Raw genomic sequence first — 57671 nt, 5'->3', positions numbered from 1 at the left:
GCCTGCTCCAAAGCCAGCCAGAACGTTCACAACAACAACAACATAAAAAATAACAACATACATGTCCATCGAGATATCTTCGCCTACGGTGCATATGCGGGATTGCAAACGCTTCAGACGCTTGCTTGTACAATCTGACATCGCGTACGATTCAAGCCTCTTCGATCCAATTTTGACGAATTTGTTCGACGCCGAGTCTCGTCCGCGAGCCTTATCCTTCTGACGTTTCCGATGACGAGTGGCAAAGCGCGTGCGTCCGCTGCGAGGCGTCCTCGGGCAAAAGTGTCAGATAGGGGGCAGCAAGCGCCACAGGTGTTCAACGGCCTGCGCTATATCGTGAAGACCGGCGCGCGCTGGCGCTGGATGCCGAAAGACTTGCCGCCGTGGGAGATCGTTTATCAACAGGCGCAGCGGTGGTTGCGCGCGGGTTGCTTTGAAGCCCTGGCCGAGGATCGCGCGTTATCCTGCGCCTTGCGGCTGGAACGACCCGCGCGGCCGACCGCCGCCATCATCGACAGTCGAACTCTGCGCTCGACGCCCGAGAGTGGCGCCCGCGGCGCCTACGACGGAGCCAAGTGCAAGAAAGGTTCGAAGCTTCTCGCGCTGCATGTCACGCCCGCCAACACCGACGATCGCGCCGAGATTGGCCGGATCGCCAAGACGCTTCAGGCAGAGACTGGTCAGAGCGTCGAAGTCGCCTTCGTTGACCGGGGCTACATAGGCGACAAGCCTGCAACGGCGGCTGCTGAACACGGCATTGCCCTCGAGGTCACGAAGCTGTCGGAGGCCAAACGAGGCTTCGTGCTGCTCCCAAGGCGGTGGGTCGTCGAACGCTCCTTCACGTGGGCCACACGCTTCCGAAGACTTGTCAAAGACTACGAGCGATGCGCTCAGACTGAAGATGATCGTCGTACGCGCTGTGTAGCACCAAGTGGCACGTATCAATAATGGCGACTTGGATACCAACCTCCGGGCCGCTGAGGGGCATTCGAACTCTATGCTCGCGAGCCATCTTCTTTTCAACGCAGCGGACGCCACGGGAGCTCCTGCAGGGCACGGCGGAACACAAGCTTATTCTCGTCAACAAGGGTATCGACCAGGATGGCGCTGACCTCGCGACGTCGGCAGCCTGCGCGCCGACAGGCCGGAAGGTCTCTTCGCGGGCGCTCCTATGAGGTCAGGATTACCGTCACCGAGCGCTGGACTGACGTATCCGTCCGGGGAAGGCCACACCCTGCCGGTGAGGCGTGGACTATGCGATGCTGCCGTGTAGTGGATTGCCACAAGTAGGGTTTGGATGTCCCGATTACATTGGATCGCGATTCAAGCGGTTGGACGGATAGCAATTATGGCGCGTCCTCGCGCTGACGAGTGGTTGGAGACGGAGGTGAACGAGTGGAAGAACTCCGGCGTCGATGTGGTGGTGAGCCTTCTGGAGCACGAGGAGGTTTCGGAGCTTGGATTGCAGCGTGATGCCGAGCTTTGCCGTTCTAATGGGATCGACTTCATTTCTTTCCCGATTCCAGATCGTGGACTACCAGAATCCCGGCGTGAGGCTTCGCAGATCGCTCACTTGTTGGCCACCGGCTTGCGAGACGGTCGTTCCATCGCGATCCATTGCCGGGCGGGGATTGGCCGGTCTTTGGTATTGCAGCTTGCGCGCTGATCTGTTGCGGAATCGAGGCGGAGGAAGCGCTTGCGCTGATTAGAGCTTCGCGAGGCCTGATCGTGCCGGATACCGACGAGCAGCGCGATCGGGTGGTGGCCTTCGGCAATGCGCAGCGCGGCGAGGTGCCGCCTGGCTGACTGCGTTCACGCCGCGTGAGCGACGTTCTGAGGGCGCCAATTCCAAGGTAGGAGTTCGCGAATGCGCTTTGCGGGGTGGTCCGGCAGGCGGGCGAGCACGTCGGCGAGCCAGGCCTATGGATCGATGCCGTTGAGTTTGGCGGTGGCGATGAGGGTGCAGTCCATCGTGCCAAAGGATCTTGATCAGCTTGCCCGCTTTTGCCACGGAACACGTAGAGATCACCGCCGTGCGGGTCTCGCTTGAAGGCTTCCTGCACCAGCAAGCCCAGCGAGTTCATGCCGCGACGCATATCGGTGTGGCCGGTCGCAATCCACACCCGCACGCCCGACGCAACGGGAATCACCGCAGGCGTCCATCTGCCAGCGCCGCCACGGCGGCCTTCAGCGTCGCCGCGTCGACCGCGCCCGTGATCCGCATCCGAGCCCCGGCAGCAAACTCGATCTCGATCGACCCGCCGCTGCTGGCCGGCGTGGCTGGACAAGGCGTCGGCCCTGATTCCGCGACCACCATCGCCGGTACGAAGCTCGGTTGATCGGCGGCATCCTTCGGCTCCGGCCGAAACGACCGTCGCCACGTAGCAGCAATGAACGCGACACGCCATACCGCCGCGCTGTTGCCGCGACTTGGCCCGGCGTGCCCCACAGCAACACTGAGCCAATTGCAAGAGCAACTGGCTCTTGCTGGCCGGTTGGTGGAAGGAGATGAGGGGACCGCCAAGTGCTTGCAAGCTCTCTCCGCAGCGATCCGTTCCCAAGAAGCGCTCGAGCAACTCCCTTGTCTTCAGGGCGTACACGCCGGGCGAAGAGTTTGAACAGCGTCAAACGGAAGGCGCGCTACTCGAACGGTTTTCGAAATGACCGGCCCCGAAAGCAGGACCGGCGAGCCCGGGTTAGCGACGGCGGCCCGCTAGGGCAAAGAAATGCCCCGCGAATCGCGGGGTAACAAGGAAGCATCCTATTACTCAATATTCTTGAGCAAGCATGAGGGTTAGGACCCGCATGGTCTTTTTCAGCGTCTGCAGGGTCGTCAAGCCGAACTCGCACCGCTTGTCGTAATAGTCTATCTTCCAAAAGAACCTCCGACCGACCAGAACGAAGCTGCCGAAGTCGTGCTCGTCATACGGATCGTTGTTCTCGCTGAATTCAGCGAAGTTCGTCACTTGAATGAGCGCTTCAGCCTTCACGCAGTTCGGCAGTTCATTGACGCCTGATGTGATCATTACCTTGCCGCCGCTAAACGTGCGGCGGAAGGCGTCGTTGAGAAGAGCAATCCTATTCGTCATCGCTCTCCTCCGCGTCTTCGCTTTTGTAGGGCGAGATATGACATGCGCCGCAGTGCGGGCATTCATTGTCGCACTGTGCGGACCACATGTCCGTCCACTCGCGACCGCACTCTGGGCAGTGATAGACGTTTCGGACCTGCATGGCTGATCTCTTAGATGAGACCGGCGAGCACAAGTACCGATACGACGGTGTTGCCACCGCAGGCCTCGCAGAACCCCCGGTCCAGGTCCGGCTCCATGTTTGCCGTGTGATCACCTCCCGTTATACAGAAGGCTGGACATGCCGAGTCCTTAAGGGCGACCACCAACAGATGATCGTCGAGGCTTTGGAAGCCTTCGAGATCGCAGAGCTTCATTAGCTTCACGGCCTTGTACCAAAGGGCAATCGTGGACATGTTCTTCTCCTCACTACCGTCAGCCCGAACCATTCGAGTGCCGGATAGCGAGGCGGAGCTGCGCCGTCCTCAAAACAGCAACAGACCGATCCTCCGTCTCGCTACCGACATCCGAATTGGCGCCGGAAAGAACAATGTCCGAGCGCGATCGTACTTCAGGAGAAAAGCGAGGGTAGACACGGGATTATGCCAGTTTGGCAAATGTCCCTATATCGGCTCAAGCGTCGCGGCGCTGAAAGGTATTGATGGCGTTCCATCGATCATAAGCTTGAGATAGATGCGGTAGTTCGGCAGCCTCAAGAGGTCGATTTCCGAAAACCGGCTCTGGAATTCTCGAACGAGATATGGAGCATCTCCACGCCGACGCGAAATGAGATGATAGAGCCGACGTTGCCGAGAATTGCATGGCGCACCTCAGGGGTAAGCCGGTTTAGATACTGATACGCCACTGTGAAGCCGACACGGTACTTGCGAAGCTCGAAAAACATGTTCGCCAGCGCGACCGTGGTAAACCTCTGAAACTCGTCGACGTAGACGAAGAAGTCCCGACGTTTGTCTTGTGGAGTGTCGGCCCGGCTAAAGGCGGCCAGGCCAATCGTTGTGACGACCAACCCGCCAAGGAGCGACGAGCTATCTTCCCCAACGTGTCCTTTCGCCAGATTGACCAAGAGAATCTTGCCTTCGTCCATGATCTGGCGGAGATGCAAATCTTCTTCGGGTGCCGTTAATATTTCGATTGAGCAGCGGATCAGCCAGAAACGCTTCGACCTTGTTCTGGATCGGCGCGGTGCCGTCAGCGCGATAGCCAAATGAGAATCGCTCAAACTCATTGAGCATAAACGTCCGTACGGTCTCATTCCGGAGGGATTTGGCCGTTCTTTTACGAAACTCGTTGTCAGGGAATAACCCATCCCTCAAGCGCGTTGCAAAGTATCGGTCGTCAGGCAGTGAAAGCCGAAGGCAATCCCGCGCGCTTCGTCAGAGCAGATGTGCGGCCACATCAATCGAACTAAAAAACACACTCTCACGAACAGGACGGGCTAAAGCAGTTGACGGTGCTCAGAGCCTGACTCAAAATTGCATTGCTGTTTTTGATGCGCCTTGTCATGAGCTGGACAGAGGCGAGGAAGAGCCAGGCAGTTGCGCTTTCGATGGTTCGCTCGAAGTCGTTGGCCAATCTGCGGTTGCGGCCGAGCCAGGCGAAGGTTCGTTCGACCACCCAGTGGCGCCGAAGCACCTCGAAGCCCTGTGCGGCATCGGAGCGCTTGATGATCTCGACAGTCCACCGGCCGATCTTTTCCAGCACCGCCTTGAGCTTTTCGCCGGCATAGCCGCCATCGGCGAAGATATGGCGCAGCCAGGGGAAGCGGTAGCGAATGCTGCACAGGACATCTGGCGCGCCGTCGCGATCCTGGACGTCCGCAGCGTGAACGATCGCTCCGACCAGGAGCCCTTGGGTGTCGGTGACGATGTGGCGCTTTCGATCCTTAATCTTCTTTCCCGCGTCGTAGCCGCGAGGGCCGCCACTTTCCGTGGTCTTGACCGATTGGCTGTCGATCACGCCGGCCGTCGGGGAGGCCTCCCGGCCGATCGCCTCGCGCGCCAGCATCAGGAGTGCGTGGTTGATCGATTGCCACAATCCGTTGTCGCGACACGGGTAGAAAGAGTACTGCACCGTGGTCATTGGTGGAAACAGAGTGGGCGGCAGCATGCGCCACGGCAATCCGCCGCGCAGCAGATAGAACACTGCCTCGACGATGTCGCGATAGCTCCATTTCGGGCGCCGCCCGCGTGGCCCGCACGGGAAGCAACCTCTCCAGCACGCCCTATTCCGCATCCGTCAAGTCGCTTGGCAAACGCAGCTCCTCTCGGGCAGACTGTGCCCGGGTGATTTCAGTCCACATTCTCGATCCCTTTGATGCTTCGCAACACCGATGGAATCAGAACTCGCTGATATCACTCAACTTATTTTTCGGTCGGACACTCACAGGTCAAGTGTACAACTTTACGCGGCGTCAGATTCAAGCCGATTCTTTCAAAGTAAATGTTGCGCAGCAGTTACAGCAATTTGCGTTGTCGCTGCTATGACGCGCGCGGCCGGGGGCCACTCAAGGAAATGAAGTTCTAAATGAAACACTTGTTGCTTATGACTACGAGCATCGTAGCACTCACCGCTGCGGCGCCTGCATTCGCCGCGGATCTCGCTGCACAGCCGGTCTACATCAAGGCACCTCCTCACCCGGTTGCCGTCGTGCTCTACGACTGGAGCGGCTTCTATGCTGGCGTCAATGGAGGCTGGGGTTCGAGCCATAACTCCTGGGATTTCGCAGGCACGACTCCTGAGGGCTCTCACGACGCAAGCGGCAGCACGGTAGGCGGGCAGATCGGTTATCGTTGGCAGATCGGCCAGACAGTGCTTGGCATCGAAGGCCAGGGCAACTGGGCCGATTTCAACGGCTCCAATGTCAGCAGTGCTTTTCCAGCCAACAGGAACCAAACAAAGATCGACGCGCTCGGTCTAATCACTGGGCAGATCGGGTATGCGATCAACAACGTGCTACTCTACGCCAAAGGCGGCACCGCTATCGTTAGCAGCAGCTATCAGGTCAGCTCCGTTTCCCCAGGCACGCAGCTTGGGAGCGCGGACACGACGCGTTGGGGCGGTGTCGTTGGTGCCGGATTCGAGGTCAGCCTGACGCCGAACTGGTCAGCTGGGCTCGAGTACGACCATGTGTTTATGCCGGCTAGCGACGTGAACTTCACAGCCGCAGGTGGTGGCACGTTTGGCAACGAACGCATCCGCCAGGATTTCGATCTCGTCACCGCGCGAGTCAATTACAAGTTTGGCTGGCCCGTAGTTCTCAAATAGCGATCTCCTCACCTTGGGACGGCGATCGAGAGCCTCGGCGCTTTAGCCGGGGCTCTTTTGACCTAAGTCAAGACGCAAGGTCCTCTTAGCGCTGGCATTAGGTTGGAAGCCCGAATTTTCGAGGCAGTTCACGCATTCCTCTGGGCTGAAAGCTGTCAGGACTTCACCGTTTGCGACGCAGATTCATAGACGGTTCGTGCGGCAGCTTTGCGGAGCAGGTGCTTGAGCTTGGTGAGAACCTGTTCGATCGGGTTCCGGTCGGGCGAACATTTTGCAAGAAGAGGAGTGGGCACCGATTGAACGGATGAGCTGGCGACCCGCTTTGCTCGTGTGGCTGCCGAGGTTAGCCGAACGCTGACCTCAAACGCGACCGTAAGCTTCTACCCGATGAGAACAATACCGGCGCCGCGGCGCTTCACGAAAGATCTGCTTCGCCGCCAAAGCCGCCTTCCCATTTTGGGACTATGACCGAGCGCGACGGCAATACCGTGACGGGCAAACGCAGCTGCAATTTTGTTCGGCGATGGTTGCCGCATTTGTTGGATGCTTCAGGACCGTTTCACAGTTGATCCGGATTGGTGGCGGCCGAACCTCCGGCGGCCTTCCTGCTTAGCGCAAAGTTTCCTGGTTGTCGCATAGTCTGAGCGATTGGCCCGAGATGGTCCTGCCTGCATTAGAGACTAAGAATTGGATCATCTCGGCAATTTCCTGGGGCGGAATCATCCGCCGCAAAGAGACCAGCCTGTGCCATTGCCGCTCCATCTCGTCATACGGCAAGTTCTCCGCTTCTGCCTTCGCGGCAATGACGCGCCTTACTCGCTCGCCGTCGACGACCCGGGCATGATGGCATTGACGAGCCCGCCACCTGGACTGGCCTCAATCGCCAACGATTTCATCGGTCCGACCAATGCCCACTTCGATGCGGAATAAGGAGTGCGAAGCCGAGTTTGACGAGATAAAGATCACGGATCCGGCACGCTGCTTCCGTATGTAGGGAACAACGACCTTGCAGCCGACGAAATAACACTCAACGGTCGCACGAAAGACATTGCCCCACTCGGAAACAGCCACGTCGTCGATATGCGCTGTTGGGCCTGAAATACCGGCATTATTCACAAGCACGCGAAACGCTCAGTCGCACTTTTGGAAAGTGCGTTTTCATAGTTGCGTTGCCTACATCGACCACCTCACTGTGGATTCCGGGTAACTCCCTGCCGGGGCGCTCGATACCTTCCTCGGAAATATCACAGGTCGCGACTTCGGCCCCAGCAGCAACCAATTGCTGATCACGGCTTGTCCAATACCACTCACTCCTGCCGTAATGATGACGCGCTTCCCTTTAACCGCAGTACGCATGTTTCAGGCCTCTTCGCGAGCCGCCCACTCTTCCACTACGTTGGGCGAATTGTTTAAGAGCGAGCGCCTCCATCTTCAAGTTGCCGAGTTCAAGCCGCCCCGTCACTCTTGACGCGAATCTTGACGCTGGAGTCGACGACTCGCTTGTCGACGCCAGAACCTTCATCGATACTCCTTCGTTGAACTCGCAGGTGGGGGGCGTCCCATGGCAGCGCCGACGCTTCACTGTTGTCTCGACACTTCAGCGGCGCACGTTTGCCTTGAACCGCACATCGCCCATGATGACACCATGCATTGCGCATGGTCTCGCCGCGAAGTCCTGCAGCACGATGAGAATGAAACCGGGAACCTTTTGTCACGCCTTAAGGTTCCACAACATCTTACGGGATTATCTGCGCTAGCATGGAAAGGTACGATCACCGCTCTATCTGGGCTCGGCGATGATTTTGTTGGCTGGTAAAGATACGAGCAGTGGTGATGCCATAGTTTTCGATATCGCTGTCCATCACGCAGACACTCATCATACATCCTAACCAATTCCGCCGAATATCCTCGCGAGCGCGGAATTCTTGCAGGCGTGCCTTCGCAGCTTCTGTTCGACGAGAACGACACGGATATCGCGCCGGCGGTCTGACCTTTGAGCCGGAATCTCGCGCGCAACAAACCGAAGGAGTGAAGCCTCTGCAGCCACTGCGCATCACTGACATCGATCTCGCGTCCGGTGCTTGCATCGCGGCCACGATTAGGTGCCAATCGCGACCCAAGCTGCTCGGCTGGCTGGTTGGGGGACTCCTCCCCCGCAAATCCAGAGCATATGCACATCCATGCTCGCCTCGTCCAGCCAGCATGGTGAATCGGAAACAGTCTGATTCGGAACTCCCAAATTCATTCAACCTAATCCCGCTTTAGATGCTTTTATTTTCTTGAAAAGTGCTGGCCCTGCACGGGGCTCGCTCTTTCACTCTTTACGGCGTCCTGCAGTGGACGCGACACCAGTTAGGCCACCATCGACGTTGCCGACGCATGCTCCGAAAACTCAATAAGGCCGAGACGAATCGCCTTTACAAGACCCTGAGTCCGGTTCGCCGTGCCAAGCTTTCGGATTGCGTTCTTGACATGGAAATTCACCGTATTCTCGCTCACGCTCAGTATCTTCCCAATTTCCCAGGATGATTTGCCCTCCGCCACCCATCGCAAACAATCCTTTTCGCGCTTGGATAGGTCCACTTTTCTCTCGGAGGGACAGTCCGAGGGCTTTGCGATCTCCGCAAATGCAATATGAAAGTGCCAAGCCAGCGTATTGAGACGCCTCACATTCCTTTGAAGATCGGCATCATCAAAAAGGGAGGCGAATGACATCACAGATATTCGCCCTGATGGCCCAAATAGCGGCACGCTGACGCCATTCTTCAGGCCCGCCTCTCGGGCCTCCTGTAGTACACGTCGTTCACATGTCTGCAGCTGGTATACTCTCGCGAGCTCATCCCAGAGGAACGGCGCCGCAAACATCGGCGTCCGCCGGACCACCGGATCGATGGTGTAGTACTTGCGCTCCAAATAGCGCTGGCACCAGTCAGGCGGAGCCTTCATAGCCACTAGAGGCGGCGGGCACCCCGCTAGACGAAGGGGCTCGGCGAAGGTGAGTGCTCCGTAAGCAACCTCAGTGAACCCCTCTTGGCTTGCGCAGCTCACAAGCAGATCAAACAGCGCTTTGAGAGATTGCGTTTGGTTTGCGCACTCGACGAAACTGAAGAGGTTCATATGGCGCCTCACGCGATCGAGCCGGAAAGCTGTTCTGCGCCGTTCGATCGAGCTTGCTTCAGGTTCGCTGCATTCTTGACATGCTCCAGACCACGACGCAGTCGCGTGAATGGGGCGGGAGCTCCGGACCGAAAGGCGCCATTGGTGCAGGTACGACATGCACATAATAGCGATCTGGGTAAAGTCGGAACGCCGGCGGCTATATGGCGGTGTCCATATGGCTTCCGCAGGCGCGCAAATGATGGTGGATCGCGCGAAAAACGACTGCGCCGATATTTCGTGCGAGACTGAGTGCCCCTGTCGGTCTTTCCTCTACGCCATGTAAGCGTCAGCCAGTTGCTTTTCGATCGGGCCAGGGATGGTACCGAGAGCTTCGGATTTGGGCAGGCACCTGAGCCGCAGTACACAGATCGGCTTGACGGCGTCCACACTCGATCGACCGTTAACTCGTGCGTATCATCGCCGGCAGCCCCTGGCTGTTCGGCGGTGAGCCGGCGTCGACGCAGACGCAATCTTTGAAATGCATGGCGGTCGCGGATCCAAGAGACCCGACCTTGTGAAAAGAATCCGGCCCATTTGCTGAGCTTGTTGTGAGAACGCCGATGCTGCCGTCGAATTGGTCGCGCAGGGCCCCCACTCCCATCAGCAGGAGCCGATCGAGCTGGATGATACTGGTCACCAGCCCGGCGCTTGCCGACATCGGCGAGAAGTTGCATGGAGGTTTGGGCAAACTCCGGGCCCGGATTCATGTAGCTGACACTGAGCATCCGCTTCTCCAAGAACTTTGTAAGCAGGGACTTTGCGAGCACCGAAATAGACGCAGCAAGTGTCATACCAACCGCGGCCATCGGGAACTCGGTCGTCAAGACAAGCACGTGAAGAGATTGACGGGTCTTAACCGAACTGACGCACTGCGACATACGTCGGATTTACGACAGCGCTGTTTGCACCAGCCACTACATCGCTCAATGTAGATCAACAAATCTCCTGAGCTTGGGTAGCATACGACCTTCTGCTCGCACAGAACGTTGAACGCGCCGAGCTAGCGGCTGCACGCTCCGCAAGCGACCAAAGCTTTCTACCCATTCGTGCAGGACTACGCATTCAACTCACACCCAGTTCAGGTGTCGCAGCAAAACTGCCCCCGACGAGGACGAGGCCCGAATTCTTTGCCCTGCTATTGTCGAGGTTAACTTCTTTGCCCTCCGATCAACTACCAACGTTAGTAATTGAACGTGATGACGGAGTCGTGCGAGTCATTGCTTAATCAGGTCGCGCCTTAGGTCACTCAGCATGTAACATAGATCTGTTCGCGAAAACGGGTCCGATCGATGCGTGAAATCACTGCCTGCCGATTATAATTCGACCTTGGGTTTGCCCCAACAACGACCTCTCTTTGCTCATGGAAATCCATGATGGGCTTTCGAGAGCAATCGCTCGCGCCCCGTCGTCGCCATACTGGAAACTGACATCGTCAAACACGATCTCTAGGTTGTTGATGTATATGCCGACCTCCCGCAGATACGCGTGGATAACGTAGTAGCTGGTCAGCACGTAGGTGACATCGCCGGGCAAGGGGCGCCTCGCCATCCACAGCCATACCGCGCCGCCGATCACCGATACCGGAAGGCACAACTGAGCGAGAGCTGACATATGGCCGCGCAGTTGTAGCGCAGCCCAGTTCGCCGCAGCCGCATGCGCCAGCGGTCGATGGTGTGGGCGAGTCGAGCATCCTCACGCGCTTCAGCGCCCGAAAGATTTTACCACCGCATTGCAAGTCAGCGCATCGGCCAGCGTGCCGGCGATCTTCGTGTCCCACGCGTTGGAGACGCGTGCGGCAGGCGCGATATAGTGGATCGAAAATGTGATCGTAAGCGCGACATAGATTGACGCACCTCGCGATCACTCCACCTGGCGCAGACCAATGCAGCCCGAGCAGACTCTTGGAACCGACCAGTACCGTCCGCTACGGCAACAGGAACATCAGGATGGTGGCGTTGAGCAAGTCGAGGACCCACATGCCGCGCGTCATCTTCAGCACGTTCGAAACGGCATAAGAGTTGGCGTGCCAGTCGGTTGAGAACCGCTGATGCGCATGCGTGACACATCCGACATAGTCTTGAGCGTAAACGGAACGAATGCTTGCAGACCTGTGAGGCGCAGGATCATGGAAACGAGCCCGAGCGCGACAATGCCGCCGAAGGCAGCCAGCGCCGCATGTCGCGCCGCCTCATTGTAAGGGCTGACGTCAATGCGTTCACAAGATGACCGGAGTAGATCGACATGAACAGGTCGGCCGCCGTTGCGCCGAGGAAGCCCGCCAGCACAAGGGCGGCACGGTAGGGCTGGAGCAGCCAGTGGCGAAAAACGAACGGGAGCACCGCGCGGATTGCGATAGGACGTTTGTCAGGTAGGTCGGTCATACCTCTACCTGGCTACGCTCAGGATGCAAATCGGCTCCATCTGAATTGGACCCCGCATCACAAAGGCGCGATCGAGCACCGCCGTTCGGTCGGCATTCCCTCTTCAAGCGAAGCACTCGACGCGAACAGTCTAAGCCGCTCGGACCTAGCTCTACAGCCTTGCGCCGAAGCCCGGCGATCTCATGCAAGCGGAAACGCCTCACCTTACCTACCATTAGAAGCCTTTCAGAATTCGCTCATTACAGCGTCCTGCTCGAGGACGTCGTCTCCTTCAAAAGATCACAGTCGCGCAAAGCAGGCCTCGACAAGGCATCTGTCCAGTTTGCTTCATGAGATTTCCGCCCGTTGAGCGATCGGCGAGCACAAAGATGGTCGATCATGATGTTCCGGCAAAAGATAATGATCGCAGTTCATGGCTACACGTCGGTAAGACACGTGCCCATCAGCCGCAGCGTGGACGCTCATGCAATGCCAGTGTCAGTCATCCCAATCAATTGCCAAGGCTAGTAGTTGACACGGGCGCAAAGCATAGCCGGAACCTAGGAGCTATCGCTATCCGCGATATGAATGCATTCCATCCAAACAATCGATTTCACCAATTCACGTATTGCGGGTAGAAAGAACGCTGGCCAATGAGCAACCTGGTAGGTTTCCCATCGGCAAAGCTACGTCATCATGAACGCCGCGATCCGGTTGTAGGCACGGTTTTTGCCGACACTGCACCAGCTCTATATTGGCGGCAAGCACGCGCGCAAGCTTGAACGGCGCGAGGATAAGCCTTGCCTTCAAGCAAGACGGACCGATTGCGTTGAGACGTCTCCCGCTTACAACGACCTGCGCCACGGTGAGGTAGCTTGATGTTGGCGCAACCAACGTATGTATTGACCGTCTGTCGACTTACGACCTACAGGCATTGGGCTCGTCCCGAGCATTCTGTGTCCTTGGCGCAGGTGAAGCCGACGTCGATTCAGCTTGAGACGCTCCATGGATTAGATAGGGCGGCGGGCGACGCTATCCTTCTCACACCAGGCTCCTCCATGCTGAGGTACGCGATACCGCAGCGGCAGCCTCGTCGCGGGGGCATTTTTCGAGGATGTTCAAGATGAACATGCAGGACATGACCGCACTCAAAACGGACACGCTGCCTCGACATTTGCGCCGGCTCGAGGCCGAGTCCATCGAAATCATGCGCGAAGTTGTAGCCGAGTTCAAAGCGCCGGTGATGCTCTATTCAATCGGCAAGGATTCCACTGTCATGCTGCACCTTGCGGCGAAGGCATTTTATCCGGCGAAGCTGCCTTTCCCGCTGATGCACATCGACACGACCTGGAAGTTCCGCGAGATGATCACCTTTCGCGACGAGACGGCCAAGCGCATGGGAGCCGATCTGATCGTCCACGTTAACAAAGAAGGTATCGCCCGCGGCATTAATCCCATCGACTCCGGCTCGGCGCTGCACACGCAGGTCATGAAAAGCGACGCTCTCAAGCAGGCGCTCGATCTGTACGGATTTAATGCGGCATTCGGCGGCGCGCGTCGGGACGAAGAGAAAAGCCGCGCCAAGGAGCGCATTTTTTCGTTCCGCTCGGCAGGACATGTCTGGGATCCGCGCAACCAACGGCCCGAATTCTGGAACCTGTTCAACACCCGCATCCGGCAAGGCGAGACCATGAGGGTGTTCGCAATGTCGAATTGGACGGAGTTCGACATCTGGGAATACATCATGTTTGAAAACATCTCCCTTGTTCCTCTCTACTTTGCGAAACGGCGACCTGTGGTGCATCGGAACGGCGCCCTGATCATGATGGACGACGACCGGCTCCCGCTCCGGCCGAACGAGACCCCCGAAATGCGTACGATCCGCTTCCGCACCCTCGGATGCTACCCCCTGAGCGGCGCCATTGAGTCGGAGGCCACCACCATCGAGGACATCGTCGCCGAAATGCGGGTTGCGAGGTTCTCAGAACGCCAAGGGCGTCTAATCGACACCGATGATGCAGCTTCGATGGAGAAAAAGAAGCGGGAAGGATACTTTTGATGGGTATGGAACCCGCGCGATGCCTTGACGATATCGTCAGCAAGGATCAACTGCGATTCATCACCTGTGGCTCGGTCGACGATGGCAAATCGACGCTGATCGGGCGACTCCTGCACGACAGCAAGATGATCTATGAGGATCAGCTGCTGGCGCTCGCGCGCGACAGCGCCAAGCACGGCACGACTGGCGAGGACATCGATTTTGCTTTATTGGTCGATGGTCTTGAGGCGGAACGCGAACAAGGCATTACAATCGACGTCGCCTATCGGTTCTTCACCACGCCGCGTCGATCGTTCATGGTCGCCGACACGCCAGGGCATGAACAGTATACTCGCAATATGGCGACCGGAGCCTCCAACGCCCAGCTCGCCATCATCCTGATCGATGCACGCAAAGGAGTTCTGGAGCAAACCAAGCGCCACTCGTTCATCTGCTCGCTATTGGGGATCGGGCACGTCGTCGTGGCCGTTAACAAAATCGACCTCGTCGACTACCGTAAGGATGTCTTCGACGGCATCGTGCGCGATTATGTCGCCTTCGCTGCGGCGCTCGGCTTCAAGTCAATCGTCCCGTTCCCAATCTCCGCCAGGTACGGCGACAACATCATCTACCTATCCGGCAAGACTGATTGGTACCAAGGCCAATCCCTGCTGGATTACCTCGAGACGATCGACATACAATCCGAAACGACCGACCTACCCTTCCGCTTTCCGGTGCAGTGGGTGAACCGGCCCAATCTGGATTTCCGAGGGTATGCCGGCACGGTTGCCTCAGGAAGCACCGCGGTAGGTGATGAAATCATCGTGGCAACTTCGGGGCGCAGTTCACGCGTGACGCGGATTGTGACTCACGATGGTGATCTTGCGGTTGCCGAAGCGGGCGACGCGGTGACGCTTACGCTCGAAGATGAGATCGATGTTAGCCGCGGCGACGTCTTTGCGAGCCCCACGCAGCGCCCTGAGGTCGCCGACCAGTTTGCCGCTCATCTGATCTGGATGGACGAAGAGCCGATGGTGCCGGGCCGCTCTTATGCGTTTCGGATTGGTACGCAAACGATTGCATCCGGCAGAGTCATCTCCATCAAGTACAAGATTGACGTCAATAAGCATGAGCGTCTCACGGCGACCACATTGGGTCTCAACGAGATCGGCCGCTGTAACGTTGCGACCGTCGTGCCTGCGAGCTTCGATCCCTACCACGTTAACAGGCGCACCGGATCTTTCATTGTGATCGACCGCTATACCAACCGCACCGTTGGCGCGGGAATGATCGATTTTCCGCTCCGGCGGGCAAGCAATACCGTCTGGCAGACACTGTGGATTGGGAAGCAGGAGCGTTCCGCGCTCAAGCAACAGAGGCCGTGCATCATCTGGTTCACTGGGCTTTCCGGCGCCGGCAAGTCTACGATTGCGAATATCGTCGATCGAAAGCTGTACGCGACGTCGCATCACACGACGCTGCTGGACGGCGACAACCTCCGCCACGGCCTCAATTGCGATCTCGGGTTTACTGATGCAGATCGCGTCGAGAACATCCGACGTGCTGGTGAAGTGGCCAAATTGATGCTGGAAAGCGGCCTGATCGTCATCTGCTCGTTCATCTCACCCTACAAAGCCGACCGAGACATGGTGCGCAAGCTCGTGGGCGACCGCGAGTTCGTCGAGGTGTTCGTAGATACACCATTAGATGAATGCGTTCGGCGTGATTCAAAGGGCCTCTATGCCAAGGCAAGATCCGGCAAGATCACGAACTTTACTGGCATCGATGCGCCGTATGAAGCGCCACGTGTGCCGGATATCCACTTGAAAACGCTGGGCAAGCAACCAGGGCAGTTGGCTGAGGCGGTGCTAAACTGCCTGGCGGAGCGAGGGATCATCGCTCGGACATAGTGCCACCGAGGGCTCTGCAACGCGCCGGCGCTGAAGTTTCAGAAACTGGCAGCGCTATCCCCTTCGAGAGGCCGAAACAAAAACCTCCTAGACCACGTGGGTCCAAACAAAAGGAATTTTCTCCTCGAGCTTGTCTCGATAAACTACTTCACCTGCAGCCCCCGACGAGCATGACAATTGCAAGACAATTCCGTTTGGCCGCATGGCTTACATCTATCGACCATGCCTGGGCGAATACATGTTTTGAGCAGCGCGCAACGCCTGCGCGCCCTAGCGATGCCACTTATGATGGGACTTCAGAATATAGGCGCCCTGAAACGCACTATGGCGCCGGGTTGTTGACCGGTAAAGTGATAGCATGACAAGTTCAAGCACGCGGCACGTGATCATCATCGGCGGCGGTGCCAGCGGCGTCTTGCTCACCTATCAATTGCTGCACCGGCCGAAGAGCCATTTGCGCGTCACGCTGATTGAGCAGCGTCCCGATATCGGGCGTGGTATCGCGTATCATACAGGTAACCCCGATCATTTGCTCAACGTACGCGCCTCAAATATGAGCGCGCTGCCTGACCAACCAGACCACTTCTGGCGCTGGCTGAGCGCGCGTGACGCAGGCGCGCCGCTGCGTCCCGATCCATACTGTTTCGTGCCACGACGCATCTATGGCGATTACCTCGCGAGTTTGCTCGAGCAGCAGATATCTGACCCGACAGACGCACGGCGTCTGTCGATCCTGCAAGGTACTTGCGTCGATATCAACGAGGGGCCAGCTTGCGTGTCGGTCAAGCTGGATGATGGCAGATCGCTAGTGGCCGATACAGTCGTTCTCGCAACGGGACATGATACGAGAGCTAACCGCCCGGCTCATGCGAATCCTTGGGCTCCACCGTCGGCCGCTCCCATCGCCCCTAATGCAACCGTACTGATCCTGGGCACGGGGCTCACCATGGTCGACTACGTTCTGTCGTTGTTGCGTGACGGCCATCGCGGACCGATCGTTGCTATGTCACGGCGCGGCCTGCTCGCGAAAGCCCACCGCCACATCGATGCTTTGCGAATTGAGGAGAGGGATGTTCCTTTCGGCGCCAGCATCAGCAACCTGCTACGTTGGCTTCGCGACCGTATAGACCGGAATGCGGCCCAAGGTGGCGACTGGCGCAGTGTCATCGATGGCCTTCGACCCTATACACAGCGGCTGTGGCACGAGCTCCCCCGGGCATCGAAACGCCGCTTTCTCGAGCACGCGCGCGCCTGGTGGGACGTGCATCGGCACCGGATGGCGCCGGAGGGCGAAGCACGCATCAGCCAGGCATTTGACAGAGGGCAGCTTACGCTCATGGCTGCAAAGATGATCAACATCGAGCCCGACAACACCGGAGCCAGAGTCACGTACCGCCGGCGGGGCGACGCCAATCCTCTCGACATACAAGTCGGCGCCGTCGTCGATTGCACCGGCATCGTCAAAGATCCGCGCGCTACGCTCAATCCGGCAGCGCGTAGTTTGTTCGACCGTGGTCTAGCCCGCGTAGACCCGCTCTGCATCGGCATTGAGACCGATCGCAATTGTGCGATCATCAGCCGCGACGGCGCGGCTTCGCGCAGCTTGTTCGCGGTGGGTCCGCTCACGCGCGCGGCCTTTTGGGAGATCATTTCGATACCGGATATTCGCCACCAATGTGCAGCACTCGCGGCCCTCCTGGTCGACACTGCGAGCGATCATCAACCCAAACTGGACACCCAAATTGGACCATGAACGGTCTGACTGCTGACGTCCCCGCTAATCAAGGTGCGGAAGCTTGTCTCCATAGTGCAGCTAGTCAAAACTCGTTCTGCTTAGAATGATAGGCCAAATTGCCTTCTGTTCAGGTCCATGGTGCACTATAGAATCGTGGCTTTCGCCGAGAACACAAGACGCTCAGTGCGTTCCGATCGGATCCTCACTATCAGCACTCCCACGAGGAGGCGCTCGGGTGCGCCGAGAACGATGCCCCGATGAGGGACCCCGCCGCGGTTCTGGATTGCTCATAAACCCTTTGGCCGCTGGGGCAAACCTGGAGCGTGTCACCGGCGCGGTAAGTCGCAAGGTGGACAAACTCAACGCGCAACCTGTGTGCATCACCGAGATGCATGTTGAGAACCTTGCGCTGTATGCGAGACGCGCCCGGGAAGGCGCGATCCAGACGGACTGCGCAATCGTGACCGTGTATTGTGTCACCTCCGGCTAGATGCGTGCTCAGGAGCATACTGGAGCCCCGCCTGGATCGCTCCCGCCGGAAGATCTTCAAAGTGAGGTGGGCGAGGAGTTCGGTCGCGCTTGCCGCGCTCCTGACGGGCACCAATTTCTGTGTCCCGGACGATTGCCGTGTCAATCCGCACGGGAACGAATCCCTACGGGATCAAAAAAGCTCAATGCTCAAACATGATCTCCCGGCACAAGAAGCGCTCGCAGAGCAGGTCAAGATTGCACTACAGTTCTTGATCGCGGTCTATATCGTTTCGCATCGAGCGCGAAAACCGAACCTGCATACCGAGCCAATGCTCCGATGGATGGGCAAGAAAAAGGCCGCTTGAATGACAAGCGGCCCAAGTCTAGGGAGGAAACGCCCAAGGAGGGCAGCGGCAGCGCAAAAGGCTACCGCGCTGCAATAATACACCACCGCACCGCACAAGCAAGTTATTTTTGCCTGTCAGCGCGAGCCCTGCCCTCACCAGCCGCCGCCCTCGCTCTGTGGCAATTCGCTCTTCACTTTTAGGCAGAAACAACTCTCGTGCTTTTGGCCTGAATGGCCAATGCCCAGCCATGGTGAACTAGAAAACGTGAAACCTCTGCGCAAAGCGAAAAAGAGAGTTTCTGCCGGCAACTCCAACGAGCTGCGCTGGATCTGCGTAAAGAGGTGATCAGGCGGCGGGGCGAACTCAATGCGTTTTGTGTTCGATGCCACTGGCGGGGAGAAAGGCGAGCCCTCCGCAATTAGACAACGCCTTTCTCTCAGCTTTGTCTGTTGCAGGTTTTGATCGACATCAAGCATTGGTAGTTCTGCCAACGGGCGCTAGCGGTAGCCAGTGGTCCTGAGTCGCGCCGGCTATGTAAATTCTCCCCTTACAAGAGGCGATCGGTTGGAGATCAGCGCTGTATTTGCAGCTCGCCTACGTCGAACTCAAGTCGTCGAAACTGAACCAATGGCGCAAGATGTCGACCGACTTGCTCGCGATGCAGGAGGTCCACCACCGCGGCACCGTGCGCCTTCAGCGTCGAGGATCGCAAGCAGCGGTTTCGGTGAGCTGACACTCCAAGAGACATTTGGTGGCCCTCATGAGGACATAAGCCTGAGTACATGTCTGACGAACCTGCCCGAGATGCGCCTATCAGCGGCGGTGCCCTAGGCGCGTCCAGATTCTAGCGCTCTGCCTCTCAATTGCGCGTGGTTCGATGTGGTGTATACGGTCGGCGCAAACAACACGATTGTCGGCTTTGAGACCAATGTCCCTTATTCGACGCGCGCACCAAATTGCGAGCTAACGAGACCCAAGCGGCACGCCGCTTGCTTCATCCCTAGCACCGTCACCGAGGCGAGCTGACGGTGGCTGAGAAAGCGGGAAAGCGCGGCGGAGTGTTTGATGGGACCGAGCGTTCTTGCCGAGCAAAATCGATTGCCTCCCTTGCAAGCTGCGCAACCAGTTCGGCGGGCTTGGGGCCAGCAGTAAAGCCCCCCGCACGTTGTGGAGGCGGTCAGAACCCAACTGACGTGCAGGTCGGCAGTGGTTACGGCCGGACGCCCTTCGGCAATCCGGGTTTGCCAATATGTCCACGTCGTCGATAGGCTTATCCTTCTGGCAGGTCACTTTGCTACATGATGACGGTCAGGCGCAGTGTGCGTCTTTCGAATGCGACCTGATCGGGACTAGCAACTGCCACTCGGACCTCACCCCCCGTAACGATCGACGTTCCGATCAACCCCTACGGCCACCGATGAACAACGATGTTGCTGCCAATCGCAGCCTGCAGGAAGCTCATTCAGTGATCGCAACACCCAACACTGACGCTTCCACGCGGCTGAGGGGGAGAGCGCATGTCCGCTCCTCAGTTTGAGCACGAAACAACTATACTGCGCAAGGACTCGGGACAGGGCAAGCCTGCTTTTTGAGAGACGACGGCGGATCGGGGCGCAAACGGAAGACGTTGCGAGGTGATACTCGAACAATCGATCGAAACGGAGGCGCCTCAGCGCATGCTCGACATTCTCGATCGCTGCATATCCACCTTAAGGCACAGCTGCGCTAGAACGGTCTGTTGCCTGCGAACCGTGCCCTTGAGGCACGCGCGCAAATTCTTCTGCGGAGGAAGAGGCTGATGGGACGTCGTTACATGTCACATATCGCGATAGTTGCGTTGGCTAGTCAACAGTATCTGGCAATCGCGCTCATCTGTTAGGCCATTCCCGTGATCCTTCGAGGCAACGGCGCCAGCCTAGAACTGACCGGCTTGTATAGTACGCAATTATCTGCCTTCAACGTTAACTTCCTTTGGGCCCCGATCGTAGATCGTTGGAGCCTCAATCATCTCGGGCTGAGGCGCTCATGGATCCTGTTGGCCCAAGTCGCCAGTACCACTGTGCTGGCAGCGATGGCATTTTTGAACCCGAAGACCAATCTCGTGGCGATCTTTCTTGTTTCGCTCACGCTCGCAACCGTTGCAGCGACACAGCGCATCGCAACCTTGGGCTACATAGCGGAAGCCCTCGATTCCAATGAGCGGCCGCTCGGGGCCGCGCTGCTGGGCTGGGAGGCCACGTAATCGGCGGCGCGGTCTGCCTTCGTCGCGCCGCTGACCAGCGCGATTCTCTCGCGAATGGCGCCGCGCCGAGGCTTGATGGGGGGCTGCGCAGTCATGGCGGTCGGTTTTGGAGCGCTTTCGATTATCGATCGCTATGTCGGCGCTCGCGTGAGCGCCGTCGCGAACGTTGGGATCGTGTTCGCGGCACTGCCAGTCCAGCATGTTACATTCACGAACTGGTTTCTCGGGCTCACCCGGCCTGGAAGCGCGTGGACAGATGTCACGTTCCTGACTTCGGTAATGGCGGCGTTCGCATTGGTAGGGTTTGCGGCGAGCGGGTTCATCGCGGCAAGATTGGGCTATGGAGTCACGATGATTTCTCCGAACCTCGGCTATGCTCTCTCAGCCTTTCTCTCTGCGGCATTGGTCCGCCAAGCTGACACGCAGCGCCTGGTGAGGGACTGATGCTCAGGCACATGCAGTAGAGCGGATTCCAACCAGAAGCGTTTGGGATACCCAAACAGGTCAGTTCTGATCCGAGCTTCCTGCTGGTGAAGGAAGCCGCCAGTCATAGCCGGCATCTGTTTCGGTCCAGGCGGGTGGTCGCCGCCGTTGAGGGCGGCATGTCACCTCGCGAGCTGCGGCGCACTTCGCGGGGGGCGTATCTCGCACGTTCGCTGGGTGAGGAAGCGCAGCATTCCTTCGAGCCGGTCTATGAAAATCAGATCACATGCATCAAGCTCGTCAGACTTCATATGTACCTGCAGATAGGCGGCGTTGCGCGCAAAGCTGCTTCAGAGCCAGGTTGCCGTGCAAATAGCACCGACTAAGCCTTTATGGACAGAAACCGACACAGTCAGTTTGGCGGAAGTTCCGTCCTCCAGCGTTTCTATGCTCGGACGGAGCTCTTGCGGCTACCCGCTTAAAACTGTCAAGCCCTTAACATCTGTAGTTGAACAGTTTGACCGCATCATCTTGAACTCGCTCGACAACATTCGAGTGATAAGGGTTTTCCGTCCAGATCATTTCGCCACCCTCCTGCCCGCTCAGCTTGTCGCGGTCCATGGTCGATCGTTCGAGTGGCTGGACATCCGCACCGAGACAGTCGCCCAGCTGCGCGATCCGGTGACGCTCGAACGAGCGTGGGTGTCCCTAGCCGCGATCACCGTTCCGGCGCAGCCAGAATGGGCGCCGACACATCCCGCGGTCAGGGAGGGCCGATCGCCCACTTTGTCATTTTTTTCCGTCGCTTCGTTCGTCGGAAAAACTCAGCTTCTCGCACCAGTGCGGACTATTCTGAGCGAGGTTGACTGCAGATCAATGCAAGCCACTTGACGCTCGCTCTCCTTGTTGCACGCCTGGTGCCGAAGCAGATCAAAACGGCGGGTCTCCGCGAAATGAGCACCTCAAATTGGGCTGCACTAAGCCGAATCACAAGAACGCTGGCGTCCTTATCTCTATCAGCAACTTCGATCTCAGGGGGTTTTGGCGCGCATCGAAACCGCAGTCGATGGAATTCGATATGATGCCCAGATTCGATAGTCGGTCGTCGGCAACGAACGGATTCTGCGTTCAGCGGATCAGTGTTCGTCCCGCCTCGTCAAGATCGTCGAGGTAATGTACCCCAACACTTCGTGCCGATGAGGCGCACCTCTGAAAGCCGACGAGTTCACCGCGATTGCATTGCTGCAGTTCGCAGTTTATGCGCATGCATTCTTTCGCCCGACGGTCGCCCGAAGCAAGCTGGTGTCGGCCAGATTGGCCCCAACGATCGATCGCACCATACCGCCTCTCACGGTAGCGCCGACGTTGCCACCCCGAAGACCGGAAAGTCGACATCACGGCCGTCTCCCGGCGGTGCCGGCACAGCCTAAGATAGTGCCGACGATCGCGTCGATCCGAGACCAATAAGGTGTGGGCAGCACTTAGCGGGCCGCTGGTGCCGTTTCGCGAAGGAGCGACTGACGCTGGGTGCCGACAAGCCTGCGGATGCAGAAGACTTCGTCAACAGGCTGCGCTCGATGAATGTGACGCCGCACGTTGCGCAGGACACCAGCGGCCGCAGTTCTGCGGTTGACGGACGACGAATCCGGCACGGCGGCTATGCCGTCAGCCGGCGCATCCCGAAGCGCAGTGAGGAGGCACTCGGCTGGATGAAGACGATCGCCTGACAAGAGAAGATCAGGTTCGTGGCGGTGATCGCGTCGGGTGGGCACTTACCTTCGTTGCTGTGGCCTATAATCTCGTACAGCTACCTAAGCTGATCGCGGAGACCTGCTGATGGCCAGGGTGCTCGGCTTCGAGCGCTCGTGCGGAAAAGCATGCTTGAAGAACTCGATATCCTTGCGCCGAGCAGAAGACGGGCCAACGCAGCCGGCTGCAATTCTGCAACATATAACGCAGCGACGATGATCGCAGCGACAACTCCCGCGCGCGCCTAATCTCATCGCAAAACGTGCCGGCGCGATAGCGGGTAAGGATCGTCACGATCGAAAAGATGCCGATTACCGTCAAGAACATCTTCGGCCCAAAGCCCAGGCGAAGAAATTCGCGAGCGAGCGTCCCCAATGGCAGCCTAAGGTCAAAACCCGAAGAAGGTGAGCATGATGAATTTGAACAGCGGGACCACCGACATGACACCGTTCAGTTTCCGGAGGCTTGGCGGGTCGGACCGAAGGCGTCCTTAAATTTTGCAACCAGTGATGTCGGTTAGCGGCTGCACTCGGTTACTTGCAGCTTACGTGATCGGTCGGCCCGGACCGGGTGCAAGTGACCACGTTTCATTTCAGAAACTCCCAATGATCGAGCCCAACAGGATGACGACCGGCAGCGCGAGCAGAGCGCCTGCGATGGCAACCAAAATTATGTCTCGATAACTCTCTTTGGGTGTAGTGCCACAGACCGAAAGCAACGTGACCACCGCCCCACTAGGGGGAAGACTGTCGAGAGTGCCGGCGCTCATCACGGCGACGCGATGCATGAGTTCCGGATCGATGTTCAGTTCAAGTGGGCGCGACAAATAGGTCGCGCCGAGCGCGCCGAGCGCGATGGTCAGGTCGCCAGACGCCGAGCCGGTTAGCGCGGCGAGGATGTTCGTGGCTACGGCGAGAGAGACGAGCGGACCACCGCAGATCGAGAGCACCCAATCACGCACCAGCGCAAAAGCCGGCAATGCCGCGATGACGGCTCCGAAGCCGACGAGACTCGCTACACTGAGGATGGGCAGCACCGAGGCATTGGCGCCAGCGTCCAGTGTGTCGCGCAGCCTCTGCAGACGAGATCGGTTCACCACGCTCGTCGCTAGAATAGCGACGATGAGCGCTACGGCGACCGACCACGCGCCGCGGACAGCCGCGAAGGACGTTTCGCCCCAGCGTTCCTCGGCAAGGAAATCGAAACTAATTCGCGGAAGCACGACGAACAACATGGTTACATTGACCACGATCGCGAGCACCAGCGGCAGCCCGGCGAGGATAATCGGCGACGGCTCGAGGCTGAGATGTCCGCGCTCGATCTCGGCAGGATCAAACTCCCGGCGGTGGCGGCGCGCTCGCGCAGCACGGGATCGGAGAGACCCTGCTTGGGCAGCATCGTGTCTCCAGAGAACCCTTCCTTCCTGAGCCTCGCGCCTGCCTCGGCTCGCGCGAGCCACCAAAGGCCGAAGCCGAGCATGATCGTCGACGCGATGATGCCGAGCCCAGGCGCGGCGAAGGGTGTGGTGCCAAAGAAGGGCATTGGGATGGCGTTCTGGATGGCGGGCGTGCCCGGGAGGGCCATCATGGTGAAGGTGAACGTGCCAAGCGCAATCGCCGCCGGCATTAGTCGCCGCGGGATATCGGCGGCACGGAACAAGGCCTCGACCATCGGCGCTAGCACAAACAGGGCGACGAAAAGGCTGACGCCGCCATAGGTTACAATCGCACCGGCGAGCACCACCGCGAGGACTGCCCGCTGTGCGCCGAGCTTCGCGGTCATGAAATCCGCGATCGCGCTGACCGAGCCGCTGTCCTCCATAACTTTGCCAAAAAGAGGCTCAAGGAGAAACAATGGGAAGAACTGCCCGATGAACCTCATCGTGCTGACCACGAAGGTCTGGGTCCAGCTGGCGAGCAGAGGCTCGCCCGAGAAAAACGCCGCGATGAGCACTGAGATTGGCGCAAGGAGCAGGACGCTCGAGCCTCAATAGGCGAATAACACCAAGAGGCCCAAACCCAGCAGAATGCCGAGAAAACCCAAGGATCAGGCCCCCCGCAGCAGAATGTCAGATCGACCGAAGACCGTTTGCCAATATTGTCTCCATCGACGTCTAGAAACTCATCCGCCGCTTTCCATCCCTCATCTCGTAGCATCTGGAGAAACGCCCGCTCGGCGTTGATCTTGGAGGAATAACCGAGCATGGTCATAATGGTATTGCGGACGAAATGGATGCGCATTCTCCCCCAGCGCGCGCCTCGCTGTCATCGAGATTCGCGACCTTGCTCAGGAGGGCGATCATCCGAAGTTCCTTCAGGGTGGTGGCGTTGAACGACACTTCGTTGACGCGATTCAGAATTTCAGCTGCGGTCCGGCGCATGCCGGGACGCTCGATCGGATTGATCGGCACTAGGATTGTTAGGATTGTGTCGTTCGAGTCCAGCTCTCGCACAAGCAGCGTCAGCGTCGGTTTTCGGCGTAGCCGCCGTTCCAATACCTTTCCCCGTCGATATCAACCGCCTGGAACAGAGTCGGCGGGCAGGCGGAGGCAAGCAGAACATCCGGCGTGATCTCGGGGATTCCGGAACACCCGGCCGCGACAGGTTCAAACATTGGTCGCGGTGATGAAGATCCGAACAGGCGACTTCTTGAGCCGCTCAAAATCGATCGACTGTTCGAGTATGGAACGGAGCGGTTGGCGCCGGCCAAGTTGAGATCGTGGGACGAGAAAAGACGCCACATCATGTCCATTGCGATAAACAGCGGAGAATAGTCGAGCGTTCAGCGGCCGAGCCATACGTCGATCGGGCTGCGTTGAAACGGACTTAAGCGCGCGGTTTACGCGACGAGTTCCCAATAGGCGTCGAGGGCGGCCCGCGCGCCTTCCGCTCCCCCCACGACATAGCCATATGCCATCACTGCCTGCGTTCATCGCGCCGGCCGAGGTGCCGGATAGGCCGACGATGCGAAGCCAGTTCTCCTGAAGAACGCGATCGAGCACGCCCCAAGTAAAGGCGCCCTGCGAGCCCCCTCCCTGCAGAGCCAAATCCACAAGGACTGGCTCCCGAGGCTTTCTCCCTCCGCTGGCGATTTTCAGATCGGCCTTTAGGCTCTGGCATTTTGGCCTCCACGAAGGCGCGTCGCTTCGCCACGCTAAGTAACCCAGGAATAAACCCTCGCGGCGCCGTAGCAATGGACGTGGCACAATCGTGCAGCCCCGCTTGAAGAGAGGTCGTTCGCGCCGCGTCGGCAGACTGTACCTCACTGTTAGATTATGATCGACGAAAATCAATATTTCGCGGGTGCGCCACCCCAGCGGTAGTTCACGCGGACCAAACCGATATCGACGTCTTGACCAATACGGGCGGTACCCGCAAGAGTACCCGCCGGAGCACCCACGATTCCAGTTGAAACGAAGTCCACGTTCCGATCGCCCATGAACAGGTGGTCGTACTCAACGCCGACTGACCAGCTCGGAGCGAAGCCAAATTCAAGGCCCGCCCCTACCGTGCCGCCCCACCGAGTTTCGCTGCCATCGTTGATGGTTAGCCCCGTCTCGGGAAAAACGAAAACCCGGTATTTGTCGCGAACGACTGCAGCGCCACCTTTTACGTACAGCAGCGCATTGTTCCAGGAATAACCAATCTGGCCGGTGAACAGGCCGAATGCATCAGACTTGGATTCATCATGGACGCCTGCGAAAGCGAGGTTGGCGTTGGAGCCCTTGAAATTGGCCCAGTTGCCCTGCGCCTCCATGCCGAACACTGAATTTGCAATCTGCCAGCGGTAGCCGATGTGACCGCCCACCGTGGCGCCCGTCGCATCATGACACCCCATCGCAAGGGGCGGAGCGACGAGGACACCGCCGACGTTGACCGCATCCCAGCATTGATGCGCGGAGCCACCGCCGCCATTGATGCCGATGTAAAAGCCGGTCCAATCATAGATCGGAATGACCATCGGGGGCGCTTTGGCGTAGGGCCGTACGGCCATATCAGCGGCAGAGGCTGCGGCAGCCAGCGCGATGAGGGCTACTGTGCCCAGCAGGACTTCTTTCATTCTTTTTGCCCCTGTTTCGAATCGACCTTTTTGACGGTTCATCGAATCCAAGTGCCATGTGCCCGCCTTCTCCATCAATTGCTAAGGTTGGTAGTTGACCAGCTCGCGAGCGTTGCCGAATCGTCCCTCCGCCGAAGTGCATGTCAGGCCGGTTACGGATGCTGCCTGCCGAGGACGTCAGTAGCCTAAGGCAGACTATTTCTGTGAGTTTGCTTTTGAGAGGAGAGTGCCAGTCTGGGTTGGCGTATCGAGGCGGGTGAGAAAGCTGGCAGAACCTCTCAAAGAGAGCGATGCGCCATGAAGGAGACTAACAACATCCAAAGCTTCTGACACTCACAATCGTTGCTGCTCCATCGGCTGAAGGGGCGGAACAGGCCATTCCATCACCGAACACGTCCGGTCGATCACGCCAAAGAGCGCCCATACAAGCGATCCAATACACAGCTACCAACCTTGGGAATTGATAGCGAAGCCGGACATATGGCAATCGTAGTCGCAGACCAACGCAGAATTTGCTCAACCCTCCAAGATCGAGGTGCGATCTCGAGAAATGGGAGATGGCAGGTGCGCACATTCACCTCAGCAGCTCAGGGTTTGCTCGGATGCAATCGTTGGCAGCTTCGCCTCTGATTCCCGATATTGAGCGGCTGTCTGGCCCGCGGGCGGGTCAGCTGACAACGTCGAGGAGAGTTTCATGTCTGATCTTGTGGCGATCGTATACCAGACCGAAGCGAAGGCCGAGAAGGTGCGTCAGCGACTTCTCAGTCTCCAGAAAGAGTACCTGATCAGCCTTGGCGACGCGGTGATCGCGGTCAAGACGGACTCAGGCAGCATCAAGCTGAACCAGTTGGTGAACACAACGGCTATAGGTGCGGCGACCGGCAGCTTCTGGGGCCTCCTCATCGGGATGATCTTTCTGAACCCCATCATTGGTGTCGCGCTAGGGGCAGCGTCAGGAGCACTCGGAGGTGCCTTGACAGATTTTGGCATCGACGATGCCTTCATGAAGGAATTATCTACGGCGCTCGAACCCGGAAACGCCGCTCTCTTCGTTCTAATTAGGAACATGACCGCGGACAAAGTTCTGAAGGAGATCAAGGACGCCGGTGGTGTCGTATTGAAGACGTCCCTGGATGAGACGAAGGAACATATTCTACGTGACGCCCTTGCCAAGGCGGCGCAACCTCTCACCGGAGAGCAACCGCAAGGCGCGGCATCATCCTGAACTATCCTACCGATTGCGCAGGACGGCCAACCGCATAGGCGAAACCGCCCGCAGCCGATTTCTTGCCACGATTGATAATCGGCCGAAGTTACAGCGTGTGGGCCGAACATCACCGTGTCCCTGACAAACCTGACAATTGGGCAACGCACGATAGCTCGGGAGAGCGAGGTTCGCGACGGGCTCGGCAATGATGTGCATCTGGGGGGGCAGCACATCTTCCACCGGCGCATGCGCGAGCCATACAAATGCGCATAAGAATGCCATCGTTGCTCAATCCGCACTTCGCCGACATGGCTGGCGGCCGAGCCTGGTCTGCCGTGCTGGCACTCGCAATTAGAACTCCGCGGGCGAAATCGCTCACTATCTTACATGCCGGCGTCGAATCAGTCAGCCGACCAATCCTGGTAGGCACCTCCAGGGTTTCTAAGCTGTATGAATTGAGCGCTTTCTGATGGACATGCACCCATCGGGCAGCGCGGCGGTCAGCTTCGCTATTTGAGACGGTAAAGCTAACCACTGAAGTTGGCGGCGCGTGATAGGGACAGCGCTTGCGTGCTCGCGACGCCCCGAACGCCGAGTCTCGTTGTTGTTAAGTTCAATGGCAGCGCGGGCGCGGTAGGGACAGCGTCGACTTTTCGCATGTTTCCCGGCGCCGAGTCGCGTCCGCGCTGGCTGCCCAAGTGTAGTCGCGTCGGTCGCGCTCGGCCCTTGAGATTCTAGCCGCTTTGCGGCCAAGGCTGAGGTGATCGGTTCACGCGGCGTTGGTTCAGGAGGCTAATCAATTTTTGGAGGTGCAAGCCTAGAGACTTCTGAGATACAACTCCATCGCCCCGGGCTTTCCCACCGTTCTAACGGCCAGCAGGCGAGTTTTGCGTGGAGGACGGCAGGGCTGACCGCAAGTTAGCGGCGCGTGGCAGGGACAGCGCTTCATTGACCCGCCACGAAGCGTCGGGTCACGTCGCTGCCAATTTCAGTGGGCAGTAGTGTGAAAGAGCGATCCTGCTCGCTGCAGAGGCGCAAGCGACGCTGACGGCAGTCTGGTCGCGAGGTTAGGCTTATCCTTGTTGCCGCGGGAGTGCTCGCCCTTTATCGGCCTCTAAATGATTCTTCACCACTTGCTCTGTTCGGACACAGGAAGCGGATCGTATCGGGCATGGAGGACCATTTCTGACGAACGCCTGAAGAAGGTCTAGCAACCGGATGACACGCTCTCGCGTCTCTGCGCGCGCGATAGCACGTATTAGCCTATCGTCAATCTGTTCGTTTTCGCTGACGGTCCGCGCTCGCGGTTGCTTGCTGCTTTTAATTTGGCCAATGTTCTTCGGCCACCTCGAATGCTTTCCGGTCTTTCGGCTCTGCAAGTTTAAACCAAGAACCCGGTGCATACGCGTCGAGAAGCGTGGCAAGAAGATTGTGGTTCCAATCCTGCTCTTCGCGCTCGTCAAAATGATGCCCCTCACGGCGGATAACCAGGTTCGGCAATATTGCAGTCGACCGAGCGCTACACGCGCCACAGGGTGGCCTTCGCGGTTTGCTGCTCGTCTACCTCGTCGAATAGTACACTCCAAGCAGCTCACCGATAGTGCAGCGTCAAGCCGCAGAAGATTGTTTAACTCATCTTGCGCGGTCGTCACGAAGTTGAAGCTAGCGGGATCATACAGAAGCGACGGTTCACGTCCTTTTTGTTTGTTACCTCGTCAGCAAGTGCGAACGCCTGTCCGCCTAGTTCCACCAGCTTTGCATGCGGAACCACAAGTTTCACTGTGCCATCGTGTGCCACTCCCATGTGACGGCATACCCAGTCACTTCCTTCATCAGATGGACGTTTGGCTCATGGAAAGACGAGCTCACCAGTGTCAGTCTTTGGCCCAAACTTCCAGCCGGTGGGGACGAAGTTGGCTACCATCGAGACATTGGTGAAGATTTGCTCTGCCATCTCACCATCCTGCGCTCGCCAAGTTGATTTGACCTTGTCGATCAGCGCGTCGTCGTCCGAACGGACATCATTATCCTTACCGGCCAGACCGGGTCAAACACAACCATAGACCAAGGCAGAGCGATGCCGAATCATGGTACGCGCCTTTCAGTCATTTTCTTTTTAACTCACGTACCCCACGCAGCCGGTCCAAGTCGCACCGAATCTCCAAGAGGGCCCCCGACTCATTTGTCAGAATCGGTTGGTCACCATGCCACCGGGCGTCGGGAGTGAAGCCCCGTTCGGCGGGTCATTTACTGCTCGGGAAGCCACTTCTCTTGCTAAAAAGCCAAAGGCCGAAAAAGCCACTGCGAAATACGCGCGAGCTGAGCAGTCGCGCGTACCCGCGTCGCATTGTCGTTTGCATGAGAGCCGCGCCAGACGCGTGCAATGCAGGGGCAATCCCCCCAGATTGCTCATGTTGCAGTCTACGCCTGACGAGAAGCAGACCATCATCGGCGACGTGAACTGGCAGGCGCTCGACCAGACCGTCAAGTTCTTGCAACAGGCAATTCGAAAACAACGTTGAACCAGTGGCATGTCGTTTGGGACTTTCACCAATCCGACCAATCTGTACTCGCAAGAGCAGTTCCCGAACATAGACTTAGGTGTTACGTTTCATGTCGGCCCTCTGCGTTCGCATGCCCCCAGCGAGAAGCCCAAGCTGTTAGAACTGCTGGTCGAGCTGCCTGCGCTTGCGCGTGCGGGACTACTGATCGTGGGATTTGTGGGTCTACTGGCTCGCTCGGCGATGAATGCTGAGGTGAGTGCAGTGACGGTGTTGGCTGAGATCGCGGGAAGGTGCTGGCTGCTGAACTGGCTGACCGAGGCGAGCGGTGATTTGGCTTGAACTCCGCTTGCCAACCCTTACGCTCAGCATAAGCGAGCACCCGCTGCCCGGTCCCAACCGATCATAAAAAAGATCAGCCCCCCAAGCGACGGAGGGGTTGAAGCGCGCGGCCTTTTAAAGGTCGCATTCTGTGTGTGATAGGGCAGTACTTGAACGCGCGAGCGTATGGCGTCGCAACTTCAGACGAGAGCAGGATCCGATGCACGAGGCTAAAGACTATCGCGTGTGTTGCCACCACTTCGCCACCCCGACCGACCGCGCCGTCTACCCGGCGCAGGAGCCCTTGCTAACCTACTCTGAGGCCCTCCGGCACATGCAGGCCGAGCAGGCCAAGGGCCATATGGTGGCTTGGGTCATCGACCGCACCGGAGCCACCAAATAAGATTGGTGGTTCGAACGCGGGGCGTTCCCACCTCGCGTTGCTGTGCATGCGACCGTTAGGACTTCGTCCCCGGTAACATCAGCTGTCACCAAGCTGACTGACGCCTTCGAGGGACCTGCAGGGCCATCATGTCTTCGCCTCGTGCCGACCGGGCGACAGCGATCACGCTTGGCGCCGGACAAAGCCTACCATGCAGAAGACTCTATTAACGAGTCGACGCACAAATGACTCGGCACAGCTGGCTATGCGCTCGGCCAGCGCATTGACGGGACATTCGGCTGTGTCAAGTCGATCGCAGGCCAGCAAACGATCCCCGTTTCTCCTCGACCGATCCCAGTTGCGGGACCCGGAGGAACGCCATGCCAAGCCTGACCGACACAGCAATCCGACATGCGCTCAAGCGCATCGAGATGAGCCGGAAGCAAGAAAACCTTGCCGACGGCGAAGGGCGCGGTACCGGTCGCCTCGTCCTGGTCCTCAAGCCCTGCCGAAGTGCGTCACGGTCGACTGGATGGCGCAGCAGTGGCGCGACGGGAAGCATACCAAGAAGAAGCTCGGCGCCTACCCGTCAATGTCGCTCGCGCAGGCGCGAGAAATCTTCAAGCGCGACTTCGCTGACGTGATCCAGAAGGGCCGAAGCATCAAAATCGCGACCGACACGCGCCCCTGGCACTGTGGCCGATCTGTTCGAGGGCTATGTCGCTTCGCTCAAGGCTGCGGACAGCCCTCCCGGAAAGAAACCGAAAAAGGACTGAACAAGGTCGCCGACACGCTCGGACGCAACCGCCTCGCCCGCGATATCGAGTCAGAGGAAATCATCGAACTGATCCGCCCGATCTATGAACGCGGAGCCAAGTCGATGGCCGATCATGTGCGGTCCTACATACACGCTGCCTTCAGCTGGGACATGAAGTCAGACAACGATTATCGGCAGCAATCCGCTCGGCGCTTCCGCATCCCCTTCAATCCGGCGACCGGCATTCCGACCGAACCGAAGGTCAAGGGCACGCGCTGGCTCGACGAGGACGAGTTCGTCGAGCTGTATCGCTGGCTGGCGAGCCCCGATACGCCTGTCCATCCACCGTATACCCGTGCGGTCCGAATTCTCATGCTGACCGGCCAGCGGGTCGAAGAGATCGCGAGCCTCCACATCGACCAATGGGACGCTAAGGAGAAGATCATCGACTGGTCCACGACCAAGAACGACCAGCCCCACGCCGTTCCGGTGCCGAATCTCGCCGCAGAGTTGATCTCATCCATCAACGTCAATGAATACGGCTGGTTCTTCCCTTCGGCCAAGGACCCATCGAGGCCCGTCGGCCACGGCACGTTCTATTTGTTCATGTGGCGCCAACGGGACCGCGGCGTGATCCCCTATGTGACGAACCGCGACCTGCGCCGGACCTTCGCGTGTCGGATCGTACCAGATCGTCGGAGGCAAGGCCTTTCCCCGTCCGAAGTCGATGAGGCTAACCTGCGTCGTACGGCCCTACGGCCACCCGGCGGCCGAGTCCGCGGGCAAACCCTTGCACGCCGGTCGGCTTGGCCGTCACACGCAGGACTTGACGCCCGCCAGATCGCGGAGTTCGAGCGCATCGCCGGCGGTGAATTGGCCCGATTGAGCTATCTGTCGGCCTCGAGCCCGGCCATCGACGCGTGAGTCCCACTGAGACCTCCACCCACCTCGTGGATTGCCGCGCGTCTATTTAGCGCTGCTCGTCGGGCGTACGGTGTCGGAATTGGGATCCGAAGTGACCGTGCTGGCGCTACCACCGACGGCAATCACTCTGCTGGAGGCGGGCCCGGCGCAGACCGGGCTACTGCTCGCCTGCGGCAGGCGTCGTACCTGATAATCGGCCTTTTCGCCGGGGTGATCGTGGACCGCCTCCCAAACCGATGCATCCTGCTGACCGCCAATTTGGTGATGGCGGTAACGCTCGCAACGATTCCGATCTTCGCGAGCCTTGGGCAACTCGAAATGGTTCAGCTATATGTGGCGACCACCCTTGTCGGGACGGCCGCAGTCATCGCCGACCTGGCCTATTTGGCGCGCGTGCCGACGGTCGTGGGTCGGGCTCGACTCGTCAGGGCGCAGAGTTCCTGGCAGCTCAGCAGATCTGGCGTGGTGGCAGTCGGTCCATTCCTCGCAGGCTGGCTGGTCAGTGCGTTCTCCGCGCCCATCGCGATTCTCGCCGACTCGGCCTCTTTCGTGCTCGCCACCGCCTTGCTGCCACTGGTGCCAAAGCGCGGGGCTGAGCCCCCGCCCGCTGGATCAGGTCCGGTACTCGGTCAGATCACGGAAGGACTGACGACGGTGTTTGGCAAACCGATTCTGCGTGCTGTCACGTTGGCTACCGGCAGCTTCATCTTCTGCTACAACGCTTACTTTGCTGTCTTTCTGCTCTATTTGACCAAGTATCTAAGTTTGGACGGCTGGACGATAGGCCTAGTACTCAGCATCGGCGCACTCGGTGGCGTGATGGGTGCGCTCACCGCAGCCCGGGCCGGCCGCGCGATCGGCCTTGGGCCGGTGTTGATGGTCACGCTGGCGCTTAGCGCCGCAGGCATTGACTTTGGCAGCGCTGCTCACGCAGCCGCGATGGACGGCAGTCGTGTGCGTGGCGCTTTCTCAGTTCGTGCTGTCGTTTGGACTACAACGTACACCAAGTCCTCGTTCGATACGTGCTGGCCCCGGACCGCGTTCAGGGGCGGGGCAATGCGAGCATCCGAAGCGTGGTGTGGGGACTTGCACCGATAGGCGCGCTGCTTGGCGGTGCGGTCGGCGCCGGATCCGCTTGCGCACTACGCTATTGGCAAGCAGCGTGCTGGGCGCGGCCTCCGTGCCATGGATCTGGCGATCACCCTACGCCACAAGCACAACTTGCATCTCTGATCACCACGGATTGGCAGACAGGACTGCGAATGGAGATCCACGAGCTTGGCGACCTCGAGCTACGGCCGGGCCGCCTGACGTTGTGGCGGGCCAACGTGCCCCACCCCGCAACGTGGCGCGCGGATCCGCGTCGCCCCTCCCGCATTCAGAAGGAGCACCTCTGCTGGTTCGGGAACGGACGGCCCGCCTGGCTGGGCGTCGCTTTTGAATGGTCAGGCGAGATCGACACGAAAGCTCTGAGCAGGGCGATCTTGGTTGGGTATACCGGCACGAGGCACTACGCTGTCGCTTCGTCAAGCATGGCTCGACGATCCATCTGGCCACCGCCGACCGAGGCGTGGCCACGCTCGACCTGATCGAACTCGGTGACTACGCCGATTCGGGCGAACTCACCCGGATAGTAGAAGAGCTGTTCGATACGGAGACAAATCCGCTGCGCTCGCCTGCTTACCTATTCGTGACAATCAGAAGACCGGGATCCACCACTGCCGTGCTCGCCTCCGACCATTCAGTCACAGACGCCTTCTCGATGGCTTCGGTCCCCTTCGAAATCAAGGAGTTCTATGCCGCAGCAATCCAGGGTGCAGTCCCGCGACTGGCCCTGGCGCACAGCTATCTGGACTACGCGGTGTCCAAGCGCGCCCGCGTGACCAATCTGACCGATGAGCATCCGGCAATCGGGCACTGGCGTGAGCTGATTGCGGCCAACGGCGGTGAGCTGCCCGATTTCCCAGTGCCACTCGGCGCGGTGGGTGGAGCCCTCCAGCTCACCAGCCGGACATGGCACTTTGACGCGGAGACCGCGCGGAGGTCGATTGAGCGTGTCGTGCCCAATGCGGAAATGCCATAACTGGCATGTTTGCGTGTTTCGCTTCGGAAGGGAAAGCGCTGGGCGAACGCGAGGATTTTCACACCGTCCCCTCCTTTCCATACGCGCAACGAACTGCGCAGGAAGAACTAGATTGAGTGGTATGTCGGGATGAGTCCGGTAAGCGTCCCGTTGTCCGAAGCGTCCCAGAAGTACTGCGCTTGGTCAGGCTCGAACTGAAGCGGGCAAAGCAACCGCTCAGGTGCCGTTCCCCATGGCGATGGAATTGTGGGGGCGACACTCCGCGATCCTTTCATGGTGTCCTATATGGATGATCGAAAGGTCTCTGGGTGGATTGCTGGGCGCGCTGGCGGACAAGATTTTTTATAAGCCACAGCGCCGAGCCGAACGACGTATACGTGTGGATCAGCCGGTCACATGAAGGAATCTTTCTGAGCTTCCATCCCCCCGGCACGACCGCCCGCAGCGCGGTAGACCGCTATTTCGCTGAAGTCGCTACGCTGATCAATCGGATCAACGGCGCATTGCCGCGGCTAGTCGTGGTGAAAGACTGACTTCGCAGTTGCGCAAAACATCCGACAATTTTGTCGCGCCGTCAGGCGGTCGTCAGGGGTCCATCGTCAGCGCCGCTGCGATCGGAACGCCCGCCCAAGCGCTTAGCCACGACGAACGTCGTTGCGGTGTTCGATTATGCTATAACATCGCCAGTATCGAGCGACCTGTGATAGCATCGGCAGCGGACTCCAGCATCTAAAGCAACACTCGTACTCCGACCAGCATCTCGCCCCCTACGAGCGCCAATGCGAGCGTTTCGGGAAAGCTTCTTCCTCGCCAACAGTTGCGTCGAGCATTTCTCTGCCGAAGCTGAAGAGGTGCATAAGCTTGCCATAATGGCGGGTTTCGACGTTTGATAGCGGGACAGCGCTGATCTTGTCGAAAGGAAATAGAATGTCTAGCGGCAGCACAACATTGCCGCCTGGCTTTGTTGTCGACCACACTTGCATTTTTCCTGGCAGGAAATGGGCTGGCAGAGCCCACAATTTTCCGGTGCAGAGCTACGCGAGCCTGGAGAATCTCGAAGAGCTCCGCGAAAAGATCGAGCACGAGCAGGCAAACTTCAACAGCCTCGTGCTGACATTCGTGCAGCCCAGTTTGACCAAATACACATCGAACGATCTGACCTGCACGAGACTTTTTGGTTATACCTGTACCAGCGATGGCACAACCAAGACTGTCTCCAGGGAGACCAGAGATCCGAAAGTCGATTTCCAGAATCTGAAAAGGGTCATCGCCGACCCACAAGCCCATGGCGTCGAAACCTACATAGAAGTCGGTGGCTAGAATTTCAGTTGTTATGCGAAGATCTACGATGCAACGGCAGGAAAGCAAAATTCATGCAGCCCCAATGCAAGTACTAGATAAGGGCGGTGCCTTCCAAGCGCCTGGCCGCAACCCTTCACGCAAAAGTCTCAGGATCGAGAACCGGCGCTTCGGACCGATCCGATGCCGCCGACGATGAACCGGCCAGAATGCATCCCATCATGTCGCCATAAGACTTCCGACATAGTCTGTGTCCTTCGTGTGGGAAGCACGTTTTACGGCACATTCCGGCATTCGAGCAAGGCAATATCGCAAGGAACACGGTTAAAGGGACGGAAATGAGGTGATCGGCGTCGGGAGTCATTTCGGTTGAGTAGCTTCAGGCCAATCTGTGAACTCCATCTCGAATCGACGAGAACCGAGGGGCTTGGTCGTAAAGTTCACGGTCCTTCCTGAGAGAGCCGTCAACGAGCCGGATGCGAACTTGAATACCGTCTTGCCGGAAGCTGCGATGCCAGCCCTGTTGTCCTCTATGACAGAGGAGGCGCCCCCCTCCAAAAGTTGGCCAATCGCAAATCCGTCGCGCGCGCGATGAACGTCAAGAGAAGCCAAGTACTTTCCATTCTCACTGTCCCATTCGCTGACCGACAGTCCCGAAATTCTCGCGTCCTTCAACAGACCGTCCGCGACGCGACAGGTGTATTGAAGGCTGACAATAATGTGCCCATTCCGATCGCCTATCGGCTCTCGATCGGTTCCGTCTATCGTGCAATCGTAGCGCCGCGTTGAATCCGCGAGCGCAATCCCATTCAGGCCAAGCAAAATCAAAACGAAACATAGTATAACACCGAGAGAGGGATTCTTCATTTGTCTACACTTCGTGGATATGCCTCCGGAGTCGTGTACAACTTGACGCCACGACCGATTCAAGCTCATTTGAGGCTTGGGCGCCCGTCACTCCCATTCAGGGGTGATCCGACCGATAGACCCGCAAGTGCCAGCTGCTATGGAAAGTTTGACCAGAGAATCCTTCGACCACGGGGTGAACCACCGCCCGAAAACAAACTAGCTACCTTACGCGCGGGTTACGCAAGTTAGCGCGGGCACCTCAGCCTGAAGCCAATGAGCTGGGCTAAAGATCACAAACGTACCGCCCCCGTTATGAACGGCGCATCCGCCGGGCCGATCGTGATCGCTTGGCTCGGCGAGGTGGACCTCTAACAATCGAACCGCATTTGACGGCAGCAACGAGTTTGTCTGGACCAAGTTGGGTAAGATAAAGAATCGACTTGTCCTTACGTCTATCAACCCGATCTGCGAGACGGATTAATCTCTCTTTTGAGTCGGTTCCTGTTGGAAGTAGCCGACAATTCAACTTCTGTTCCAGGGCCAGAGCGCGGAGTTGCGCAGGTCGCGCGATCTCAACAACGCGCGGAGCCTTACAAACAAGCGCCCCAGCCCGGTGATTTCTACGAGCGCCTCTCGGTTGATATGTTCTAGATGTCGTTATCGGACCGAAGGATTTTCATGACTGAGCGGCGATACATGGGTGACTCCGATAGCAACATGCCACACTTTGCGGCTGATCCACCTACCAAGACTGGTTATCGATGCACGCGACAGGAACGTTTCACATATCGAATTCTCGTGCCCATCAACACACCTGCAAAGATCATTGGCCACAAGGGCCGGGGCGAACGCGCTGTCCAAGGCGTGAGCCCAAAAGCGTTGGACGTTCTCGCGCGTGATCACCCCCCGGCTGTCCGTCTTGCACGGGCTACGGTTTTGATCAGCCAGCGAGAACCACCGATGACATCGGCCAACGGGTAGTTGCGAAAACCATTTCCCCGAACTTCATCTGGGCCTCGGTTTGCGAATTTTCGGAACCACGACCGCGCTGTGGCTTGGCCGGCCGGGCGCCCAGATGGAGACCTTCGAGCTGTGTCGCGCGGCGTGCATTCATTCACACAGGGCGCCGTCACTGACGTCACCCGACGCGTACGAGCTGTTAGGTGCTCGATCGGCTCCTACGGATCCACAGACTTTGCCACGATAGAGCGCCCTTCCGCCATCGCTGGCGCCGCGTTTCATCAACCGCGAGGCTGCTGCCGAATACTTTCGACGAGATGGTCGACCAGATGCCGCCTCCTCGGATCCTTAGCGATCGACGCCGCGCCTGGTAGGTTCGTGAGCTGGACGCGGCCGCAGATGCATTGCCACATGTGGGCGATCAATCGGATGAGCTTGCCGCAATGAATGAGGGTGGACGTGACGCCGCGCAAGTTGCCGCCGCACGTCGAACGCAATAATGTCAAGGGGCACACCTATCTGTCGTTAACGTTGCGAACGGCACATATGCCGCGATCGTCCTGAAAAGCTATCTGGATTCTGGAACGGTCACTTTCCAAGGTAACAACGCCAGCCCGTCGAGCGTCGTCATAAGTACGGCTGGCGCGGCCCTTCCTACGACCGCAGTCGGTGGAAGGTTCACGGTCTCAGGCGCTCGTGTACAGTCGTCGACGGCTCAGGATGTTGCCATGTCGTCGGCAACGAGCGTCACCCTCGAGAACGTGGAGTACAACGGATCGACCGCGACTTTCCGGATCTATGCGAACAGGGGCGGACAGCTGACTTGTGCCAGGATAAATCACAAGGTGCTGACTGGCGGGATCGGACTCTTCCTCGTTGGGGATGGCGCGGCAAAGCTCACCACCGGCAGTTCGACCTTCACCTTTGGTGCGAATGTCACGTACAGCGGGGCAACGTTCACAGCGCGTCGGTTCGGCTACTGCGAATGCCCGAGCATGACCTTCGCGTTAGGTGGGTTTACCGTCACCGGACAGCGGCACGCTATCGCGCAATGTTCCGGCACCGCCGGTACCGGCGCATTGGCTACGTTCTTCCCCGGAACGGTCTCCGGCACAACCGACGTCACCAGCCTCTTCGGCTAATTAGATCGCCGGAAGCGATGCGCGCCTCGCTACAAACTTAGGCCTTGGGCTCGTCCGGAAAATCGAAGCTGAGAAAAAGGAGTGCAAAAGCTCCGACGATCACGAGCGCAACGCATAGCGCCACGATTCCGTAGGGCCACACCGCTGATCTCCCATGGGGAAAACGAAGCCGACGCGCCGAATATGATGGCGCGTCGGCTCCGCCATGCTGAACCGGACAGGGCAACTCATCCGGCTATGACAGCGTAGCCGAGCCGCCGTATGGCGCAATCGAAGCGGGAAATTAGGCTTTAGCGGTAGGGTAAACGCGAACTACAGGCCGGCGACCGCCATCAGGCCGCCGGGCCTGTTCAACAGACACCCCCGGGCGGGTGCGCAAGCGTGCCAGCGCGGCGACCACAACGATTCACATCAACACTATCGGCTGGACCGATCGACCCGGCAGGGAATACCTAAACCGTCACGTGCATCACCACGGCCGCGACGCCCGCCTGCCAGCCTTTCTTTCGGCGAAATTCGCGCACTAGCTTTGGTTTTTGAAAAATGGAGAAGTTAAAGTGGCTATGGGGACAGTGAAGTGGTGCAACCCGGCGAAGGGCTACGGGTTCATTCAACCGGATTCGGGCGGCAAGGACGTCTTTGTTCACATCTCGGCAGTTGAGAAAGCCGGCTTCACCTCGCTCGCAGAGGGAGCCAAGGTTAGCTTCGACGTCGTGAACAATTGCGGAAAAGACTCGGCCGAAAATCTACGCATCGGTTGATCCGCGTTTAACGAAAAGGCCGCAGCGAAAGCGCGGCGCACCTGAGAAAATGCGGGGGTGCAAAACCCCCGTCGATCTAGCCGTGAAACCCGCTAGAAACCGAATGGCGAAAAGGCGCCCGCCGCCACAATGACGGTAGCGCTAATCGCGAACAGTTCCCTATGGCTATTGTTCATGGTGTCTCTGCCACGTCCAGCGTAGTCATCGTTCGGCCCCTTGGTTGTCTCGTGCGGCTTTAGGCTTTGGTCGGAGCCCGTATTTGACCCCGCGCGCATTTTCCGGATTTAACCGCGCGGCGGACGCGAGACTGTAGCGGTCAAGCGGATGGCTCGTTCTCGTTCAGCACATCCACAAAACGCGCGTGTAGCGTTATCTCATACTTTGATCCGTCAAGCAGAACACGAAGGCGGTTGCGTGTTCCGCCAGATCCGAGAACAACGCCATGTCGGCCGACCATTTTGGGACCCGCCGCTGCGTTCGCGATGATCCGTTGCCCTTTCACCATCTCGTTTTTGACGAGTGTGAAGTCCAGTGGGTTCGGCAGGCTGCGTCTGTTTGGCGGAGGCATGTGGAAACTTAGCGCTCCCGGACGCAATGCAAGGCGTCTCCTCGTCGTGCCAGGTAGTTTGCGATCAGTAGCCTGACAGCCAAGACGGCGAGAGCGGCAGCAACAATGTCGCGGATCATTTGGACCTCGAAACGTTCGTTTAGCTCGCCCATCAAATCGTCAGCCTCGTTGGCTGAGCTGCGGTCAGTCGCGGTGTCACGGACACTCAGCGAGCAATAGAAGATTGTTTGGATGAATGTCGTCCGCCGCCGTCTTGATATACTTGTACCCGTCGTGCGTGGCCCAGACGACATCAACTCTGCGGCCGTTTTCTTCGACATAGAACTCCCACTCGTTGTTCTCGATGTCTCGGATAGCCTGATCGATGGATCGCTTCCACGGCGTTCCGTCGGGGTTTGCGCCGCCAACATGTGAGATTCTTTCGTGAGGGTTCTTTCTGTCCGTCTTGTTGACGTAGCGACTGCGTTCGCGTTTGGTCATTCACGTCTCCTGAATTTGGCAAAAGGCCGAGGACCAGCCTAGTCCACGACGGCTGGACTAGGCGGCCACCATCTAGGTAGGTGCTTGCGCTGACTTCTGCACGATACAAATTGGTAGCACCTCAGCGAATCGAGCCTCCCGGGGAGTGAGGTGGGCAGTCTTGCTAATCCAAGACGTGCCGCCGTTAGCGTGGCTGACCACCCAAAGTTTGCGGCGCGTGGTATACGCGCTCTTTTTTCCTGATTGTCACAGTGTAACGGGCTAGCGTCGGTGCATGCGCTACGTCGAGCCGTCCACTTTATGGCGTGGCGTCTTTGTCCAGCGCGTCCGCTAGCGTCCTTAGAAACGGTTGATGCCATTCATCCGACAGCAGCCAAGCCGGTAGGCTTGCGACGTAGCGGCTCAGCGCGATGACGCCAGCAAGCGTTGTCGGTTTGGAGTTGATGAGCACGTCTCCGTACTGGTCGAGAGCCAACAGCCGCTCCTCGCTGATTGCCTCGGCGGCGTCAAATTCGGGTCCTTCGACAAGTTTTGCAGATATGGATGCAGCGGCATCGTATTGCGCGGATAGCTCGCGGTGATGCTCAATCACATCAAAAATCGAATCTAACTCAGTCGCCATGGCGCATTTGCACCAGGCCACATGAGATCGACACCTACCGGGTTTGGTGGGTGCAATGGAGACCATTCGTCGATACAACTTGGAGGGCGCGCCCACGGACTGCCATCCGCGCGGGCGTGCGGTCAGCAGCTTTGCCAGGCAGACGGCAGGGCCGGCCCCTGAAGTTAGCGGCGCGTGATAGTGACGGCGCTTGCGTGCTTGCGACGCCCCAAGCGTCGAGTCACGTTGCTGCTAATTTCAATGGCAGTGCGGGCGCGATAGGGACAGCGTCGGCTTTTCGCATGTTTCCCGGCGCCGAGTCGCGCTCGCACTGCTTCCGTCGCGAGGCGCTTTGGCCGTCTCTTTTGTGAAGCGGTCTGAGCCCGAGGGTTCGCAATAATTGCGAACCCTGGAATGGCGGTTCACACCGTTTGATAGCGATATCGTGGTCATCACCCACGAGGCCTACACCAGAGCGAAGAAACCTTGTCTGGTGTTAAAGCCGAGCGATGGGCGAGGCTTACTCATTGGCGAGGTGGAAAGCGGCTTCTCAACATTGTGGATGAGGCTTTGGCCAATGTCGTCGAGCATAGCCAAGTCAAGCTCAATGATCTTACATTCCTGATTGGCCACATACCTCATGAGACGCGATTGGCCCGTGCGACCGAGGTGACGGCGTTAGAGGTGCTCAGAGAGAGCAGCTGGTCCACGCGGGCACTGATGACGGTTTCGAGGTTGGCACTTCGTTGGCTTGGTTGGCCGGAGAGTCTTCCGTGTCAGCAGACCTCAGTGCCCTGAGAGCTGCCATGCTCCGACTGCCCTACGACAAGCAGATTGGGAAGGAAGACGAGAGGGAGCGACCACGCCTTGCGCAGCGCCTCGACAAGGTGCTCGGGGCTGCTGAAGCACTCTTAGACCAGCACGCCTTCATGACGCTTTCAGGCAACCAACACTCGATGAACTCAGCGGCCCTTGCGGTACCCTTAGAACTGCCTGGGCCTGTCGTGCTGGATGCCACGGCAAGCGTCGACCTCATGTACCAGCTTATGGAGGACCGGGCCGACATCATCCCAACGCGGCCCGGTGTCCGTGACTATAGCAATGTCACTCTTCACGTGGCCCGCACTGCGAGCATTGGTAAGACCAAGATGGAGGAGCTTGCGTCCACACAGTTTCCCCAGTTGCAGGCAAATCTGGCTGAGCGATTGTCGGTAGACCGTAGTGTGCCGTTCTGCGTCCACAAGCGAGTTGAGCACCTCGTGTCGGCGCCGGGGGACCTCGGCGTGCGCAGGGTCGCATCGGCTCATTGGGCGCAATCGATGGCAGCAACGACTACAAGGAATTCGACACGGTGTCATCTTCGGCCTTCCGTTTCGTGACCGCATTTGGGGCACCAACGTGTTCTTTGCGTTCCAAGGTGTCCGTGATGATGACTGGCACGACAACCCGTCTTGGAAAGAGCACGCGAACGTCAGAGAGCTATCGCAACGCGGGCACCTCGCCACCTCCATCATCCAGGCAATGGGCCGTGTACGACTTCGGAAGGTCATCGACGAACAGGGGCGGTGCGCGCCCACTGACCCGTTCATCGTGTTGCCCGCCGGCGAGCGCGGCACGGAGATCCTTCAGTACATTCGCTAAGAGCTGCCGAACATCTCGGTGCAAGATTGGGCATTGGACCTCGACGGTTCCAAGGTCCCCGTCAAGCGCAGCGGCTTGCCCCCCGACCAATTGGTGACATTCATGGCAAACCGGAGCCCGGGGCGAACCTACATGAACCTGATCAGCCGCGAGTTCGGCTTGAAGCCGCAGCAGCGGAAAGATCTTCAGAAGACGCTGCGTGATGAGAACCACGCCAACCTTTGGTGCGGCCTTGATCGTTGAGATTAAGCTGCCTTCGTCACGAAGCTCTTCGCCCCGTGCCCTTACCTTTTGATCCGTACGCCACCCCAGTGCCTTTAGCGCCAGTGTGGTCCCATTAGAGTTCCTCGGTGCAGCCTTTTTGGTTTCTGGGCATAACTGCGCCAATCGTGGCAGCACGAGAGGCTTAGCCCTCAGCTATCTCAACGCCCCCGTCTTTGAGATTCAACACCACTGTGCGGGCGCCAGCGTCAATGAGCGCCTTCGGATCGTGAGCCCAAGGCAGAGCTATAGAAAAATCATCATCTCCAGCAAGCAACCGGGCCTTATTACGCCAGTCCGGATCACGGAAGGGATCACAACCCCATGCATAGGCCGCGAAGGAACGGGGCTCGCTCACTATGTCACGAGGCAGCCCATTGGACATAAGATAGACCCCGTGATCTCGTGCCAGCAGCACAGAGGGCGCGCCAACCGCTTCCTTGACTAGCTCGCCGCTGCGCTTGTCTCGAACCGTCCGGGACTGCTGCGCATCGGAAGCGATGGAGTGCTCAACAACGCGACGTACTTCGGGAGCATCAAAGATCAGTGACTGCATTAGTTTCCTCCTGGGCGGGCAAACCAATAGCAAACTCTGCGCAAACCAGATTCCTCCTAATCTTACCCCATGGCGCAAGCCGAGCCAAATGGCCTCTTGCTCCGTCGGGCAAAACAGTGGTTCATAACCGACGAGCAACGCGTCCAGCGAAGGCCTCAAGAGCCTCCCTAGCGGCCCTTATGCGGGCACAGAGCGTCCACACGACGGCGGGCAATCATGGTAGAGTTTTCAGGTCGCGCATACCATCCCGACTCTGCTTGTTCCAGGGCTCATCCGGCAGTGACAGCTTTCGTGACCAAGGCAGCGGCGGTCTTCGCGGTGATGCCAGTGATCATGATGAATGATGCTTTCAGTGTGTCCCGGCAGCATCCCTACCGGCGGTACGCACTCAACCAGAATTTCATCAGCGCTTGTGGCCTGCCCGCGCTTTAGCCTCACCGCTTCGCGTTTGAGCCATCCGCTGCGCGAGGTGATCGTCGGTCACCGGGCTGAGATGATCGCGGAGTGGCCGGTTTGCGAACGGCTCGCCCCGGACGAGCGCGGGTGCGTTTACCGCGCGTCCTCCAATCAGCTGACGCTCGAGCGTGTCGCCGCGCTGAGTGGCCTCTCGCCCGACATCGTGATCGCAGCCAACCCGCAGCTTGATTTCCGCTTCGCTCTGCCACGCGGCTCGCTTCTCCTCATTCCCACCCCCCTTCCATAAAGGACGAAATCAGTCATGATGCACCCGCTTGAAAACAAGCCCGACACGTTTCCCGCCATTGCATCGGCATGGATCACGGCGATCGTCGTCGCCGTCGGTCTATGGACGCTCTTGCACACCTTCGCTCCGCCCGTCGGGTGGAGCGAAGGCTTGGATGGTCCCGTTCGCGTCAATATCGGCTTTTTTGGCACGATGTGGCACGACGTATGGGCAAACGCCCGGGCAGTCAGCTCGGTCGGCTCGATCGCCGAATTCGTATTCTACATCGTGACACGCCCGGTCGCCTCTTTGGCGGCGGACGGCGTGCTGACCCAAACTTCGATCCTGCTGGCGGCCGCGATGATTGCAGGTCGAAAGAGCTATAAGATTGTCTACCAGGCGATTTACAGGGGATTGCCACGGACCCGCAATGTCCAGACCTGCATCGGCAGCGAACCGCGCTACGGTGGGTTCGGTATTTCTCATATCGAGGAGACATGGCGTGATCGGCTGGTGGCCGCCGGTCGCGGCATCTACCTCGCTCCAGGCGTGCGGATGCCGCGCGATGTAGAGCCTGAGCACGTAGCCGTACTCGGCACAACCGGCGCAGGAAAGAGTACGATCGTTGAAGGGCTGCTGCAGCAGGCGATCCGGCGCGGTGACCGCTGCTTGATCGTTGACGTCAAGGGGCATGCCAAGCACCGTTTCAACGTTCCAGGCGCAGGCGAGCTGGCGTTGGGAAGTGAGGATGGCTTCATCTGGGCCATCGGCCGCGACATCCGCAATTCGACCTCGATTGAGGCCCACAGAATTCGTCATCGGCGCGTATCGTGCGGGGGTGCGGTTTCGCGCAGTTCAAGCGCCTCAAGACGTCGTTCAATGAGGGGCTCGTCGAATTCGAGGTTCGCCGCATGTCGTCGGCGCTCGAGCACGGTTCGCCGGAACGGTGCAACGTCGAGCGCGACGAGTATCACGATATCCCGCAGGCTATCTTCGGGTTCGTTGGCACCTACGGAGCGATCTGCATACGCCGCCATTCGCGCCTCGACTGCCTCACCGTTCAGTTCTCCTGAGCGGCTGATTTCGCTTCCATTCTCGGCGTCAGACACGACGCCGAGAATTCGCCCGCAGCCGGCCTATTCACGCCGTGGCTTTCGCTCTCGCGACCTAACCGCAAAGGCTTGGCCGTATTTCGGATCAGATCGGTAACCGTAAGATAGCTGGCGGATGCGCTACGAAGATGGTGGTTTGACGGCCATCCGCCACAGCTGCATAATTTCAAAAGATCAGGGTATTCTGGCCCCAGCGTACGGAAGCAGGTTGAGCAAATGAACGTCGAAAATGACAAACAAGTGCGCGCCGACGACAGCGAGATTGCTGCCAAGAATCTCCGCGCTTGCGGATATTTCCGCGTGTCAACGGGACGGCAGGCAGAATCGGATCTGTCGATCCCGGACCAGCGCAAGCAAATTGCGGCCTATTGCAAAACCCACGGTTGGAAATTCGTTTCTGAATATGTCGACGCGGGTGCGTCCGGCATGGAAGAAGATCGCACCGAATTCCAGCGTATGATCGAGCGCGCAACCGACGATGACAATCCCTTCGACGTGATCGTCGTGCACTCGTACTCCCGATTTTTCCGCGAGCTTTTGGGCTCGAAATGTACGTCCGAAAGCTCGCGAAGGCCGGCGTGAGACTGGTATCCATTACTCAGGAATTGGGCGACGACCCGGCTCAGGTCATGATGCGTCAGGTCATCGCATTGTTCGATGAGTACCAGTCGCGCGAAAATGCCAAACACGTTCTGCGAGCTATGAAAGAACATGCTCGCCAAGGATTTTATAACGGCTCGCCCCTGCCGCTCGGCTACACCCTGGAGGAGGTCGAAAAGCGAGGCGCCCGCATCAAGAAGCGACTTTGCGTAGACCCTGTCGATGCCGAAACCATCAAAACCATTTTCAAGCTCTATCGGCTTGGTGACGGAGAAACCGGACCAATCGGCATCAAGGGGATCGCCTCCTGGCTCAACGAGCACGGATACCGTACGCGTACGGGCGGGCTGTTCGGCGTCGCCGCCGTGCACAAAATCCTGACCAATACGGTCTATATTGGCGAATGGATCTTCAATAAGCGCTGCGCCAAAACGCAGCGCGAAAAGCCGGGCAGCGAGCACATCGTCGTCGACGTTCCGCCGATCATCTCCAAGAGCGAATTCGACGCGGTCGCCGCCTCCCTGAAAAGCCGCGATCCGCGTGTCGCCGCGCCCCGGACCGTGACGGGCCCGATTCTTTTGACCGGCCTGACGGTCTGCGCATCCTGCGGCGGGGCCATGACGTTGCGGACCGGAACGTCGAAATCTGGCACCGTTCATAAATATTACACCTGCTCGACCTGCGTCCGCCAAGGCAAGGCTGCCTGCAAGGGGCGTTCGATTCCCATGGGGAAGCTGGATGATCTGGTAACGACCAACCTTGTCGAATGTCTGTTTCGTCCTGAGCGGTTGGCGGCGCTTCTCGCCTCGGTTTCGGCTCGGAGAGCCGAAAAGGCGCTCGAAATCGACCGGCGTGTCGCCACGCTTCAGACGGAAGTCACCGGGGCCGATGAAAAATTGAAGCGCCTCTACAAGATGGTCGAGGATGGCATCACGGATCTCGACGACGTCCTTAAGGGGCGGATCGCAAGCCTTAAGCTCGACCGGGACCGCGCCAAGACTGCGCTCGACAGGATCACGTCCCAGGCCGCCACCCCAACCGCCTTCAGTCCGGAAGCCATCGACGTTTTGGTCGCGCCATGCGCGAGAACATCACCTCCGGCACCATCCCCTTCCGCAAGGCCTACATCCGGACGGTCGTCGATCGGATCGAGGTCGACGACCGCGCTATCCGCATCATTGGGGACAAATCAACGCTGGAACAAGCCGTTGCAGGCCGCATCGTAGCCTCCGGCGGTGTTCGCAGATGTGTACCGAAGTGGCGCTCCCTAGGGGAATCGAACCCCTGTTTCAGCCTTAAGAGGATCAAGTCGATCCGCTCGACGATCATCCTGATAGAGTTCGGCGATAGGACCTATAGATTTCTGATCCCGGCTCGTCTGCACGAGCAGGGGTGACCGCACCAGTTTCGCACGAGGAACGGCCTAAGCGTAATGAACGCGATCGGGTGAGACAAAAAGACAGCAACATCAACGAGGCCGATCGTGATCCCGCCGCTCTTAGCGGTAAGGCTGGAGGTCTTCTACACAACGACGCAAGCGGATTCTTGATCTCTGCCAGAACAACAAGCCCGCTCTAGATTTCTCCGCTCCTCAGAACCCATCGTTCTGCTTTCAATCATATCCAAATCTACGATCGATGTGTAAGCGACCTGCCCTAGTGGGACTGCATGCAGCATCTTGCTGCAATGAAGCGTGCGAAGACGAGGGGAATTCTTCATGGTGCACCACGGTGCGTAAACCTTAGTGAAATTGGTCCTGTTTTGGTCAAAATCGTTGAAGCCCTTGCAATCGCCGATGCAAGGCGCGATCATCTCTTCGAGAATGAGCGGCTGATGAAAACTCATATCGATGCCGCTAGCGAAAAACGCATCAGCGGTGGTGATCAAGATGAAGCCCGCGGCAGTTTATGTTCGGTTCTCGACCGAGCTTCAGAACGAAAAGTCGACTGAAGACCAGATTGCTCTGTGTAGGGCCTATGCGGCCCGTCATCAACTCAACGTCGTCGCGATTTTCGAGGACAGAGCTCGTTCTGGAGCCTCTGTATTCGGTCGCGATGGCTTGATGCAGCTTATGGATGCGGCGCGCCAACAACGTTTCACCGTTGTCATTGTGGAAGCGCTGGATCGGCTTTCTCGAGACATGGAAGACCTGGCCGGCATCCACAAAAGACTATCTTTCCAGGGGATTGAGATTCAAGCCGTTCACGACGGCACCGCGGACTCGGTCTTGATTGGAATTCGCGGCCTCGTTGGACAAATGCAGCGCGAAGATGGAGCGAAGAAGGTCCGTCGCGGCATGGCCGGTGTGATACGAGACGGTCGACACGCAGGGGGACGCGCCTATGGATATCGGGCTATTCCCGGCAAGCCCGGTGAACTTGAAATAGTCGAAGGCGAAGCTGCGATCGTTCGCCGCATTTTCACGGCGTACGCCGCGGGGCGAACGCCCCGGGACATCGCAAACGATCTAAACCGAGAAGGTGTTCGTCCACCACGAGGCCGGCGATGGAATGCGTCGACGATCAATGGCAACGCTCAACGTGGTGCCGGACTCATCTTCAACGAACTCTATGCCGGCCGTATCGTCTGGAATAAAGTCCGGATGGTCAAGGATCCCGACACCGGTAAGCGACTATCTCGCCCGAACCCTCGTGATGAGTGGCAGAGCATCGAGGCGCCCCAGGTACGCATCGTCGAACAGTCCATTTGGGAGCAAGCTCACGCTGTAAAGACCGCGAAGAGCCACTTGCCCAGTCACGTGAAACGACGGGCTCCGCATCTCCTCTCCGGCCTTCTTCGCTGCGGCTATTGCGGATCGGGGATGTCGGTTCATGACCGTGACAAGACCGGAAAGACCAGGATTCGCTGTTCAGCGGTTCGCGAGAGCGGGAGTTGCTCAAATCGCAGGATCATATACCTGCGCGACATCGAAAGGCTTGTGCTCAGCGGCATGGCCGAGGAATTGAGCCATCCGAGGCTGATCGAGACTTACGTGCGCGGCTACAACAGTGAACGGGAGCGGCTTGCGGGCGACGCGGGCGCGGTGCGTGCGCGACTGATGGCGAAGCGCGACCGAATCGAAGGCGAGCGGCAACGAAACATTGATCTCGTGATCAATTACGTCATCTCTGAGGAGGATGCCAAGCAACGGATCGCGGAGCTAAAGGAAGAGCGGCTGCGCGTCGAGACAGAACTCGCCGCAATCGAAGAAGCCCCGGTCCCCGTTGCACTCCACGCAGCTGCCCTGGATCGCTACATCAGTACGGTGAACGCGCTTGCCGAGACAATGGCTGGTCATTCGAAGGCAGAAGACGATCGTGGTTCCCTGATCCAAGATTTTCGGATCCTCGTGCACAGCGTCACTGTCCACCCAAAGGGACCTTGGAAAGGTTTCGAGGTCGAGCTGAAAGGTAAGCTCGCCACCCTATTAGGCGGGGAGGTCTTTCCGCAGGCCCACCACAATAGTGGGGGATACATGGTAGCGGGAGAGGGACTCGAACCCCCGACCCCAGGATTATGATTCCCGTGCTCTAACCAGCTGAGCTACCCCGCCACAGGGTCGCGAGGGCCGAATAAGGCCGATTTCGCGAACGCGCGGCATATAAGGAAGGGGGCGGCGGGAAGTCAATCCGCGTTTGCTAAAGCAATGGCGGGACGAGGCGCTGAAGGGTGGAAAAGCGGCCAGTTTTGGCGCCGGATTCGTCCGGTTTCCCCACACCGGACTCGTGGAGAGTCCCCCTCACCCGGAATCCGCGCTTTTGCGCGGATTCCGGCCTCTCCCCGCGCGGGGCGAGGCGAAGGAAGAATCGGCCTATTTCGGCTTGACCGTCTGATCGCCGCCGGGGCTGCCGGGGGGCGGGATGACGGGCATGGCGCCATCCGTGCTCGGCGCCGGGGCGTGCATCTCGGGGTCGACGCCGGAGGGCGGGCAGAGCACGCCGTCGGATTTGGCCAGCTTGTCGCCGAGCGGTTCCCGGGACTGGCCGGTGGTGGTGCCGTCGGGCGCGGTGGCGCGGTTCGGGCGGTCCTGCGGCATGCAGTTGGCGGCGTGTTGCGGGGATGGCGGCGCGGTCGCTTGCGGCGGCGTGGCTGGGGCGGGCGGGGCCTGCGCGATCGCAGCTCCGGAGGCGGCAATCAGGAGGCCCGCAAGAACGATGTTTGATGTCGTGCGCATGAGGGGAAAACGTCTGCGCCCATGCGGAGGTTCCGGCCGCACGACGAATTGACGCTGGCGGTTTCCCCGCGGCCGATCCTTCGAGACGCCTGCTTTCGCTGGCTCCTCAGCATGCGGTCTGGTTTCGCGGCGACAGCGCGCCGCTGGTGGCGCGGTCCCGGCGAATCGCGATCACGATTTGATGTAGCGGATCAGCGAAAAATGCCCCATCGGCGGCATGGGGCGCCGCTCGGCGAGCGTGACACCGCCGTGCTTGGCGGCCCAGTTGACGAGGCGGTCCCACGGGAATTCCGGGCGCCAGCCGAGGCGGCGGGCGACGGGGGCGAAGGCGAGCTCGAACAGTTTTCGCGGGCCGCTCTCCGCGCCGATATGGTTGACGAGGATCAGCTCGCCGCCGTGCTTGAGCACGCGCACGAACTCGTCGAGCGTGCCTTCGGGATCGGGCACCGCGGTGATGACGTATTGCGCGACCACCGCGTCGAAGAAATTTTCCGGGAAGGCGAGGTTCTTCGCGTCCATCACCGAGAGCACTTCGACGTTCGACAGCCGCAGCGCGCGCACGCGCGCCTGCGCCTTGCGCAGCATCGGCTCGGAAATGTCGACGCCGCAGATCTTTGTGGTGCGCGAATAATCAGAGAGCGAAAGCCCGGTGCCGACGCCGACGTCGAGGATGCGGCCGCCGATGCGGTCGGCCTCCAGAATGGTCGACTGCCGGCCGGCGTCGAACACCTTGCCGAACACGAGATCGTAGACCGGCGCCCAGCGGCCATAGGCCTTCTCGACCCCGGCCCGCGAGATGTCTGCTGCCATGCCCCTGCCCCAGCTTATTTTCTTAGCCGCGCACCGCTTCCACCAGCGGCCTCACCGTGCTCGTCGCCGCCTTCGCGGCAGCGCTTTGGATGAAGCCGCCGCCGAGCACGCGCGCCTGCCCCGAGGGCGCGTCGTAGAACACACAAGCCTGTCCGGGCGAGACGCCCTCCTCGCCGGCGACGAGCTCGACTTCATAATGGCCGTTGCCGCCGCGCAGCCACGCCGGCTGCGGGCTGCGGGTCGAGCGCACGCGCACGAACATCTCGAGGCCGCTTCCGATGGCGCGGTCGATGTCGCCGCCGCCGATCCAGTTGACGTCACGCAGCACGATGCGGTGCATCTTCAGCGCATCGCGCGGGCCGACGACGACGCGGCGATTAGCGGCCTCCAGCCGCACCACGAACAGCGGCGCGCTGGCTGCAATGCCGAGGCCACGGCGCTGGCCGACAGTGAAATTGGCGATGCCGTTGTGTTGCCCGAGCACGTGGCCGTCGAGATCGACGATGTCGCCGGGGTCCATCGCGTTCGGACGCAGGCGGGTGATGATGTCGGTGTAGCGGCCGGTCGGCACGAAGCAGATGTCCTGGCTGTCGTGCTTGTCGGCGACCGCAAGGCCGAAGCGGCGCGCGAGCTCGCGCGTCTCGGGCTTGGTCATGTCACCGAGCGGAAAACGCAGGAAGTCGAGCTGTTCCTGCGTGGTCGCGAACAGGAAGTAGCTCTGGTCGCGGTCGCTGTCGGCAGCGCACACCAGCGCGCGCGAGCCGTCAACGCTGCGGCGCGAGGCGACGTAATGGCCGGTGGCGAGCGCCTGCGCGCCGAGCTCTCGCGCGGTCTTGAGGAGATCGCGGAACTTGACGGAGCGATTGCACTCGATGCACGGCACCGGCGTCTCGCCGAGCGCGTAAGAGTCGGCGAAATTGTCGATGACGGACTCGCGAAAGCGGTCCTCGTAGTCGAGCACGTAATGGGGAATGCCGAGCTTCGCCGCGACGTCGCGGGCGTCGTGAATGTCCTGGCCGGCGCAGCAGGCGCCCTTGCGATGGGTCGCCGCGCCATGATCGTAGAGCTGGAGCGTGATGCCGACGACGTCGTAGCCCTCGGCCTTGAGCAGCGCAGCCGTCGTCGAGGAGTCGACGCCGCCCGACATGGCAACGACGACCCTGGTGTCCTCAGGACGGCCTTCGAGATCCAGACTGTTGAGCATGGGCCTTAAGGTTGTGACGGCGGCGTGCGGCGATCCGCGCTGCTTGAGCTGTTCCTGGGCTTCCTCGCGGGGACATCGGCGATCCCCGGGAACTTGGTTCCCCCGGGGGGCACGACTGCCCGGTCGAAAGCGGCTGAGAGTAACGTCTTTAATATAGGCGGCATTCCGGTGAAGCAATCACGCGGGCAGCCAGCTTAGGGCAATTCTTGCCGGGGAGGCAGAAATGGCGGGGCCGCGGAGGGCCGTGCGGCCGCGGGGACAATGCATCAAGTCACTGATTTTACTTGATAAAACTGCTCGCTCTAGGGCTGGCCCGCTCCTTGCTACCTCTTGGCCGAAGATGTTTCCAAGGGGTTTTCCGTGGTCGGTCGGACGTCAGATGTAGCAGCCAGCGTGCAAGTCCAGAGCGCGCAGCAAAAGCCTGCCCGCTCGCAGGGCTCCAGGGACACCTCCGCCAACGATTCCTTCGGCTCGCTGGTCGACAGCAACACCCAGGCGATCAGCAACAATTCGCAGGACACCCCGCCGCGCCGGACCGATTCCTCGTCCGCGTCGTCATCCGCCTCGGACAAGAGCCCGCGCGATACGTCGTCCACGGACCAGTCCTCGCAGAGCAAGGCCAGCGACGACACCGATACGCCGGCCCCCGCCGCGAGCGAGGCGGGCGATCCGGCCAAGCCCGCCAAGAACAAGACCAAGGACAAGTCCGAGACGTCCGACGCCAAATCCGCTGACAAATCCGACGAGACCAAGGGCGACAAGAGCGACGGCACCGACGGGCTTGCTGCCGCCGTCACCGCGACCGCGCAAGTCGACCCGACGCAGACCGCCGTTCCCGATCCCAGCATTGTCGCTGCCGCCCCCAGCGTGCCCGTCGATCCGAACGCGGCGGCGAGCCAGGCCAGCGATGCCGCCGCCTCGCCGCTGACGATCGCGGCTGCCGGCCTCGCGGCCAGCGCCTCCACCGCCGCGCAGATCGCAGGCGGCAAGACCGACACCGCCACGGCGAGCGACAAGAGCGCCAAGACCGCCGGCGCCAAGGTCGATGCCGACACGACGGGAACGCTGGGCGATGCCGCCGCCGGCACGACCGATCCGACCGCGACCGATGCCAAGACCGATGCCAAGACCAATGGCGGGTTGATCGCCGCCGTGGACCAGGGCACGCCAAAGACCTCGTTCAAGGCCGTCGCCACCGCGCAACAACAAACCGACGTCTCCAATATCGGCCAGGACGCGGGCAAGACGAACGCCGCGCAAACTCCGGCGACCGCCAACGCCGCGCATCCGCAGGCCGCCAAGCCGCAAGAAGACACCGGCACCACCGATGCGAAGGCCGGCGCCGCCGATCGCAGCGCCGATGCGACACCGGCAACGGCAAATACGCACGCGCATGCGGGCACGCAGGCCGTTGCAACGCCAACCGACACCAGCGCGCAGGCCGCCTCCACGATCCAGGCGCCGCTGACCAATGCGACATCGGCCGCGACCGCATCGACCGCGACGTTGACCGCGACCGCGGCGAATTCGACCGCCGTGCCGATCAGCGGCGTGCCGATCGAGATTGCCGCCGCCGCGCGCGCGGGCAAGACGCGCTTCGACATCAGCCTCGATCCGATCGATCTCGGCCGCATCGACGTCCGCATCAATGTCGACCGCAACGGCCAGGTCACCTCGCATCTCACCGTCGAGAAGCCGGAGACGCTGCAGATGCTGCGGCAGGACGCGCCGCAATTGCAGCGCGCGCTCGACGATGCCGGCTTCAAGACCGGCAGCAACGGGCTGTCCTTCAGCCTGCGCGACCAGAATTCATCGGGCCAGCAGTCCGGCCAGAACAACGACAATGGCGGCAATCCCCGCCGGCTGATCATCAGCGAGGACGACACCGTTGCCGCCGCGCCCGTCGGGCGCGGCTACGGCCGCATGCTCGGAGCGAGCAGCGGCGTCGACATCAGAGTGTGAGGAGTATTCGAACATGACCACCACGAATGCCGCCACCGCGCCTACCCCCGTCTCCGGGACGACCGACCTCCCGAAATCCTCTTCGTCGAACTCGCTGAGCTCGACCACGGGATCGACCCTCGCCGGCAACTTCCAGACATTCCTGACGCTGCTGACGACGCAGCTGCAGAACCAGAACCCGCTCGATCCGCTCGACACCAACCAGTTCACCCAGCAGCTGGTGCAGTTCGCAGGCGTCGAGCAGCAGCTCAAGACCAACGACTCGCTGTCCCAACTCGTCACCCTGCAGCAGACCACGCAGGCAACCCAGGCGCTGGGCTTCGTCGGCAAGACCGCGCTCGTCGACGGCTCGACCGCCACCATGACGAAATCGTCGGCGACCTGGCATCTCAACGTGCCCAGCGACTCCACCGTCGACATCACCGTCGCCAATTCCGCCGGCCAGACCGTGTTCACCGGCAAATATACCGCCGCGGCCGGCACCGACATCCCCTTCACCTGGAACGGCATGGGCAATGACGGCACGCAATGGCCCGACGGCAAGTACACGATCTCGGCCACGGGCAAGGACGTCGCGAACAACAATGTCGGCATCGCCGCGCAGGTGCAGGGCGTGGTGTCGTCGGTCGATTTGACCCAGTCGCCGCCGCTGCTCACCATCGACGGCGCCAGCTACACCCTCAGCCAGGTCAAGAGCATCATCGCCACCAGCAGCAATTAGAGGCGCCGCCACAAATTCGGTGTCGTCCCCGCGAACGCGGGGACCCATAACCACAGGGAGAAATTTGGCGAAGACTCGTGGTTAGGAATTCATTCTTGGTACTGCGACCCGTGTCTCATCGATAGATCCACGCGGTATGGGTCCCGGCTTTCGCCGGGACGACACTGAGGGCCTTGCGATACCGCGCGCAAGCCCCGTTTGTTAGTAAAGTATTTACGAAGACCCCGCCCGGCCGGCTCGGATCATGGTGTCCAACCCCCCGGGACGGTCGCGTTCCCGTCATTGTCAACGAGAATTGTATTGATGCCTTAGGCTTAGCGGATTTTTAAGCCCGCACGCGTAGGGTTACGGCGTGAGTTCAGTGGTTGAGAGTTTGTGAGTACGCCATGACAGAACCCCATCGCCCGAGGGTAAAATACGTCATCGGGCCGGACGGCAGTCCGCTGACGATCGCAGATCTGCCCGCACCCGGCACCAAACGCTGGGTCATCCGCCGTAAGGCCGAAGTCGTCGCCGCTGTGCGTGGCGGACTTCTCTCCCTCGAGGAGGCCTGCAGCCGTTATACCCTGACAGTCGACGAATTCCTCTCCTGGCAGTTTTCCATCGACCAGCACGGTCTGGCGGGTCTTCGCACCACCCGCATCCAGCAATATCGCCAGTAAGCGATCCGGAAATCTGCGGCTTTTGACGAAAATCGGCCTCGCCCTGCGAGGCCGATTTTTTTCATGTTTCCTTTTGGCGCGACTTTTGTCCCAGCTCTTAATCTTCGTTAACCATATCGAAACCATCCCCTAGGCAATAATTGCCCAGTCGGCCTTTCCAGTGAAAGCAGCCGAAGCTGTCGGGGCGGTTGCTTGCAAGGTCTTGCGGACTTCTTAAAGGGTATCGGCGCCGCCCGGTTCGGGGCGATGATCGCGGTCACCGCCGCGCTCATCGGCTTTTTCGCGTTCGTCATCATGCGCGTGACCACGCCGCAGATGACGACGCTGTTCACCGACCTCTCGGTCGAAGATTCTTCCGGCATTATCAAGGACTTGGAGCGCCAGGGCATCCAGTTCGAGATCCGGAATGAGGGCAGCATCATCATGGTGCCCAAGGACAAGGTCACCCGGCTGCGCATGAAGCTCGCCGAGGGCGGCCTGCCCAAGGGCGGCGGCGTCGGCTATGAGGTGTTCGACAAGTCGGATGCGCTCGGCACCACCTCCTTCGTCCAGAACATCAACCACCTCCGCGCGCTCGAGGGCGAGCTCGCCCGCACCATCCGCGCCATCGACCGCATCCAGGCCGCCCGCGTCCACCTCGTGCTGCCCGAGCGCCCGCTGTTCTCGCGCGAGGCGCCGGAGCCGTCGGCCTCGATCGTGGTCCGCGTCCGCGGCTCGCTCGAGGCCCAGCAGATCCGCGCCATCCGCCACCTCGTCGCCTCCGCCGTCAACGGGCTGAAGCCGCAGCGGGTCTCGATCGTCGACGAGGCCGGCCAGCTGCTCGCCGACGGCGCCGCGACCGATCCGGAGCAGGCGGTCGGCGACGAGCGCCGCATCTCCTTCGAGAAGCGGATGCGCAAGCAGGTCGAGGACATCGTCTCCTCCGTGGTCGGCTCCGGCCGCGCCCGCGTCCAGCTCTCCGCCGATTTCGACTTCAACAAGGTCACCCAGACCTCGGACAAGTTCGATCCCGAAGGCCGCGTGCTGCGCTCGAGCCAGACCCGCGAAGAGCAGAGCATGACCGCCGACAACAACGGCCAGGTCACGGTCAACAACGAGCTGCCCGGCAACCAGCAGAACAGCGGCCCGGCGGCGAAGGACCAGAGCAAGAAGACCGAAGAGACCAACAATTACGAGATCTCCCGCACCACCAAGACCGAGGTGACCGAGGCCGGCCGGGTCAATCGCATCTCGGTCGCGGTGCTGGTCGACGGCATCTATTCCAAGAACGACAAGGGCGAGCTGGCCTATCAGGACCGCACCAAGGAGCAGCTCGACCGCATCTCCGCGCTGGTGCGCTCGGCGATCGGCTTCGACCAGAAGCGCGGCGACCAGGTCGAGGTCGTCAATCTGCGCTTTGCCGACGCCCCCTCCACCGCCCCGATCGGCGAGCCCGCAGGCTTCCTCGGCATGCTCCAGTTCACCAAGGACGACGTCATGTACTTCGTCGAGCTTGGCGTGATGATGCTGCTCGGCCTGGTCGTGCTGTTCCTGGTGATCCGCCCGCTGGTCAAGCGCATCCTCGCCTCCGACGAAGTCGCCGCCGCCATCTCCGGCGTCCTCACC

General features: G+C 59.5%; 49 protein-coding genes, 1 tRNA gene and 7 pseudogenes (1 of these 57 cut by a window edge). 33 read left to right on the top strand and 24 right to left on the bottom strand.

What is annotated here, in order from left to right; translation table 11 throughout:
• Positions 1 to 179: 179 nt before the first annotated feature.
• Together NLM25_RS07500 and NLM25_RS07495 are read left to right on the top strand one after the other, a co-directional pair.
• A pseudogene (locus tag NLM25_RS07500) lies at positions 180 to 897 on the top strand (IS5 family transposase); the annotation flags it as partial.
• 400 nt (positions 898 to 1297) lie between these two features.
• Entirely contained in the window at positions 1298 to 1666 is a 369-nt protein-coding gene (locus tag NLM25_RS07495) for a hypothetical protein (protein WP_375167812.1), read from the top strand.
• Positions 1667 to 1812: 146 nt separating this feature from the next.
• On the opposite strand, the pseudogene NLM25_RS44265 reads toward NLM25_RS07495, so the two are convergent.
• The 5 genes and pseudogenes from NLM25_RS44265 to NLM25_RS07470 all read right to left on the bottom strand — a co-directional run.
• A pseudogene (locus NLM25_RS44265) lies at positions 1813 to 1962 on the bottom strand (transposase domain-containing protein); the annotation flags it as partial.
• A gap of 806 nt (positions 1963 to 2768) precedes the next feature.
• Positions 2769 to 3089: a DUF3768 domain-containing protein gene (locus NLM25_RS07485; RefSeq protein WP_254116299.1), complete on the bottom strand. Its 321-nt coding sequence runs from the start codon at positions 3087 to 3089 to the stop codon at positions 2769 to 2771.
• 152 nt (positions 3090 to 3241) lie between these two features.
• Positions 3242 to 3484 carry a hypothetical protein gene (locus NLM25_RS07480; RefSeq protein ID WP_254136571.1) on the bottom strand — a complete coding sequence of 81 codons (243 nt, stop codon included), beginning with the start codon at positions 3482 to 3484 and terminating at the stop codon, positions 3242 to 3244.
• A 296-nt stretch (positions 3485 to 3780) separates the two neighbouring features.
• Positions 3781 to 4314: a type IV secretory system conjugative DNA transfer family protein gene (locus NLM25_RS07475; protein WP_254136570.1), complete on the bottom strand. Its 534-nt coding sequence runs from the start codon at positions 4312 to 4314 to the stop codon at positions 3781 to 3783.
• Between the two features lie 194 nt (positions 4315 to 4508).
• Positions 4509 to 5388 (bottom strand): IS5 family transposase gene (locus NLM25_RS07470; RefSeq protein ID WP_375167811.1). Its coding sequence is split into 2 segments (ribosomal slippage): positions 4509 to 5312 and positions 5314 to 5388, totalling 879 coding nucleotides; the frame shifts between segments, so codons are not numbered across the junction.
• Positions 5389 to 5612: 224 nt separating this feature from the next.
• Here NLM25_RS07470 and NLM25_RS07465 point away from each other — a divergent pair.
• Entirely contained in the window at positions 5613 to 6353 is a 741-nt protein-coding gene (locus NLM25_RS07465; RefSeq protein ID WP_254136569.1) for an outer membrane protein, read from the top strand.
• Between the two features lie 609 nt (positions 6354 to 6962).
• On the opposite strand, the gene NLM25_RS44260 is transcribed toward NLM25_RS07465, so the two are convergent.
• The gene (locus NLM25_RS44260; protein ID WP_375166930.1) at positions 6963 to 7094 is read right to left on the bottom strand and encodes a hypothetical protein; all 132 of its coding nucleotides are present in this window, start codon (positions 7092 to 7094) and stop codon (positions 6963 to 6965) included.
• Here NLM25_RS44260 and NLM25_RS07460 point away from each other — a divergent pair.
• A complete protein-coding gene (locus tag NLM25_RS07460; protein ID WP_254136568.1) occupies positions 7041 to 7283 on the top strand; it encodes a hypothetical protein in 243 nt (80 codons plus the stop codon). The two genes, NLM25_RS44260 and NLM25_RS07460, sit on opposite strands and share 54 nt — an antisense overlap.
• Here the strand turns inward: NLM25_RS07460 and NLM25_RS44255 are convergent.
• From NLM25_RS44255 to NLM25_RS07445, 4 genes and pseudogenes are all read right to left on the bottom strand, one after another.
• Complete coding sequence (locus NLM25_RS44255; protein ID WP_375166929.1) at positions 7230 to 7469, bottom strand: SDR family NAD(P)-dependent oxidoreductase; 240 nt, start codon at positions 7467 to 7469, stop codon at positions 7230 to 7232. The genes NLM25_RS07460 and NLM25_RS44255 overlap by 54 nt on opposite strands.
• A gap of 1236 nt (positions 7470 to 8705) precedes the next feature.
• Positions 8706 to 9470, bottom strand: coding sequence for a LuxR family transcriptional regulator (locus tag NLM25_RS07455; RefSeq protein WP_254116295.1), 765 nt, complete (start codon positions 9468 to 9470; stop codon positions 8706 to 8708).
• 442 nt (positions 9471 to 9912) lie between these two features.
• Entirely contained in the window at positions 9913 to 10149 is a 237-nt protein-coding gene (locus NLM25_RS07450) for a hypothetical protein (RefSeq protein WP_254116294.1), read from the bottom strand.
• 788 nt (positions 10150 to 10937) lie between these two features.
• Positions 10938 to 11893, bottom strand: a pseudogene (locus NLM25_RS07445) (ABC transporter ATP-binding protein); the annotation flags it as partial.
• A gap of 1102 nt (positions 11894 to 12995) precedes the next feature.
• On the opposite strand from NLM25_RS07445, the gene cysD reads away from it, so the two are divergent.
• The 8 genes and pseudogenes from cysD to NLM25_RS07405 form a co-directional block, all read left to right on the top strand.
• Positions 12996 to 13931, top strand: a complete 936-nt coding sequence (gene cysD, locus NLM25_RS07440) for a sulfate adenylyltransferase subunit CysD (RefSeq protein ID WP_254116293.1) — start codon at positions 12996 to 12998, stop codon at positions 13929 to 13931.
• A gap of 5 nt (positions 13932 to 13936) precedes the next feature.
• Positions 13937 to 15820: a sulfate adenylyltransferase subunit CysN gene (gene cysN, locus NLM25_RS07435; protein WP_375167878.1), complete on the top strand. Its 1884-nt coding sequence runs from the start codon at positions 13937 to 13939 to the stop codon at positions 15818 to 15820.
• Between the two features lie 358 nt (positions 15821 to 16178).
• A complete protein-coding gene (locus tag NLM25_RS07430) occupies positions 16179 to 17573 on the top strand; it encodes an FAD/NAD(P)-binding protein (RefSeq protein ID WP_254136566.1) in 1395 nt (464 codons plus the stop codon).
• Positions 17574 to 18956: 1383 nt separating this feature from the next.
• Positions 18957 to 19106, top strand: coding sequence for a hypothetical protein (locus tag NLM25_RS07425; protein WP_254116290.1), 150 nt, complete (start codon positions 18957 to 18959; stop codon positions 19104 to 19106).
• A 1155-nt stretch (positions 19107 to 20261) separates the two neighbouring features.
• On the top strand, positions 20262 to 20615 hold the full coding sequence (locus NLM25_RS07420; RefSeq protein WP_254136565.1) for a hypothetical protein: 354 nt from the start codon (positions 20262 to 20264) through the stop codon (positions 20613 to 20615).
• Positions 20616 to 20708: 93 nt separating this feature from the next.
• Positions 20709 to 21059 (top strand): hypothetical protein, encoded by a 351-nt coding sequence (locus NLM25_RS07415; RefSeq protein ID WP_254136564.1) that lies wholly within the window; start codon positions 20709 to 20711, stop codon positions 21057 to 21059.
• 312 nt (positions 21060 to 21371) lie between these two features.
• Positions 21372 to 21929, top strand: coding sequence for a hypothetical protein (locus NLM25_RS07410; RefSeq protein ID WP_254136563.1), 558 nt, complete (start codon positions 21372 to 21374; stop codon positions 21927 to 21929).
• Between the two features lie 626 nt (positions 21930 to 22555).
• A pseudogene (locus tag NLM25_RS07405) lies at positions 22556 to 22875 on the top strand (IS5/IS1182 family transposase); the annotation flags it as partial.
• Between the two features lie 504 nt (positions 22876 to 23379).
• On the opposite strand, the pseudogene NLM25_RS07400 reads toward NLM25_RS07405, so the two are convergent.
• The 4 genes and pseudogenes from NLM25_RS07400 to NLM25_RS07390 all read right to left on the bottom strand — a co-directional run bounded on the left by NLM25_RS07400 (position 23380) and on the right by NLM25_RS07390 (position 26846).
• Positions 23380 to 24830, bottom strand: a pseudogene (locus NLM25_RS07400) (GntP family permease).
• A gap of 163 nt (positions 24831 to 24993) precedes the next feature.
• Positions 24994 to 25281 (bottom strand): hypothetical protein, encoded by a 288-nt coding sequence (locus NLM25_RS44250; RefSeq protein ID WP_375166813.1) that lies wholly within the window; start codon positions 25279 to 25281, stop codon positions 24994 to 24996.
• Positions 25282 to 25392: 111 nt separating this feature from the next.
• Positions 25393 to 25788, bottom strand: a complete 396-nt coding sequence (locus NLM25_RS44245; RefSeq protein WP_375166927.1) for a hypothetical protein — start codon at positions 25786 to 25788, stop codon at positions 25393 to 25395.
• 287 nt (positions 25789 to 26075) lie between these two features.
• Positions 26076 to 26846 carry an outer membrane protein gene (locus NLM25_RS07390; protein WP_254116287.1) on the bottom strand — a complete coding sequence of 257 codons (771 nt, stop codon included), beginning with the start codon at positions 26844 to 26846 and terminating at the stop codon, positions 26076 to 26078.
• A gap of 694 nt (positions 26847 to 27540) precedes the next feature.
• Here NLM25_RS07390 and NLM25_RS07385 point away from each other — a divergent pair.
• Positions 27541 to 28071: a DUF1269 domain-containing protein gene (locus tag NLM25_RS07385; protein WP_254116286.1), complete on the top strand. Its 531-nt coding sequence runs from the start codon at positions 27541 to 27543 to the stop codon at positions 28069 to 28071.
• Positions 28072 to 29373: 1302 nt separating this feature from the next.
• Here the strand turns inward: NLM25_RS07385 and NLM25_RS07380 are convergent.
• Positions 29374 to 29553, bottom strand: a complete 180-nt coding sequence (locus tag NLM25_RS07380; protein WP_254136562.1) for a hypothetical protein — start codon at positions 29551 to 29553, stop codon at positions 29374 to 29376.
• Between the two features lie 1031 nt (positions 29554 to 30584).
• On the opposite strand from NLM25_RS07380, the gene NLM25_RS07375 reads away from it, so the two are divergent.
• The 6 genes and pseudogenes from NLM25_RS07375 to NLM25_RS07350 all read left to right on the top strand — a co-directional run bounded on the left by NLM25_RS07375 (position 30585) and on the right by NLM25_RS07350 (position 36341).
• Positions 30585 to 30896 (top strand): hypothetical protein, encoded by a 312-nt coding sequence (locus tag NLM25_RS07375; protein ID WP_254116284.1) that lies wholly within the window; start codon positions 30585 to 30587, stop codon positions 30894 to 30896.
• A gap of 199 nt (positions 30897 to 31095) precedes the next feature.
• On the top strand, positions 31096 to 31278 hold the full coding sequence (locus tag NLM25_RS07370; RefSeq protein WP_254116283.1) for a hypothetical protein: 183 nt from the start codon (positions 31096 to 31098) through the stop codon (positions 31276 to 31278).
• Between the two features lie 359 nt (positions 31279 to 31637).
• A pseudogene (locus NLM25_RS07365) lies at positions 31638 to 32686 on the top strand (tyrosine-type recombinase/integrase); the annotation flags it as partial.
• A 468-nt stretch (positions 32687 to 33154) separates the two neighbouring features.
• Positions 33155 to 34036 (top strand): MFS transporter, encoded by an 882-nt coding sequence (locus NLM25_RS07360; protein WP_254116282.1) that lies wholly within the window; start codon positions 33155 to 33157, stop codon positions 34034 to 34036.
• 472 nt (positions 34037 to 34508) lie between these two features.
• Positions 34509 to 35021: a hypothetical protein gene (locus tag NLM25_RS07355; protein ID WP_254136561.1), complete on the top strand. Its 513-nt coding sequence runs from the start codon at positions 34509 to 34511 to the stop codon at positions 35019 to 35021.
• Between the two features lie 927 nt (positions 35022 to 35948).
• Positions 35949 to 36341, top strand: coding sequence for a hypothetical protein (locus NLM25_RS07350; protein WP_254136560.1), 393 nt, complete (start codon positions 35949 to 35951; stop codon positions 36339 to 36341).
• 339 nt (positions 36342 to 36680) lie between these two features.
• Here NLM25_RS07350 and NLM25_RS07345 read toward each other — a convergent pair whose 3' ends face one another.
• Entirely contained in the window at positions 36681 to 37187 is a 507-nt protein-coding gene (locus NLM25_RS07345; protein WP_254116279.1) for a hypothetical protein, read from the bottom strand.
• 1670 nt (positions 37188 to 38857) lie between these two features.
• Between NLM25_RS07345 and NLM25_RS07340 the strand changes: the two genes are divergently transcribed.
• On the top strand, positions 38858 to 39271 hold the full coding sequence (locus NLM25_RS07340; protein ID WP_254116278.1) for a hypothetical protein: 414 nt from the start codon (positions 38858 to 38860) through the stop codon (positions 39269 to 39271).
• Positions 39272 to 39828: 557 nt separating this feature from the next.
• Entirely contained in the window at positions 39829 to 40032 is a 204-nt protein-coding gene (locus NLM25_RS07335; protein WP_254116277.1) for a cold-shock protein, read from the top strand.
• A gap of 763 nt (positions 40033 to 40795) precedes the next feature.
• Here the strand turns inward: NLM25_RS07335 and NLM25_RS07330 are convergent.
• The gene (locus NLM25_RS07330) at positions 40796 to 41080 is read right to left on the bottom strand and encodes a DUF3892 domain-containing protein (protein WP_254136559.1); all 285 of its coding nucleotides are present in this window, start codon (positions 41078 to 41080) and stop codon (positions 40796 to 40798) included.
• Between the two features lie 298 nt (positions 41081 to 41378).
• Positions 41379 to 41702, bottom strand: a complete 324-nt coding sequence (locus NLM25_RS07325) for a hypothetical protein (RefSeq protein ID WP_254116275.1) — start codon at positions 41700 to 41702, stop codon at positions 41379 to 41381.
• A gap of 785 nt (positions 41703 to 42487) precedes the next feature.
• On the opposite strand from NLM25_RS07325, the gene NLM25_RS07320 reads away from it, so the two are divergent.
• Both NLM25_RS07320 and NLM25_RS07315 read left to right on the top strand, forming a co-directional pair.
• Positions 42488 to 43060, top strand: a complete 573-nt coding sequence (locus NLM25_RS07320) for a hypothetical protein (RefSeq protein ID WP_254136558.1) — start codon at positions 42488 to 42490, stop codon at positions 43058 to 43060.
• A gap of 19 nt (positions 43061 to 43079) precedes the next feature.
• Positions 43080 to 43322, top strand: coding sequence for a hypothetical protein (locus NLM25_RS07315; protein WP_254116274.1), 243 nt, complete (start codon positions 43080 to 43082; stop codon positions 43320 to 43322).
• A gap of 406 nt (positions 43323 to 43728) precedes the next feature.
• Here the strand turns inward: NLM25_RS07315 and NLM25_RS07310 are convergent, their stop codons facing one another.
• Complete coding sequence (locus NLM25_RS07310) at positions 43729 to 44139, bottom strand: DUF3085 domain-containing protein (RefSeq protein WP_254136557.1); 411 nt, start codon at positions 44137 to 44139, stop codon at positions 43729 to 43731.
• A gap of 340 nt (positions 44140 to 44479) precedes the next feature.
• Between NLM25_RS07310 and NLM25_RS07305 the strand changes: the two genes are divergently transcribed.
• The 6 genes and pseudogenes from NLM25_RS07305 to NLM25_RS07285 all read left to right on the top strand — a co-directional run.
• Positions 44480 to 44842, top strand: coding sequence for a hypothetical protein (locus NLM25_RS07305; protein ID WP_254136556.1), 363 nt, complete (start codon positions 44480 to 44482; stop codon positions 44840 to 44842).
• Between the two features lie 15 nt (positions 44843 to 44857).
• On the top strand, positions 44858 to 46030 hold the full coding sequence (locus tag NLM25_RS07300; RefSeq protein WP_254136555.1) for a type IV secretion system DNA-binding domain-containing protein: 1173 nt from the start codon (positions 44858 to 44860) through the stop codon (positions 46028 to 46030).
• Between the two features lie 119 nt (positions 46031 to 46149).
• Positions 46150 to 46515 (top strand): recombinase family protein, encoded by a 366-nt coding sequence (locus NLM25_RS44090; protein WP_309143583.1) that lies wholly within the window; start codon positions 46150 to 46152, stop codon positions 46513 to 46515.
• Entirely contained in the window at positions 46512 to 47759 is a 1248-nt protein-coding gene (locus NLM25_RS07295; protein WP_309143582.1) for a recombinase family protein, read from the top strand. The genes NLM25_RS44090 and NLM25_RS07295 overlap by 4 nt, the downstream gene beginning before the upstream one ends.
• A 442-nt stretch (positions 47760 to 48201) precedes the next feature.
• A complete protein-coding gene (locus tag NLM25_RS07290; RefSeq protein WP_254116269.1) occupies positions 48202 to 48483 on the top strand; it encodes a hypothetical protein in 282 nt (93 codons plus the stop codon).
• A pseudogene (locus tag NLM25_RS07285) lies at positions 48383 to 49420 on the top strand (recombinase family protein); the annotation flags it as partial. The gene NLM25_RS07290 and the pseudogene NLM25_RS07285, both read left to right, overlap by 101 nt.
• Positions 49421 to 49429: 9 nt before the next feature.
• Here NLM25_RS07285 and NLM25_RS07280 read toward each other — a convergent pair.
• The 5 genes from NLM25_RS07280 to mnmA all read right to left on the bottom strand — a co-directional run bounded on the left by NLM25_RS07280 (position 49430) and on the right by mnmA (position 52721).
• Positions 49430 to 49681: a hypothetical protein gene (locus NLM25_RS07280; RefSeq protein WP_254136554.1), complete on the bottom strand. Its 252-nt coding sequence runs from the start codon at positions 49679 to 49681 to the stop codon at positions 49430 to 49432.
• A gap of 328 nt (positions 49682 to 50009) precedes the next feature.
• Positions 50010 to 50086 (bottom strand) — tRNA-Met (locus NLM25_RS07275).
• A gap of 258 nt (positions 50087 to 50344) precedes the next feature.
• Positions 50345 to 50707 (bottom strand): hypothetical protein, encoded by a 363-nt coding sequence (locus NLM25_RS07270; RefSeq protein WP_254136553.1) that lies wholly within the window; start codon positions 50705 to 50707, stop codon positions 50345 to 50347.
• A 171-nt stretch (positions 50708 to 50878) separates the two neighbouring features.
• The gene (locus NLM25_RS07265; RefSeq protein WP_254136552.1) at positions 50879 to 51517 is read right to left on the bottom strand and encodes a class I SAM-dependent methyltransferase; all 639 of its coding nucleotides are present in this window, start codon (positions 51515 to 51517) and stop codon (positions 50879 to 50881) included.
• Positions 51518 to 51539: 22 nt separating this feature from the next.
• Positions 51540 to 52721 (bottom strand): tRNA 2-thiouridine(34) synthase MnmA, encoded by a 1182-nt coding sequence (gene mnmA / locus NLM25_RS07260; RefSeq protein WP_254136551.1) that lies wholly within the window; start codon positions 52719 to 52721, stop codon positions 51540 to 51542.
• 360 nt (positions 52722 to 53081) lie between these two features.
• Between mnmA and NLM25_RS07255 the strand changes: the two genes are divergently transcribed.
• The 4 genes from NLM25_RS07255 to fliF form a co-directional block, all read left to right on the top strand.
• Complete coding sequence (locus NLM25_RS07255; RefSeq protein WP_254136550.1) at positions 53082 to 54683, top strand: flagellar hook-length control protein FliK; 1602 nt, start codon at positions 53082 to 53084, stop codon at positions 54681 to 54683.
• Positions 54684 to 54696: 13 nt separating this feature from the next.
• Positions 54697 to 55404, top strand: a complete 708-nt coding sequence (locus NLM25_RS07250; protein ID WP_254116264.1) for a flagellar hook assembly protein FlgD — start codon at positions 54697 to 54699, stop codon at positions 55402 to 55404.
• Between the two features lie 386 nt (positions 55405 to 55790).
• A complete protein-coding gene (locus NLM25_RS07245; protein WP_002714638.1) occupies positions 55791 to 56066 on the top strand; it encodes a DUF1153 domain-containing protein in 276 nt (91 codons plus the stop codon).
• A gap of 192 nt (positions 56067 to 56258) precedes the next feature.
• Positions 56259 to 57671, top strand: partial view of a flagellar basal-body MS-ring/collar protein FliF gene (gene fliF, locus NLM25_RS07240; RefSeq protein WP_254116263.1) — the 5' portion only. The gene runs 204 nt beyond the window's last position; 1413 of the gene's 1617 nt are visible here — the first part of the coding sequence; the start codon lies at positions 56259 to 56261; its stop codon lies beyond the right edge, outside the window.

The organism is Bradyrhizobium sp. CCGB01 (genome assembly GCF_024199795.1).
Taxonomy (GTDB): domain Bacteria; phylum Pseudomonadota; class Alphaproteobacteria; order Rhizobiales; family Xanthobacteraceae; genus Bradyrhizobium.
The sequence above is the reverse complement of the archived record's forward strand: the minus strand, read 5'-3'. Positions and strand labels throughout refer to the sequence as shown.

Coding starts and splice junctions, on each gene's coding strand:
- NLM25_RS07495 (WP_375167812.1), top strand. CDS start 1,298: ATGTCCCGATTACATTGGATCGCGATTCAAGCGGTTGGACGGATAGCA.
- NLM25_RS07485 (WP_254116299.1), bottom strand. CDS start 3,089: ATGACGAATAGGATTGCTCTTCTCAACGACGCCTTCCGCCGCACGTTT.
- NLM25_RS07480 (WP_254136571.1), bottom strand. CDS start 3,484: ATGTCCACGATTGCCCTTTGGTACAAGGCCGTGAAGCTAATGAAGCTC.
- NLM25_RS07475 (WP_254136570.1), bottom strand. CDS start 4,314: ATGAGTTTGAGCGATTCTCATTTGGCTATCGCGCTGACGGCACCGCGC.
- NLM25_RS07465 (WP_254136569.1), top strand. CDS start 5,613: ATGAAACACTTGTTGCTTATGACTACGAGCATCGTAGCACTCACCGCT.
- NLM25_RS07455 (WP_254116295.1), bottom strand. CDS start 9,470: ATGAACCTCTTCAGTTTCGTCGAGTGCGCAAACCAAACGCAATCTCTC.
- cysD (WP_254116293.1), top strand. CDS start 12,996: ATGAACATGCAGGACATGACCGCACTCAAAACGGACACGCTGCCTCGA.
- cysN (WP_375167878.1), top strand. CDS start 13,937: ATGGAACCCGCGCGATGCCTTGACGATATCGTCAGCAAGGATCAACTG.
- NLM25_RS07430 (WP_254136566.1), top strand. CDS start 16,179: ATGACAAGTTCAAGCACGCGGCACGTGATCATCATCGGCGGCGGTGCC.
- NLM25_RS07415 (WP_254136564.1), top strand. CDS start 20,709: ATGGCGGTCGGTTTTGGAGCGCTTTCGATTATCGATCGCTATGTCGGC.
- NLM25_RS07390 (WP_254116287.1), bottom strand. CDS start 26,846: ATGAAAGAAGTCCTGCTGGGCACAGTAGCCCTCATCGCGCTGGCTGCC.
- NLM25_RS07385 (WP_254116286.1), top strand. CDS start 27,541: ATGTCTGATCTTGTGGCGATCGTATACCAGACCGAAGCGAAGGCCGAG.
- NLM25_RS07375 (WP_254116284.1), top strand. CDS start 30,585: ATGTCGTTTGGGACTTTCACCAATCCGACCAATCTGTACTCGCAAGAG.
- NLM25_RS07370 (WP_254116283.1), top strand. CDS start 31,096: ATGCACGAGGCTAAAGACTATCGCGTGTGTTGCCACCACTTCGCCACC.
- NLM25_RS07350 (WP_254136560.1), top strand. CDS start 35,949: ATGTCTAGCGGCAGCACAACATTGCCGCCTGGCTTTGTTGTCGACCAC.
- NLM25_RS07345 (WP_254116279.1), bottom strand. CDS start 37,187: ATGAAGAATCCCTCTCTCGGTGTTATACTATGTTTCGTTTTGATTTTG.
- NLM25_RS07340 (WP_254116278.1), top strand. CDS start 38,858: ATGTCGTCGGCAACGAGCGTCACCCTCGAGAACGTGGAGTACAACGGA.
- NLM25_RS07330 (WP_254136559.1), bottom strand. CDS start 41,080: ATGACCAAACGCGAACGCAGTCGCTACGTCAACAAGACGGACAGAAAG.
- NLM25_RS07325 (WP_254116275.1), bottom strand. CDS start 41,702: ATGGCGACTGAGTTAGATTCGATTTTTGATGTGATTGAGCATCACCGC.
- NLM25_RS07320 (WP_254136558.1), top strand. CDS start 42,488: ATGCTCCGACTGCCCTACGACAAGCAGATTGGGAAGGAAGACGAGAGG.
- NLM25_RS07310 (WP_254136557.1), bottom strand. CDS start 44,139: ATGCAGTCACTGATCTTTGATGCTCCCGAAGTACGTCGCGTTGTTGAG.
- NLM25_RS07305 (WP_254136556.1), top strand. CDS start 44,480: ATGATGCTTTCAGTGTGTCCCGGCAGCATCCCTACCGGCGGTACGCAC.
- NLM25_RS07300 (WP_254136555.1), top strand. CDS start 44,858: ATGATGCACCCGCTTGAAAACAAGCCCGACACGTTTCCCGCCATTGCA.
- NLM25_RS44090 (WP_309143583.1), top strand. CDS start 46,150: ATGAACGTCGAAAATGACAAACAAGTGCGCGCCGACGACAGCGAGATT.
- NLM25_RS07290 (WP_254116269.1), top strand. CDS start 48,202: ATGCAGCATCTTGCTGCAATGAAGCGTGCGAAGACGAGGGGAATTCTT.
- NLM25_RS07270 (WP_254136553.1), bottom strand. CDS start 50,707: ATGCGCACGACATCAAACATCGTTCTTGCGGGCCTCCTGATTGCCGCC.
- NLM25_RS07265 (WP_254136552.1), bottom strand. CDS start 51,517: ATGGCAGCAGACATCTCGCGGGCCGGGGTCGAGAAGGCCTATGGCCGC.
- mnmA (WP_254136551.1), bottom strand. CDS start 52,721: ATGCTCAACAGTCTGGATCTCGAAGGCCGTCCTGAGGACACCAGGGTC.
- NLM25_RS07250 (WP_254116264.1), top strand. CDS start 54,697: ATGACCACCACGAATGCCGCCACCGCGCCTACCCCCGTCTCCGGGACG.
- NLM25_RS07245 (WP_002714638.1), top strand. CDS start 55,791: ATGACAGAACCCCATCGCCCGAGGGTAAAATACGTCATCGGGCCGGAC.